The following is a 56368-nucleotide window of genomic DNA, read 5'->3' as shown; positions in this document are numbered from 1 at the left end:
ATGCGCGGGGTGCCGCGCGACCGGCCGGCGATCTCCGCGGCGCCGTCCGGATCCAGCGCGACGTCGAGCAGCCGGGCCGAGCGCTCGAGCACCTGCTCGAGCTCGGCAGTGTCGTAGAAGTCCATGTGGCCGGTGAACCCGAAACGGTCGCGCAGCGGGCCGGTCAGCAGGCCGGCTCGGGTCGTCGCCCCGACGAGGGTGAACGGCGCGAGGTCGAGCGGGATCGCGGTCGCCCCCGGGCCCTTGCCGACGACGACGTCGACGCGGAAGTCCTCCATCGCCATGTACAGCAGTTCCTCGGCCGGCCGGGCGATGCGGTGGATCTCGTCGATGAACAACACCTCGCCGTCGGTGAGGCTGGTCAGCAAGGCCGCGAGGTCACCGGCGCGCTCGATCGCCGGGCCGCTGGTGACCCGGATCGGCGTGCCCAGCTCGTGCGCGATGATCATCGCGAGGCTGGTCTTGCCGAGGCCGGGCGGCCCGGACAGCAACACGTGGTCCGGCGGACGGCCGCGGCGCAGCGCGCTCTCCAGCACCAGGTGCAGTTGCTCGCGCACCTTTGGCTGGCCGACGAACTCGGCGAGCCGCTCGGGACGCAAGCTCGCGTCCACGGTTGCCTCATCGGGCGAGATGGCGTCCGCGCGGACCGCCTCGCTCTGCTCCTCCGTCATCTGGTGCGGCCGAGGAGTTGGATGCTGCGGCGCAGCAGCGCGGGCACGTCCGGGAGCGCGTCGGGCGACGCGTCGGCGGCCACGACATCGATCGCGTCCGCGGCCTCCTTGCCGGTGAAGCCGAGACCGGCCAGGGCATGGGTGAGCTGGTCGCGCCACGGCGGCAGGGCGGTGACGCCGTCGCCCGCGACGAACGGCACCTCGGCGGAGCCGTCGATCGAGCCGATGCGGTCACGCAGCTCGATGACGATGCGTTCGGCGCCCTTTCGGCCGATGCCCGGGACCTTGGTCAGCGAGGCCAAGTCACTGGTGGCGATCGCCCGGCGCAGTTCGCGGGGCGGATGGACGGCGAGCATTGTCTGCGCCAGCTTGGGTCCGACCCCGTTGGCGGTCTGCAGCAGTTCGAACAGCCCGCGCTCGTCGTCGTCGGCGAAGCCGTAGAGGGTCAGCGAGTCCTCGCGCACGACGAGGCTCGTCGCGAGCCGGGCGTCCTCGCCCATCCGCAGCCTGGCGAGCGTGCCCGGCGAGCACGCGAGCGCCAGCCCGACCCCGCCGACCTCGATCACCGCGCCGTCCGGGGCGAGTGCGGTGACCGTGCCGCGCACACTGGCGATCACGCGCGCGCCCCGAGGGCGGTCCGCAGGCGCTGCTGGGCGCTGCCGCGCCACACCTGGCAGATGGCGAGCGCCAGAGCATCGGCGGCGTCGGCCGGGCGCGGCGGCTCGGCCAGGCGCAGCAGCCGGGTGACCATCGCGCCGACCTGCGTCTTGCCGGCGACGCCGGATCCGGTGACCGCGGCCTTGACCTCGCTGGGGGTGTGCAGCGCCACCGGCACGCCGGCACGGGTCGCGGCGACGATCGCCAGCCCGGCGACCTGGGCGGTGCCCATGACCGTGCGCACGTTGTGCTGGCTGAACACCCGCTCGACGGCCACGACGTCCGGCGCGAAGCGGGCCATCGCGCTGGACAGCGCATCGGCCTGCGCCAGCAGCCGGGCGCCGACCTCGCTGTCCGCCGGCGTGGCGACGACCTCGACGTGCACGAGCTCCAACGGGCGCCCCGGAGCGCCGTCGACGACGCCGATGCCGCAGCGCGTCAATCCCGGATCGACTCCCAGCACCCGCAACGTGCGACTCCCGACTGGCGACTATGTGATTCGCGTCCGCCGATGTCGAACGCTCGTTCGACACACGATAGGTGCGCCGCGCGTGCCTCAGTCGTTCCAACACGCCGGTCCGTACCGTGTCGGCCATGTCGGTCTACGACCTCGGTAAGCGGCGGCGGCGCTACGTGCGTCCCAGCCCGCTGTTCCTCGCGGTCGTGGCCGTCGCCGTCGTCGGGGCGCTGATCGCGTGGACGCAGGACGGCTCAGGCTCGCGGTTCGGCGACTTCGGCGTCCTGCTGTTCGTCCTGGGCGGCTGGCTGGTGTCGGTGTGCCTGCACGAGTTCGCGCACGCCTATGCCGCGTTCCGTGCCGGTGACCGCAGCGTCGAGTCGGCCGGCTACCTGACGCTCAACCCGTTCAAGTACACCGACCCGCTGCTGTCGATCGCGCTGCCGCTGCTGTTCATCGTGCTCGGCGGCATCGGCCTGCCCGGGGGCGCCGTCTACCTGCATCCGCACGCGTTCCGCAGCCGGGCCATGCGCAGCATCGCGTCCGCGGTCGGGCCGCTGGTGAACCTGGTGTTCGCGGTGGTGCTGCTGCTGGTGGCAAAGTCGCACCTGCCGGATCTCGGCAACTCCGGCATCCTCTCCGGTGATTCCGGCAGCCACCTGCGATTCTGGAGTGCGGTCGCGTTCCTGGGCTTTCTGCAGATGTCGGCGGCGGTGCTCAACCTGCTGCCCGTGCCCGGCCTGGACGGCTACGCGATCATCGAGCCCTACCTTGACCGCAGCACCCAGGAGATCGGCAACAAGGTCAAGCCGTGGGGCATGCTCGGCGTGCTCGTACTGATCTTCTACGTTCCGGCGCTGAACAACGCCTTTTTCGACCTCGTGGACTGGCTCTACCGGCTCACCGGCGCGGACACGATCTGGTGGCAGCTCGGCCATCAATTCTTCCGGTTCTGGGCGAAAGTCCCGGCCTGACCGATTCGCGGACAGCCTGCGCTCAGCATCGGTACCGCACGCTTCGCCCGTGATCACGCGACGGGCGATGTTGCTCGGCGGGGCGGGCGCGGCAGGCCTGGCACTGGCCGGCTGCTCGGCCGGGTACGCGCCGGCCGGCACGATCGTGTCCGGCAGCTTCATCAGCCGGTACCGGCAAGGGGTGCGCACCGGCTGGTCGATCGTCTATCCGCGCGGCCACGTCCGGGCCCGGTTGCCGGTGCTGATCGCGCTGCACGGGCGCGGCGGCGACCACACCGGGGCGTACGAGTCGCTGCACCTCGACCGCTACCTCGCGCAGGTCATCGGCAACGGTGCGCGGCCGTTCGCGATCGCCTCGGTGGACGGCGGGGACCACGACTACTGGCACCCGCGCCACGCGGGTGATCCGGCCGGCATGGTCGTCCACGAGTTCGTACCGCTGCTCGCCGCGCACGGCCTGCGAACTGCGCGCTTCGGCTTGCTGGGCTGGTCCATGGGCGGTTACGGCACGCTCTACCTCGCCGGTGTGCTGGGCGCTGCCCGGGTGGCAGTGGCCGTCGCGGAGAGCCCGGCGATCTGGCACCACTCGTACCAGAGTGTGCAGGGCGCGTTCGACGACGCGCAGGACTTCGACACGCACGCGATCTTCGGCCGGCAACAGCGGCTGCGCGGCGTCGCGCTGCGCATCGACTGCGGCGCGAGCGACGGTTTCGCCCCCGTGGTGCGTGATCTGCGGGCAAGCATCTCCCCCACGCCGGCCGGCGGTATCGAACCCGGCGGCCACGACTCCGGCTACTGGCGAACCCAGGCGGCGGCGCAGCTTGCATTCGTCGCCCGGCACCTGCCCTGACCCGCGCTGACGCGCCAGCAGCGCTGACCTACTCGGCGCCGACGGCTTCGAGTACCTCGTCGCTGACGTCGAAGTTGGCGTACACGTTCTGCACGTCGTCGAGATCCTCGAGCGCGTCGACGAGACGCAGCACCTTGCGGGCACCGTCCTCGTCGAGCTCGACCTGCACGCTCGGCAGGAACGACATCTCCGCCGACTCGTAATCGATGCCCGCGTCCTGCAGCGCGGTGCGCACCGGCACCAGATCGCCGGCCTCGGACACGACCTCGAATGCCTCGCCCAGGTCGTTGACCTCCTCGGCGCCGGCGTCGAGCACCGCCATGAGCACGTCGTCCTCGCTGCGGCCGTCCCCCGGCACGAGCACCACACCCTTGCGGGTGAACAGGTACGCGACCGAGCCCGGATCGGCCATCGACCCGCCGTTGCGGGTCATTGCCGTCCGCACCTCCATGGCGGCGCGGTTGCGGTTGTCGGTCAGGCACTCGATGAGCAGGGCCACGCCGTTCGCGCCGTAACCCTCGTACATGATCGTCTGCCAGTCGGCGCCGCCTGCCTCGGCGCCCGATCCGCGCTTGACGGCGCGGTCGATGTTGTCGATCGGCACGGAGGTCTTGCGCGCTTTCTGGATGGCGTCGTAGAGCGTCGGGTTACCGTCCGGGTCGCCGCCGCCGGCGCGCGCGGCGACCTCGATGTTCTTGATCAGCTTGGCGAACAGCTTGCCGCGCTTGGCGTCCTTGGCCGCCTTCTGGTGTTTCGTGGTGGCCCATTTGGAGTGGCCGCTCATCGCCCCCTCCTCATCTTGTCGCCAGCCTCATCTTGTCGCCAGCCTCATCTTGTCGCCAGCCTCACCATGTCGCAGAAGTACGCGTGAACGCGTCCGTCGCCGGTCAACTCCGGGTGGAACGACGTCGCCAGCCGGTCACCCTGCCGAACGGCAACGATCCTACCGGCGTGTTCACCGCCGCTCACCCGGCCGATCGCGGTGGCTCGCGGCCCGACCTCCTGCACCCATGGCGCCCGGATGAACACCGCCCGGACCGGCGTGCCCGCCACGCCGTCGATCTCCAGGTCCTCCTCGAAGGAGTCGACCTGCCGGCCGAAGGCATTGCGCCGCACCGTCATGTCGATGCCACCGAACGTCGCCTCGAGCGGCGACCCGCCGGCGTCGACGCGGTCGGCGAGCAAGATCATGCCCGCGCAGGAACCGAACACCGGCAGTCCCTCGTCGATGCGCTCGCGTAACGGCTCGATCAGGTCGAACAGCCGGGCCAACTTGACGATCGTGGTGGATTCGCCGCCCGGCAGCACCAGGCCGTCGACCTCGGCAATTTCCCCGGCGCGGCGCACCGGCTGCGCCTCGACGCCTGCCGCGGTGAGCGCGTGCAGGTGTTCGCGCACGTCGCCCTGCAGCGCGAGCACGCCGATCCTTGTCATGGGACCGCCGCACGCAATTCGGCGACGGCGTCCTCGAGGTGGTCCACGGCCCGCGACAACGCCGCGGCGCCGTTGGCGCGCAGCCCGGTGCGGATCAACGCCCGCGCGAGCACGGACGGTGGCACCTCGCGTTCGGCGGCGCGTTGCTCGAGTGCTTCGACTTCGTCGAGGCCGAGGCGAATAGAGAACACGATTGACGGACCCGTCGAGCGCCGCTTGGCGCGGCCGACCGCGCGTTCGACCTGGTCCTCGACGGCCCGCCGTTCGGCGTCCTCGCGGTCGAGCGCCGCACGTACCTCGGCAGGCATGCCGCCCATCGTTCGCACCTCCGGCCACTTCGACAACTGAGGATTCGGCCCGCCCGCCGGGCACCACCACGCGTCCACGACTGTCGTACGGCGTACGACGGTTCTCGCAGGAAGAGTGTCACCCATCCGCGGCCACCCCGGCGCCATCCTGTGGACAACCCTAGGACCGCGCTACACCGACGGCTGTCTTACGCCGTACGACGGTCTCGGAGGTGCAGTAGACCTACCAGCCGCGCTCGGCCAGGCGGTGTGGTTCGGGGACGTCTTCGACGTTGATGCCGACCATCGCCTCGCCGAGCCCGCGGGAGACCTTGGCGATCACGTCCGGGTCGTCGAAGAACGTGGTGGCCTTGACAATGGCTTCTGCACGCTGGGCCGGGTTGCCCGATTTGAAGATCCCCGAGCCCACGAACACGCCCTCGGCGCCGAGCTGCATCATCATCGCGGCGTCCGCGGGGGTGGCGATGCCGCCGGCGGTGAACAGCACGACCGGCAGCTTGCCGAGCGTCGCGACCTCGCGCACGAGCTCGTACGGCGCCTGGAGTTCCTTGGCAGCGACGAACAGCTCGTCCTCGGGCAGGTTCTGCAGCCGGCGGATCTGCGCGCGGATGCTGCGCATGTGCGTGGTGGCGTTGGAGACGTCACCGGTGCCGGCCTCACCCTTGGAGCGGATCATCGCTGCACCTTCGGTAATGCGGCGCAGTGCTTCACCGAGATTGGTGGCGCCGCACACGAACGGCACGGTGAACGCCCACTTGTCGATGTGGTTCGCGTAGTCGGCGGGCGTCAGCACCTCGGACTCGTCGACGTAGTCGACGCCGAGCGACTGCAGCACCTGCGCCTCGACGAAGTGCCCGATGCGCGCTTTTGCCATCACCGGGATCGACACGGCCGACACGATCCCGTCGATCATGTCCGGATCGCTCATCCGCGAGACGCCACCCTGCGCGCGGATGTCCGCGGGCACTCGCTCGAGCGCCATGACGGCGACGGCGCCGGCGTCCTCGGCGATCTTCGCCTGCTCCGCCGTGACAACGTCCATGATGACGCCGCCCTTGAGCATCTCGGCCATACCGCGCTTCACTCGCGCGGTGCCGACCGTCGGCTGCGCAGAATCAGGTTGTTCGGACATGCTTCGAGTGTACGAGCGGCTCAGCTGTGCACCGGAATGCCGTTGCGCACCAGCACTACCCAGGTGTTGCCGGGGTTCAGCGGCAGCGGCTTGCCGGTGCTCGTGCGCAGTGTGGTGCCCGAGGTCGCGTTCGACCGGCTCCAGGTGCCCTCGATGCGCCGGCCCTGCCGGAACACGGCCACCTTGCCGCTGCCGACCGTGTAGGTGAGCTGCGCGGGATTGCCGTTGACGTCCTTGTCCGCCGGGAACGACACCACCTTGCACGACTGCACGATGACGTTCGTGGCGGTGATCGCGTTGCCGTCGGCAGCGTGCTGTCGGACGCCGTCGATGTAACGCACGTAGCGCCCGAGCTTGGCGTCCCACCGGAAGCTGACCGCTGTACCGGTCGAGTAGGTGCCGGTGACGACGGTGTTCATCACTGGTGCGGCACTGGTCGTCAACCCGGCCAGACTGGGGTTGAACGTCCAGCCGTTGCTCTTCGGCGCCGGCGTCTTCACCCGCTTGGCCACCGACTTCAGGTCGATCTCGACGTTGATGTAGTCCGATGCCGACCGGTCCACCCGGTAGAAGAAAGGGTACCCGTCGTCCTGGTCGAACCTGTGCACGCCGGCCTTGCTCAGGATGGTGCGCGACACCTTCTGACCGCCGGAGAACACCTCGGTGATCGGGCCGTACTGACGCATGATGTCCGGGTCCGCCGGGCGGGTGCTGCGCACATAGCCGACGGTGGGTTTGTTGGTGCCGTACAGCGCCGCGAGCCGGGTGAGGCCGGCCTCGACCGCCTCGATGTAGACGACGTCGGCCTTGTCGATGCCCACCTGCGGGCGCCCCGGTGCGGTGTCGTCGATCTTCACCGCGAGCAACGGCGACTTCGGCACGCCGGGCAGGCCGGTCAGCGGATTGCGCGGCACCGGCTTGGGCGCGGCCGACGTGGTCGACGGCGTGGTGGGAGCGGCGGACGTCGTCGTCGGCACGGGTTTGGTCGCCGCGACCTTCTTGTGGCTGCCGCTGCACCCGGCGGCGACGCCCAACAGGACGGTCAGCGATGCGCTGACGCACGCCAGGCGGCGCAGGTGGCGGGAGGTGGTCATGGTCGGTCCTCGCGGTCGGCGGTGATGGTGTCGTCGATATCGAAGAAGTCGGGCATGGCGCGGCGGCCGGCCATCCGCAGCATGCGGGGCATGCGGCGCGCCCGCAGCGCACGGGTGTCGCGTACAGCATCGTTGTAGAAGCGGCGTGCGATGAGGACGCGCGCCGCAGCTTCGTGCAATTCGCCACTCGCGTCGGCGCGCAGCGGAGGTGTCACCGCGGCGAGGCCGCGGATCTCCCGGCCGACCGCGTTCTCGTTCGCCTGACGGGTGGGCTCGTCGCGGTCGGGCGTGAGCGCGGCCCGCGCGACGGCGTCGAGCCGGCCTCGCGAGTCCGCCGACGCGCCGCTGTCCGGCGATTCTGCGACGTGCAGCAGCGCGGCGGCCCGGCGCACCAATTGGGCCTCGAGCGCCGCCTGGGCGGCGTCCACCCGCGCGTGCAGACGGTCGAGACGGGTGGCGGTGAACGTCACCCAGGTGGTCAGCAGCACCGCGACGAGCACGGCGAAAACCAGCCAACCGACGGAGAGCACGGTGCACGATGCTAAGCGAGGCGTCCCGGCGCCCCGAGCGCCGCGCGGGCCGCGCTCAGGTTGGTGCCGACACCGCAATCGCGAGTTCATACACCCGCAAGACCTCGTCCACGATGACCGACCAGTCATACGGCGCGACCACACGGTCCGCGGCCCGGGTCAGCTCCGTGCGCAGCGCGGCGTCGTCGAGGACCTGCGCCAACGTCTCGGCGAGCTGGGCGGCGTCACCGGTGCGGAACAGCCGCCCCGCCCGACCGTCGGCGAGCACCCGCCGGAACGCGTCCAGATCGCTCGCGACCACGGCGGTGCCGGCGGCCATCGCCTCGAGCAGGATGACGCCGAAACTTTCCCCGCCCGTATTCGGCGCGCAGTAGACGTCGACGCTGTGCAGCAGCCGCGCCTTGTCGTGCTCGCTGACCTGGCCGAGTACCTCGACGTGCCCGGCGAGCGATTGCGGCAGCTGCTCGATGAAATCGTCGTCGTCCCCGCGCCCGGCGACCAGCAGGCGCAGCCCGGGCCGCTGCGCCACGAGCACCGTCAGGGCTTCGACAAGCACGTCCATGCCCTTGCGTGACTCGTCGAAGCGTCCGATGAAGCCGATGGTGCCACCGGGGCGCGGGTACCCGTCGAACGGCGCCGCATCCGCGTAGTGCGCGATCGTCACACCATTCGGGATGACGACGGCGTCGCCGCCCAGATGCTCGACGATCATCTTCCGGGCTGCCGGGGAGACCGCGATCTTGCCGCTGATCTTCTCCAGGAACGGCTGCAGCACCGTGTCGAAGATGGCCAGCGAGCGCGAGTGCGTCATGGCCGAGTGGAAGGTCGCGACGAGCGGCCCGTCGTGGATCATGCAGGTGAGCAGCGACAGGCTCGGCGGCGCCGGTTCCTGCACGTGCACGACGTCGAAGTGCCCGTCGCGCAGCCACCTGCGCACTCGTGCCGCGGACACCATGCCGAACTGCAGACGGGCCACCGAGCCGTTGTAGGGCACCCGCACCGCCTTGCCCGCGGTCACGACGTACGGCGGCAGGTCAGGGGTGTCGTCGTCGCCGGGCGCGAGCACGGAGACGACGTGGCCGAGATCGATCAACTGCTCGGCGAGGTCGCGCACGTGTGCCTGCACCCCGCCGGGGATGTCCCAGGAGTACGGGCACACGATGCCGATGCGCATCAGACGGTGGCCGCCTCGGCCGGCGCCCGGGGCGGCAGATCGGCCAGCCAGAGCCGCTGCAGCATGTGCCAGTCAGCCGGCCGGCGGGCGATGCCGGCCGCGAACAGGTCGGCCATCGCCTGCGTGCCGGCGCGGACCTGCTCGCGCAGCCGCGCACCGGGCAGTTCGATGGGCGGACTGAAGTCGTGCGCCCATTCGCCGGGGCCGGGGAAATACGAATGCACGGCGTGCAGGGCGGCACCGGTCATCGCAGCGAGCATGGCGGGGCCGCCGGGCATGCGGGTCGGCTCGCCGAAGAAGTCCACCTCGATGCCGTTGCGCGACAGATCACGGTCGGCGAGCAGGCATACGACGCGGTTCTGCCGCAGCCGCTCGGCGAGGACCTGCGTAGGCGGCCGGTCGCCGCCGGTCAGCGCGATGACCTCCATGCCGAGGCTTTCGCGGTAGGCGACGAACCGGTCGAACACCGACTCGGGCTTGAGCCGCTCGGCCACGGTGGTGAACGGCCCGTAATGGGCGACGAACCAGATGCCGGACGCATCCCAATTGCCGGAGTGCGGCAGGGCGAGGACGACACCCTTGCCACGCTCGAGTCCCGCGGCGACGTGCTCGATCCCGGTCGAGTTCCGGTCGAAGCTCGCGGCCACTGCGGCGTGATCCATGTTCTCCAGGCGGAAGGTCTCGAGCCAGTAGCGGGAGTAGGAGCGCAGCGCGTCGCCGGTGAGCGCATCCATCTCCACCTCGGAAGCCTGCGGCCCGACCACGCGGCGCAGGTTCGCGCGCAGCTGCTGCGTGCCGCGGCCGTTGCGTACCGTCGCCATGTCGGCGGCGGCCCGGAAGGCGCGGGCGGACATGCCGGCCGGCAGCGACTTCACCAACCCCCAGCCGGCTGCGTAGCCCGCACCGACGGCGCGATCGCGCATCCCGTCGAGCATCAGCCGCTCACCCGTTGGCGCTGCCTGGACTGGGTGTAGACCGTCGCGAGCCGCTGACCGACGGTGATCGCGGAGGCGGCGACCAGCAGCCACAGCGCCGCGGCCAGCACGAAGGGCACGCCGAGACCGGTCAGCCCGGTGCCCACGAGCACCGCGATCAGCCGCTCGGCACGTTCGGCGATGCCGACCGTGGCACTCAGCCCGACGCCCTCGGCACGGGCGCGGATGTAGCTGGTCAACGAGCCGAGCACCAGGCAGAGCAGGGCGGCGAGAACCATCCAGCGCTGCCCGTGTTCGGCGTAGTACCACGCGACGGTGGCGAATACCGCGGCGTCGACCACGCGGTCACACGTGGAATCGAGGACCGCGCCGAACGGTGAGCCGCGCCCGCCGGCCCGCGCCACGGCACCGTCGACCATGTCGAGCATCACGAAGGCCCAGATCACCAGCGTCCCGACGAAGAACCAGCCGTGCGGGAAGAACACCAGCGCGCCGGCGACCGCGCCCACGGTGCCGACCAGGGTGACCGCGTCCGGTGTCACACCGGCGTTCGCGAGCCTCGTCCCGAGCGGGACCAGCGCCTGGGACAGCGAGGCGCGGGCGAGGATGTTGAGCACGTGCGCGGGTCGTCCGTTCCGTCTGGGCGATAGCTGGTTCGGCCTGCAGGGGCCGGCGGTCGGTCAACTCTAGCGAGCGGAGCGGTCAGAGCCAGTTGCCCTCGCGAGCGACCTTGAGCAGCGACTCGGCAAGCCCCGGCCGCGGCTGATGCTGCGCCTTGATCGCCACGATGGCCGAACCGCGCACGACGGCGCCGCTGCCGGGCATCGTCTCGTGCATCGCGTCCGGAACCGTCTCGGCGATCTCGCGCCACCGGCGGGCGACGGCGTTCGCGGCCGGGACGTCGGGCAGATCGCGACCGACGATCACCCGGGTGCCGGACACGAGCTCCAGCCAGACCTCGTGCAGCACGGCAGCCGGCGAGTCGTCGGCCGGCCCGGTCACTTCTTCGGCAGGTTGAGCTTCGACAGGTCCGGCATCTGCATGCCCGGGGGCAACCCCGGCGGGAGGGCGTTGGCGCCCTGCCCGTAGGCGTTCGGCGGCAGGGTCGGCGTGCGCTGCCCGCCCTGCGCCTGCTGGTTGTTGCGCGCCCGCTGCCGCTGGGCGTTCTTGCCCTTCTTCGTCTTGCGGGCGTTCTTCGACGACTTCGTGGCGCTGCGCGTGCGCATCCCGGGCATCATGCCGCCCATCTGACCCATCACCTTGCGCGCCTCGAAGAACCGGTCGACGAGCTGGTTGACCTCGCTGACCGTGACGCCGGATCCCTTCGCGATGCGTAGCCGGCGGGAGCCGTTGATCATCTTTGGTTCCTCGCGCTCCCCCGGCGTCATGCCACGGATGATCGCTGCCGTGCGGTCGAGGTCGCGGTCGTCGATCTGGCTGATGGCCTCTTTCATCTGGCCCATGCCGGGCATCATGCCGAGCAGGTTGCCGATCGGGCCCATCTTGCGAATGGCCTGCAGCTGATCCAGGAAGTCCTCGAGGGTGAACTTGTTGCCGGCCGCCAGCTTCGCGGCCATCTCCTGCGCCTCGGCCTCGTCGAAGTGCTGCTGCGCCTGCTCGATCAGCGTCAGCATGTCGCCCATGCCGAGGATGCGCGAGGCCATCCGGTCGGGGTGGAAGACGTCGAAGTCCTCGAGCTTCTCGCCGTTGGACGCGAACATGATCGGCTGACCGGTGACCTGGCGTACCGACAGCGCCGCGCCGCCGCGGGCGTCGCCGTCGAGCTTGGTCAGCACCACGCCGGTGAAGCCGACGCCGTCGCGGAACGCCTCGGCGGTGTTGACCGCGTCCTGGCCGACCATCGCGTCGACAACGAACAGCACCTCCTGCGGATCGACCGCCGCACGGATGTCGGCCGCCTGCTGCATCATCTCGGCGTCCACGCCGAGCCGGCCGGCGGTGTCGACGACCACCATGTCGTGCTGCTGGCGGCGCGCGAACTCGAGGGAGTCGCGGGCGACGCGCACCGGGTCGCCGACGCCGTTACCCGGCTCCGGCGCGAATGTGGGCACGCCGGCGCGCTCGCCGACGATCTGCAGCTGGTTGACCGCGTTCGGCCGCTGCAGGTCACAGGCCACCAGCAGCGGCGTGTGGCCCTGGCCCTGCAGCCAACGCGCCAGCTTGCCGGCGAGCGTGGTCTTGCCAGCGCCCTGCAGGCCCGCGAGCATGATCACCGTCGGCGGCTGCTTGGCGAACTGCAGCCGGCGCGTCTCACCGCCGAGGATCTCGATCAGCTCTTCGTTGACGATCTTGATGACCTGCTGCGCGGGGTTCAGCGCCTTGCTCACCTCGGCGCCGCGCGCGCGTTCCTTCAGCCGCGCGACGAACTCGCGCACGACCGGCAGGGCCACGTCGGCCTCGAGCAGCGCAATGCGGATCTCGCGCGCCGTCGCGTCGATGTCGGCGTCCGAGAGCCGTCCCTTGCCCCGCAGGTTGGTGAAGACGGTGGACAGCCGGTCCGAGAGCGTGTCAAACACAGCCCCAGCCTACGGGCGACGAGCCTTCCGCTGGAACGGCAGGCAACAGCGCGTCAGATCGTTCGCGCTGGGAGGAGACGACAACAGTGAAGGTTCGGGGAGGCGGGCTAGTGCAGGCCGGAGCCACCGTCGACGTAGAGCACCTGGCCGGTGACATAGCCGGCCTCCTCACCGGCGAAGAAGCGCGCCGCGTTCGCGATGTCCTCGGGCAGTCCGCCGCGGCGCACCGGCAGGGCCTTCGCCGCGCCCTCGCGCATCTGCTCGATCGTGGTGCCGACGCGCTCGGCGGTGGCCTTGGTCATGGCCGTCTCGATGAAACCCGGGGCGATGGCGTTGGCGGTGACGCCGAACGGACCGAGCTCGATCGCCAGCGTCTTGGTCAGGCCCTGCAGACCGGCCTTCGCCGTCGAGTAGTTGGCCTGGCCGCGGTTGCCGCGCGCGGAGGTCGACGACATCGACACGATGCGGCCGTATTTCGCGTCGACCATGTGCTTCTGCGCGATGTTGCTGCACAGGAACGCGCCCTTGAGGTGCACGTTCATGACGGTGTCCCAGTCGTCGTCGCCCATCTTGAACAGCAGGTTGTCGCGCAGCACGCCCGCGTTGTTCACCAGGATCTGCAGTCCGCCGAACTCGCCGGCCAGCGTGTCGACGGCCGCCTGCACCTGCTCGCGCTGCGACACGTCCGCGCCGAGCGCGATCGCGCTGCCTCCGGCCGAGGTGATCTCGTCCACCACGGCCTGCGCCGCCTCCTGCTGCAGGTCGAGCACGCCGACCTTTGCGCCGTCGGCGGCGAGCCGCTGCGCGATGGCCGCGCCGATGCCCTGCGCGGCGCCGGTGACGAGTGCAACGCGGTCCTGGACTCCTGGCATGTGCTGTTCTCCTGTTGTCTGCGGGATTGGTCGTCGGGCGGTGGTTGTGGCCAGAAAATGGTCAGGTGCGGATGCCGTCGTACAGCGCTCGTGTCGAGGTCAGCCAACCATCCGGGTCGGCGGCCTGATACGCCAGGAACCGCTTGACCTCCGGGTGCGGCAGCACCAGGAACGTCCCGGCCGCGAGGTCGCGGGCGACGACGTCGGCGACGTGCTCGGCGGTGACGAGCTCGCCAGCCGCGCGCACGGCGCGGGCGGCGTAGTTGCCCTCGGCCAGGGCCGGCGACAGCATCGGGGTGTCCACGCCCATCGGGCACAGCACGCTGACGCCGATACCGCGGCCGCCGTACGTCACGGCGAGGTACTTGGCGAAGCCGACCGCCGCGTGCTTGGTGACGGTGTACGGCGCGTCGCCTGCGGACAGGAACAGCCCGGCCGCCGAGGCGGTGTTGAGCAGCCAGCCGCCGCCGCGCTCGAGCATCGACGGCAGCACCGCCGACGCCGCGTGCACATGCGCCATGGTGTTCACCTCGAACGCACGCTGCCACAGCCCGGCCGGGTCGTCGTCGAGTTCGACGCCGGTGGTGATGCCGGCATTCGAGCAGAACAGGTCGATCCGCCCGTCGCGCTCGAGCGTGCGCCCGACGAGCGCCTGCACTGCCGCGCGATCGCTGACATCGACGGCCTCGGCAACGCCGTCCACCTCGTCGGCGATCCGCTGCGCGGCGTCGAGGTCGACGTCGACCACCACCACCTGCGCGGCGCCGTCGGCGGGGAGGCGGCGGCACAACGCGGCGCCGATGCCGCCCGCGCCGCCGGTGACGACGACGACCGCGTCGCGGACGTCGAATCCGCTCACTTCGGCGGCCGCAGCTGCTCGCGGGCGATGGAGCGCAAGTGCACCTCGTCCGGCCCGTCGGCCAGGTGCAGGGTGCGCACCTGCGCCCACGCGGCGGCCAGCGGTGTGTCCGACGAAACGCCCGCCGCGCCGAAGACCTGCACCGCGCGGTCGAGCACGTAGGACGCGGCCCGCGGTGCTGCGACCTTGATCGCGGCGATCTCGGTGCGGGCGTTCTTGACGCCGGCGGTGTCGATCAGCCACGCGGCCTTGAGCACGAGCAGTCGCGCCTGGTCGATCGCCAGCCGCGACTCGGCGATCCACTCCTGCACCACCCCGTGCCGCGCGATCTCCCGGCCGAACGTCGAGCGTGAGGACGCCCGCTCGCACATCAGCTCCAGAGCGCGTTCGGCGATGCCGAGCGCGCGCATGCAGTGGTGGATCCGGCCGGGGCCGAGGCGGGCCTGCGCCATCATGAAACCGCCGCCCTGCGGGCCGAGCAGATTCTCCCGCGGCACCCGGACGTTGTCGTAGTGGATGACGCCGTGCCCGCCGTGCGGTCCGTCGTCGTAGCCGTACACGGTGGTCGAGCGCTCGACGGTCACGCCCGGCGTGTCCAGTGGCACGAGGATCATCGAGTGCCGGGCGTACTTCGCGGCCTCCGGGTCGCTGACGCCCATGACGATCGCGACCTTGCACTCGGGCCGCAACGCGCCGGTGGACCACCACTTGCGGCCGTCCACCACGTAGCTGTCGCCGTCCGGCGTGATCGTCAGCGCGATGTTGGTCGCGTCCGACGACGCCACGGCGGGCTCGGTCATCGAGAAGCAGGAGCGGATCTCGGCGCGCAGCAATGGCTCGAGCCACTGTTTGCGCTGCTCGTCGGTGGCGAACATCGTGAGCAGTTCCATGTTGCCGGTGTCCGGTGCGGAACAGTTCATCGCCTCGGGCGCGATGGCCATGGACCGCCCGGACAGCTCGGCGATGGGCGCGTAGTCGAGAACGCTCAACCCCGCGCCGAGTTCCACCGAGTCATGCTCAGGTTGCGAGCTCCCCGACGACGGCAGGAACAGGTTCCACAGCCCGCGCGATCGCGCCTCGTCCTTGATCCCGGCCAACACCTCTGGGGTGCGGAACGGGTCACCCGCGGCGCGGTTGGCCGCCGCCTGCTGCTCGAAGGTGTGCTCGGCGGGATACACGTGCTCGTCGAGGAAGGCTCGCACGTCGGCCTGCAGTTCCTGCGAGCGGTCGCTGTGCGCGAAGTCCATGTCCTCGACTCTCCTCGGTACTCGGTGATCAGTGTTCGTCGAGCGCGGTCAGTGCCGCGCCCAGCAGTGTCGGGACGGCGTCGCCGAAATGGTCGAAGCCCGCGCCGACCGTCTTGCCTGCGAGGTAGCGCGCGTGGATGCCCTCGGACACGACCGCGAGCTTGAAGTACCCGAAGCCCACGTACCACGACAGTCGTGACAGATCGCGCGGCGAGTGCTTCGCGTACCGCTGCACCATCTGCCGCGCAGTGAGAAAGCCGGCCTCCGGCAGCATCCGCGGCATGACGCTGTCGCCCTGCTGCGCGAGCTCCTGGTAGACGACGAGCAGCCCGACGTCGGTCAACGGGTCGCCGAGCGTGGCCATCTCCCAGTCGACGACCGCAGCTATCCGGTCGAGCTCATGGGCGAACATCACGTTGGTCAGCCGGTAGTCACCGTGCACGATCGCCGGCGCGGACTGCTGCGGCAGAGCAGTCGTCAACCGGTCGACCGTCTGCGCGAGCTCGGGTCGCGGCTGCGTCTCGGACGCCTGCCACTGCTTGTGCCAGCGCCGCACCTGCCGCTCGAGGAAACCGTCCGGCCGGCCGAACTCGGCGAGCCCGACCGACGCCGGGTCCACCTCGTGCAGGTCGACGAGCGTGTCCATGAGCAGCTCGCAGCTACGGGTCGCCGCGGCGGGCTCGAGTGTGTCGAGCACGGCGCGCTTGTCGAGCACTACTCCGTCGACGAACGACATCAGGTAGAACGGCGCGCCGAGCACGTCGGGGTCGTCGCACAGCGCGATCGCGTCGGCCACCGGCACCGATGTGGCGTTCAACGCGCTGATGACGCGGTACTCGCGGACCATGTCGTGCGCGGTCGGCAGCACGTGCGCGAGCGGCGGCCGGCGCAGCGCCCACACCGAGGAGCCGTCGGTGATGCGGTAGGTCAGATTCGACTTGCCACCGGCGATCACCTCGCCGCTCAGCTGCCCTCGACGCAGTCCCGGATGCTGTGCGTCCAGCCAGCGGGTGAGTGCCGTGAAGTCGACGCCGGGCAGTTCGCCGGGCTCGTCTTCGCTCACCCAGCGAACCCTAGACCAGGCCGGTTGCCGCCCTAGCCGGCCGCCACGTGGAACAACGTCCCGACGCCGTACGTGACGGCGGCCGCCGCGACGCCCAGGACGAGTTGCCGCACGCCCGAGTAGAGCCAGTTGCGCGCGGTGAACCGGGACGTGACCGCGCCGGCGACGAACAACGCCACCGCGGCGAGCACCGCGGACACCCACAGGGACCGCGCGCTGAACAGGTAGGGCAGCAACGGGATCAGCGCACCCACACCGAACGCGAGCAGGGACGACGTCGCCGCCGTTCGCGGGCTGGGCAACGCGCGCGGGTCGACGCCGAGCTCCTCCTGGGCGTGCACCTGCAACGCCTGGTCGGGGTCGGCGGACAGTTGCCGCGCGACGGCGTGCGCGAGGTCGGCGTCGACGCCACGTGCCACGTAGATCTGCGCGAGCTCGGCGATCTCGGCTTCCGCGTTGTGCACGAGCTCGTGCCGTTCGACGTCGAGCTCGCTGCGCGTCGATTCGTTCTGGCTCTGCACCGACACGTACTCGCCGGTGGCCATCGAGAACGCGCCGCCGACGAGCCCGGCCAGTCCGGCCAGCGCCACCGCGGAACTCGACGCGGACGCGCCCGCCACGCCCGCGATCAGCGCGAAGTTGGAGACGAGCCCGTCCATGGACCCGAAGACGGTCGGGCGCAACCAGCCGCCGCTGACGTCGCGGTGCTGGTGATGGATCTCCGCGTCCGCCGGCTTCGTCCCCGCGTGGTCAGTCATCGTCGCCCTCGCCACGATGCGCCGTCGTGATCGGAACGGCGTCCTCGGTCTGTGAATCGCCGTCCGGCTCCCATGGCCCGGCGTCGACGTACGGACTGGCCTCCCGGGCTGCGCGGAACCCGCCGTGGGCCACGAACCAGGCGAGACCGAGCAGGAACACGATGACCGAGGTCCAGTCGTTGAGCCGCAGTCCGAGGATGTGATTGGCGTGATCGCTGCGCAGCGCCTCGATCCAGCCCCGACCGGCGGTGTAACCCATGACGTAGAGCGCCATGACGTTGCCGCGGCCCAACCGCAGGCGGCGGTCGATCACCAGCAACCCGACGCCGATTGCGATGTCCCACAGCGACTCGTACAGGAACGTCGGCTGGAAGTACCCGAGCGTGGTGCCGTGCCCGTTGCCGCAGGAGACCGCGGCGGTACGTCCTGCGTCGAGGCAGTGGATCTGCAGCCGCCACGGCACGCTCGTGGGGCCGCCGTAGAGCTCGTTGTTGAACCAGTTGCCCCAGCGGCCGAGGCCCTGCGCGAAGATCACGCCGGGCACTGCGGCGTCGGCGAACACGGGCAGCCGGATGTGCCGGCGTCGACAGCCGATCCAGGCGCCCAGCGTGCCGAGCGCGATGGCGCCCCAGATGCCGAGCCCGCCGTCCCAGATCTTCAACGCGTTGATTGGGCTGGTCCCCGGCTTGCCCTCGAAATACAGCTCGGGGTCGGTGACGACGTGATAGAGCCGGCCGCCGATGATGCCGAGCACGATGGCCCAGGTGGCGACGTCCCACAGGTGCTCCGGATTGCCCCCGCGCTCGCGCCAACGCCGGCCGGTGAGCCAGACGGCGAGGACGATCCCGGCGATGATGCACAGCGCGTAGGCCCGGATGGGCAGCGGGCCGAGATCCCAGACGCCGCGCGTCGGGCTGGGGATCGCGGCGAGCACGTGCACACGGACACGGTACGGCCCGGCGTTAGCGTGACGGGCATGACCGACGACATGCAGGCGCTCGTGGTGACCCGTACCGGTGGCATCGACGTCCTCGAGGTGCAGCGTCGGCCGGTGCCCGAGCCGGCACCGGGCCAGCTGCTCGTGCAGGTTGCCGCGTCCGGCGTCAACTTCAAGGACGTCTACCTGCGCGAAGGCGTGTACCCGTCCGCACCGCCGTTCGTGCCCGGTGAGGAGTGCGCCGGCACGGTGCTCGCCGTCGGCGCCGACGTGGAGGGGTTCGCCGTCGGTGACGTCGTGGCGAGCGCGTCGGCGATCGGCGCGCACGCCGAGCAGGCGCTCGTACCCGCCCGCCACGCCATCGCGATCCCGTCCGGCCTCGACCCGCAGATCGCCGCTGCGGCGATGCTGCAGGGCATGACGGCGCACTACCTGGTGCACTCGACTTACGCCGTGCGCGAGGGCGACGACGTGCTCGTCCACGCCGCGGCCGGGGGCGTCGGGCAGTTGCTCGTGCAGCTGGTCAAGAGGCAGGGCGCGCACGTCGTCGCGACCGTCGGCAGCGACGCGAAGGTGCAGGTCGCGCGCGCCGCCGGCGCCGACGCCGTCATCCGCTACGACGAGGCCGGCGACCTCGCGGCTGCCGTGCGCGAGCACGTGCCGGACGGTGTGCACGTCGTGTACGACGGCGTCGGCAAGGCGACGTTCGAAGCGTCCCTGGCGTCGTTGCGCCGGCGCGGCATGTTGGCGTTGTTCGGCGCGGCGAGCGGTCAGGTGCCGCCGTTCGACCTGCAGCGGCTCAACCCGGCGGGCTCGCTGTTCGTCACCCGGCCGACGCTCGCCGACTACGTCGCAACCCGCGACGAGCTGCAGTGGCGCGCGGGCGACGTGCTCGACGGCGCGGCAAGCGGCGAGCTGCGCATCGCGATCGGCGGCCGTTACCCGCTCGACGACGCGCAGCAGTGCTACCGGGACCTCGAAGGCCGGCGCACCACCGGCAAGCTGCTGATCGTGCCCTGACGGGCGTCGGTCAGCGCCGCACGCCGTCGGCCAACTCGGCGGCGAGCTTGCCGACCGCGGCCACGCCGCGCTCGTCGGGTGCGTCGAGCAGGCACCGCACGAGCGCCGAGCCGACGATGACGCCGTCGGCGAACGCCGCGACCTCACGCGCCTGCTCCCCCGTCGACACGCCGAGCCCCACGCACGCGAGCGTCTGCGGCGCCAGATCGCGCACCCGTTGCACGAGCCCGGCGGCGGCAGCCCCGACGCTGGTGCGCGCGCCGGTGACACCCATGACCGCTGTGGCGTAGACGAACCCGCGCGACGCCGCGGCGGTCGACACGATCCGTGCGTCCGACGACGACGGCGCGACGAGGAACACGCGGTCCAGCTCGTGCTCGTCGCTCGCGGCGAGCCACTCGGCGGCCTCGTCGGGGATGAGGTCCGGGGTGATCGCCCCGGATCCGCCGGCCGCCGCGAGGTCGGTCGCGAAGCGCGCGACGCCGTAGCGATCGACCGGGTTCCAGTAGCTCATGACCAGCGCGGCGGCACCGGCCTCGGCAACGGCGGCCGTGGCCTGCAGCGCGTCGCGCATGCCGACGCCGGCCTGCACCGCGGGTTCTGCAGCGGCCTGGATCGTCGGTCCGTCCATCACCGGGTCGCTGTAGGGCACACCGACCTCGACGATGTCGACGCCGTTGGCCACCATTGCCCGCATGGCCTCGATGGACAGCTCGACCGACGGGTAGCCGACGGGCAGGTAGCCGATCAGCGAGGCACGGCCCTGCTCGTGCGCCGCGGCGATCGTGTCGGCAACGCCGCTCATACGGCCACGGCCTTAATGACTTGGCCGGCGCGTTGGCCCTGCCCGCGGAATCGTGCAGCGTTCTTTGCGAAGCGATTTCGTGGGGTGTTCATACTTCGGGCTCGCCGGTCGAGGCGTCGTTGTCCTCGAGCTCCGAGCGATCCTTGCCGGCGAGCTCGAACCACTTGGCGGCGGTCTCGACGTCCTTGTCGCCGCGTCCGGACAGGTTGACGAGAATGATCGCGTCCGGCCCGAGTTCGCGGCCGAGGTGCATTGCGCCGGCCAGCGCGTGCGCCGACTCGATCGCCGGGATGATGCCTTCCTCGCGGCACAGCAGCGAGAAGGCGTCCATGGCCTGGGCGTCGGTGATCGGCCGGTACTCGGCGCGGCCGATGTCGTGCAGGTAGGAGTGCTCCGGCCCGACACCCGGGTAGTCGAGTCCGGCCGAGATGGAGTGCGACTCGACGGTTTGGCCGTTGTCGTCCTGCAGCAGGTAGGAGCGTGCGCCGTGCAGGACGCCGGGCGCGCCGCCGGTGATCGCCGCGGCGTGCCGGCCGGTCTGCACGCCGTCGCCACCTGCCTCGAAGCCGACCAGCCGCACGTCCTCGTCCGGCACGAAGGCGGTGAAGATGCCGATGGCGTTCGACCCGCCGCCGACGCAGGCAGCGACCGCGTCCGGCAACCGTCCGCAGCGTTCGAGCACCTGGGCACGTGCCTCGTCGCCGATGATGCGTTGATACTCGCGCACCATCAGCGGGAACGGGTGCGGCCCGGCGACGGTGCCGAACACGTAGTTCGTCGTGTCGACGTTGGTCACCCAGTCGCGCATGGCCTCGTTGATCGCGTCCTTAAGGGTGCGGCTGCCGGTCGTCACCGGCACGACCTGCGCGCCGAGCAGCTCCATCCGCGCGACGTTGAGCGCCTGCCGACGGGTGTCCTCCTCGCCCATGTAGACGACACACTCGAGGCCGAGCAAGGCCGCGGCCGTGGCGGTGGCGACGCCGTGCTGTCCCGCGCCGGTCTCGGCGATCACCCGCTGCTTGCCGATGTGCCGGGTGAGCAGTGCCTGCCCCAGCACGTTGTTGATCTTGTGCGACCCGGTGTGATTGAGGTCCTCGCGCTTGAGCAGGACGCGCGCACCGCCGGCGTGCGCGCCGAACTTCGGCACGTCGGTCAGCGGGGAGGGCCGGCCGGTGTAGTCGCGCAGCAACCCGGCGAGCTCGGCGCGGAACGTCGGGTCGGCCTGGGTCTGGTGGAACGCGGCGGTGAGGTCGTCGATGGCGGCGACGAGCGCTTCGGGCACGTACCGGCCACCGTACGGGCCGAAGTGTCCGGTGGCGTCCGGAGCCGGTGCATCAACGGTGTGAACGGTGGGGCGTGCGTGAGTCATGCGGGAACTCCCGGGTCGGGTCGAAGCACCGGCGATGGGTCGGGGTCAGCCCCGCCATCGCTCACCCGGCTCGGCACGCATGCGTTCACCTTACAAGCGCCGTTGCGAGGTGCCCGCCGGTTAGAGTCGGCGCGCAGACGCCGCCTGACTTACAGGAGCAGCACGATGCGCGAGCCCGGGGACCGCTTCGGTGATCCGAACGCGCCGCAACAGTGGCAGCCCCCCGCTCAGCCGCAGTACGGACCGGGCCAGTACGGCCAGCCGCAGTACGGACCGGGCCAGTACGGCCAGCCGCCTTACGCGCCAGGGCAACCGCCGCAATACGGGCAGCAACCACCGCCGTACGGCCAGCCGCCCTATGCGCCGGACCAGCCGTGGTCGCCGGAGCCGCCGCCCAGCCGCAGGAAGAACTGGCTGATCGCAGTCGTGGCCGCAGTGGTGGCCGCCGCCGTCGCCATCGCGTTGATCCTCGTGTTCGCCAACTCCGACGACCACAGCGCCGACCGCAAGACCGCCAACCGGTCGCTCTCGCTGCCGGCGAGCTTCGGCGCGTACCGCAAGAACACCTCGGTGGACACCAATACGTTGCGCAGTCAGATCGCCGGTCAGCTCGGTTCGCTCGGTGCGGGCTCGGATGCCGCGAACCACGCGCAGGTCGGCGCGTACTCGAGCGGCAGCGGTACTCCGCAGGTGATCTTCCTCGGCTTCCGGGTCAAGGACGTGCCCAAGCTGGACAACCAGGTCAAGGATGACGGCGTCGACGCCACCGTCAAACAGTTCACCGACGGCGTGTCGAACGGTGTGTCCGGACAGGGTGGCCAGGCTTCCGGCGGCATGCAGGCCTACGACCCGGGCAAGCTCGCCGGCGCGATGCGCTGCCAGATCGCGAACCTGGCCGAGAAGTCCGTCGGCCTGTGTGGGTGGGGCGACAGTTCGTACTTCGCGCTCACCCTCGTGCTCGACCAGACCTCGTCGAGCGCGACGGCCGACATCACCCGGCAGCTGCGCGAGGCCGCCGAACACCGACCCGCCTCGCCAGCGTGGCCGCTGCTGCGGGCGACACGCCGACGAAGCACCCGCAGCATCGCCACACGACGGCGGCGAACCCGAGTGTCAGCGGGCGGCGCGCGGCGTGGCGGGATGTGCGCCGGCCGTCACCAGTTCGGCCACGGCATGCCGCGGGTCGGCACCGCGTACCAGCGTCTCGCCGACGAGCACCGCGTCGGCGCCGGCCGAGGCGTACTCGATCAGGTCGCGCGGCCCGCGTACACCCGACTCGGCGATCTTGACGATCTCCGATGGGAGTCCGGGTGCGATGCGCTCGAAGGTCGAACGGTCGACGTCGAGCGTGCGCAGATCACGGGCGTTCACGCCGATCACCCGGGCACCGGCGTCGAGGGCGCGCGACGCCTCGTCCTCGTCGTGCACCTCGACGAGCGCGGTCATGCCGAGGGACTCGATGCGCTCGCGCAGGCCGATCAGCGCGTTCTGCTCCAGCGCCGCCACGATCAGGAGCACTACGTCGGCACCGTGTGCCCGCGCCTCGTGCACCTGGTAGGAGTTCACGACGAAGTCCTTGCGCAGGACCGGAATGTGCACCGCGGCGCGGACGCAATCCAGATCGTCGAGTGAGCCACCGAAGCGGCGTTGCTCGGTGAGCACGCTGATCATCCGCGCACCACCGGAGGCGTATTGACCGGCGAGCTCGGCCGGATCGCCGATCGGAGCGAGCGCACCCTTCGACGGGCTGGCCCGCTTGACCTCGGCGATCACCCCGACGCCCGGCGCGCGCAGCGCGGCCAAGGCGTCGATCGCGGGTCGGGCCTGCGCGGCCCGGTGCTTGACGACGTCGAGGGGCAACTGCGCCTCACGTGTCGCGGCGTCCGCACGGGCGCCCGCGACGATGTCGTCGAGCACGCTAGCCATCGTTCGCCTCCCGTCGTCCCAGCACGCCGGTGTGCAGGCCGAGCGTAACCAGCGCACGCGGGGTCGCGGCGCGCGGGGCGGCTGGGGTGATCATCGCGGCTTCCGCGGGTCGGTCGGGTCCTCGCCACGGTCGAGGGCGGTCCACAGCGTCGCCGCGGCGCGTTGGCGGGTCCGCTCGCGCGCGTCGTCGCTCTCGTCCGCCTGGGTCGACACCGCCTCGTAGCGCGTCGACATCGCGGACCAGCGATGCCCCTGCCACGCGACGAGCACGCCGGCCACGAGGACGAGCACGCCGGCGATCACGGACAGCGCGGGCCACGCCTGCGTGACGGCGACGTGCGGGCGCGCCGCGGTGACGACCACGCTGCTGTGGTGCTCGGTGACCAGCGCGCGGGCCCGCGACGTGCCGACCGCACTCGCTGCTGCGATCGAGCGCCACACGATCGCCGCGCCGGACACCGCGAGCACGACGCCGACGACACGCCGCGGGGTGCCGCGGGTGGCGATCACCGCCACGACACCGGCCAAGGCCACCAGCGCGAAGGCCGTCGGCGCCGAGTCGATGGTGCGCCCGGACAGGTGCAGCGTGTCGTCGTGCAGCGGCGCGGGCCGCGGGGTGGTGACGGTCTGCCACGCACGCAGCGCGATCAGCAGGGCGCCGACGGCGCCGATCGCGTCGAGGATCAGCGCACCCGCGTACGCCCGACGGGACGCGCTCACGTCACCGTGCGCAGCGTCTCGGCGGTGGCGATCGCCTGCAGCACGGCGCGCGCCTTGTTGCGCGTCTCCTGTTCCTCGTTGGCCGGAATGCTGTCGGCCACCACACCAGCCGCAGCCTGCACGTAGGCCTTGCCGTCGCGCATCACTGCGGTGCGGATCGCGATCGCCATGTCGAGGTCGCCGGCCGCATCCAGGTACCCGACGGCGCCGCCGTAGACGTTGCGCCGCACCGGTTCGAGCTCGTCGATCAACTCCATTGCGCGCACCTTCGGCGCGCCGGTCAGCGTGCCTGCCGGAAAGGTCGCGGTGAGCACGTCGAAGGCGTCCATGCCCTCGGCGACGGTCGAGCGCACCGAGGACACGATGTGCCACACGTGGCTGTACCGCTCCACCGCGCCGAACTCGACGACCTCGACGCTGCCGGGCGCGGACACCCGGCCGAGATCGTTGCGGGCGAGATCGACGAGCATCACGTGCTCGGCGCGTTCCTTCTCGTCGCTGACGAGTTCGGCAGCGAGTGCAGCGTCCTGCTCCGGGGTGTCACCGCGGCGTCGCGTGCCGGCGATGGGGTGCAGCACCGCCGTGCCGTCCTTGACGGTGACGAGCGCCTCGGGACTGCTGCCGACGATGTCGACGTCGGCGGTGCGCAGGAAGTACATGTACGGCGACGGATTCAGGGTGCGCAGCACGCGGTAGACGTCCAGCGGTTCGGCGTCGGTCTCGGCGACGAAGCGCTGCCCCACCTGGATCTGGAACACCTCGCCCGCCCGCACCGCCTCCAGCGCCTGTTCGACCGCAGGCTCGTACTCCCCCGCCGGCGTGCGCGACTGCGCGTCCTTCGGCGGCGCGGCACCGACGGTGGCCACGGTCGGTTCGCTCGGGGTGGCGAGCGCCGCCTGCATCACGTCCAGACGGCGCACGGCGTCGGCGTACGCGGCGTCGAGCTCGATGCCGCTCATGCCCGGCGCGAGCAGCGCATTGGCGATCAGCACCACGGTGCACTCGTGATGGTCGACGGCGGCAAGATCCGTGACGAGCAGCATGGTCAGCTTGGGCAGCCCGAGCTCGTCCACGGCTTTGTCGGGCAGCTGCTCGATGCGCCGGACGACGTCATACCCGAGGTAACCCACCAGGCCGCCGGTCAGCGGCGGCAGGCCGGGCAGCCGCGGCGCCTTGATCGCTCGCCACGCGGCGCCGAGCACCTCGAGCGGGTCCCCGGTGGTCGGCACGCCGGCCGGGACGTCGCCGGACCACGTCGCCGCACCGTCGGCCACCGACAACGCGGCGACGGCGTCGACGCCGACGAACGACCAGCGGGAGAACGAGGCGCCCGGCTCGGCCGACTCGAGCAGGAACGTGTTAATGCGCCCGGCGGCCAGCTTGCGATAGACCCCCACCGGCGTCTCGGCGTCGGCGAACAGCGTGCGGGTGATCGGCACGAGCCGGTGGGTCGCGGCCAGGTGGGCGAGGTCGCCCCGGCCGATCGGCGCACCGATCGGGAACGGCGTCGTCACAGCTCGCCGCCGGCGTCGAAACAGCTTCGCGCGCCGGTGTGACAGGCGGGGCCGGTCTGCTCGACGCGCACGAGCAGCGCGTCGCCGTCGCAGTCCAGGGCGACGGACTTGACGGCCTGCACGTGGCCGGACGTCTCGCCCTTGACCCAGTACTGCCGGCGCGAGCGCGACCAGTACGTGGCCCGGCCGGTGGTGAGCGTGCGGTGCAGCGCTTCGTCGTCCATCCAGCCGACCATCAGCACCTCGCCGGTGTCGTGCAGTTGGACGACGGCAGCGACGAGCCCGTTCGCGTCGCGCTTGAGGCGTGCCGCCACGGCGGGATCGAGCTGGGACTCCTCGCGCGGCGCCATGGCCCCGATTGTGCCGAACCGGTCAGCCGCGCGCTGCCGGCAGCCACAGCGTGACCGTGCTGCCGCTCTCGACGGTGCTCTCGAAGCGCACCGTGCCGCCGTGCGCCTCGAGGATGCTGGCGACGATCGACATGCCGAGTCCCGAGCCGCCGCGGGCCCGGGTGCGTGCCTTGTCCGCGCGCCAGAACCGCTCGAAGACACGCGCCGCTTCTTCGGGCGGCAGGCCGGGGCCGCCGTCGACCACTTGCACGACGACGCCGCTGTCGCGACCGAAACCGCGCGCCAGGATCGGCCGGCCGGGCGCCGTGTGCACCGCGGCGTTGTTGATCAGGTTGCGGACCGCGCGCAGCAGCTGGTCGCGGTCGCCGAGCACCACCGGCATGGGCCCGAGTTCGAGGTCGATCCGCCGGTCGGGGAACGCCGCGCGTGAGCCGCTGACGGCGTCGTCGAGCAGGCCGGTCATGTCGACCGGCACGTGTGCGGTGCGCTCGGCGGCGCCGGCCGCGTCGCCGCGCGCGAGCAGTAACAGGTCCTCGACGAGGCGCGACATGCGGGTGCCCTCGGACTCGATGCGGTCGAGGTTGTCGGCCGGGACGTCGCCGTCGACAGCACGTTGCATCCGCGCCAGCTCGGCGTACCCGCGGATCGAGGTCAGCGGGGTGCGCAACTCGTGCGACGCGTCGGCCAGGAACTGCCGCATCCGCTGTTCGCTCTCGACGCGGGCCGCGAACTGCGTCTCGACGGCGGCGAGCATCGTGTTGAACGACTCGGCGAGCTGCCCGACCTCGGTGCCCTCCTCGGCCGTCGGCACCCGCCGCTCGAGGCCCGACCCGCTCGGGGACAGCTCGGCCGAGACGTCCTGCGCGGTACTGGTCACGCGACGCAGGCCACGCAGGCTGAACCGCACGCCCGATGCCGTGGCCAGCACCGCCACGACGACGGCTCCGGCACCGATGATGGTCTCGAGGAAGATCAGACGACCGAGCGTCTGGTGCTCGTCATAGGTGCTGAGCCCGATGATGATCTTCGCGTTTGTCTCGTTGCCGCCACCGACGTTGCCGTCGATTGCGGCTACCCGCAGCTGCTTGCCGTCGCTCGTGCGGATGGTCACCGGATCCGTAGAGCTGAGCCCGATCAGCCGTGTCGCATCCGCGTGGGATAGCGAGATGGTGTGCACACCCAGCGCGTACTCGGACGGCTTGGCGAGCACCTGGCCGGAGTGGATGTCCAGCGCGACGGCATAGACCTCGACGGCCGTAGGCCCGCCCATCGAGTTGCCGTTGAAGATGCGCTGCGGACCCTGACTGATCGTGGATTGCAGCTGCTGGTCGAGCCGGTCGGCCAGGAACGAACGCAACGCGAAATAGGTGCTGGCACCGATGACCGCGACGAGCACGACGACCAGAGCGACGACGCCGGTGACGAGACGCGCCGTGAGGCTGCGCCGGCCCAGCCGCTCCCGGATCGCTGCCCGCCCGGCCCGTGGTTTGACCCGAGGGTCGTCACCCGGCGGCGCCGCCTCGCCGGGCAGCACCTCGGTCCGCGCCTCGTCGATACTCACGTCAGGACGGTCAGCTGCGCATCACGTGCGCGGCGCCTTGATGACGTAGCCCGCGCCGCGGATGGTGTGGATGAGTTTCGGATCGACGTTGTCGACCTTCTTGCGCAAATAGCCGATGTAGAGCTCGACGATGTTCGACTGGCCCTGGAAGTCGTACTTCCACACGCGGTCGAGGATCTGCGTCTTCGACAGCACGACACGCTCGTTGCGCATCAGATAGCGCAGCAGCTCGAACTCGGTGGCGGTCAGGTGCACCTCGACGCCGGCGCGGGTGACCTCGTGGCTGTTCTCGTCGAGCTCCAGGTCGGCGACGGTCAGCACGCCGTCGCGACCGGTCTCGGGCGTCGAACGGCGCAGTACGGCGTGCACCCGGGCGAGCAGTTCCTCGATGCTGAACGGCTTGACGACATAGTCGTCGGCACCGGCGCGCAGGCCGACGATGCGATCGCTTGCGGTGTCGCGTGCGGTCAGGAAGATGACCGGCACCTGCGAGCCGGCCGCGCGCAGGTTGTTGAGCACGCCGAGACCGTCCATGCCGGGCATCATCACGTCGAGCACGATGAGGTCGGGGTCGATCTCCGCGACCTTCGCGAGCGCGCTGCTGCCGTTGTCGGCCGTCACCGTCTCGAACCCGTCGAAGCGCAGGGCCGACGACACGAGGTGCGTGACGTTGTCCTCGTCGTCGACCACGAGCACACGGCGCTTGCTGTTGGTCATCACGGTCGCGGCGCTCATCGGCTCATCTCCACTGTCTGCCAGGTGTCGTCTTGGCTTTCGCTGTGCCCATCCTGAGCACCGCGAGTAAGCCGAGCATGGGTTGCACCTGTGAGCAGGATATGTCCGCCGCGAGCGGAACGACCGGGATGCGGGTCAGCCGGGCGGGTCCTGCGAGGCCCGACCACTGAGCCAGGACCGGCTCGGGACGGGCTCAGGCACCGGCGCCGTGCTGCCGGCCGGCACCGCACCGTCGGGCGCGGTCCCGGGCTGCGCGTGGGCCCCGGCGGTGCGCCTGCGGCCGCGCAGCCACGGCACCGTGCCGGCGTCGTAGTGCCGCCACGACGCAGGCACGAAGATCAGCACGAGGGCGGCCAGGCAGCTGAGCACGACCAGCCACGACACGAACGTGCCGCCCTTGTCACCGTCGACGAGGAAGTAGACGGCGGCGGCGAACAGCACGACCTGCACGAGCGCGAACGGCCATCGACGCCGCCCGGCGATCGCCCAGATCAGCGAGACCGAGCAGGCCACGAACAGCACTGCCGCGATGATTCCGGCCAGCAACTCGCCGTGCGTCGACCCCGTGATGTCCGGCGGGATCACCGGATGGACGCTGCCGTGCACGATGAACAGCACGGCGTACACCGCGAGGAACGGCACCGGCACGGTGCCCAGGGCAACGGCCGCCACAACGGTGTACGGCGCGGGTCGATCGTCCTCGTCCCGGTAGAACTCGGCCACAGCAGTCCCTCCCCGCTGTCGATACGCTCGCCACCATGGCGCACCACGCGGTCGACGAGCGGCATGCGCTCGCGCAGACTTTACGCCGCACCGACCCGTTTGCCGCGACGTTGAGCGGCGAGTGGAACGCGGCGCAGCTGTTGGCCCACCTCGTGCTGCGGGAGCGCTCGATCGTCGATGCCGGGCGTTTCGTCCCGGTTCCGGCCCTGGCCAGGCGCGCAGACCGCGCGGTGGCCGACCTTGCGGCCGACACGCCGTACGAGCAGCTCATCGACGTCTTCGACCGCGGGCCGACCTGGCGTGAGGTGCACGGGCCCGTCCCGACGGCGTGGCTGTGGTCGCTGCCGGCCGTGCGCGAGCAGGCCAACGTCATCGAGTATCTCGTCCACCACGAGGACGTGCGGCGGGCCGAACCCGACTGGCAGCCACGCCTGCTGCCCGTCGATCTGCAGCGCACGCTGTGGCAGCGCCTGCACGTGCTTTCCCGGGTGACGCTGCGGCGCCTGCCACTCGGCGTCCACCTGCAGTGGCCGGCGCACGGGCAGCTCGCGTCCCGGCTCGCCCGGCGCGGCGCTCCCGTCGTCACGATCACCGGTGATCCGGTCGAACTCACGCTGTTCGCGCTGGGCCGCGGCGCGGTCGCCGACGTGCAGTTCGACGGCGCGCCCGCCGACGTCGCGATTGTGCGCGAGGGTCAGATCTCCTTCTGACGACTGACCTCCGGAAGGTCAGCGCACCGCGATCCCGGCGGCGCGTAGGTCGGCCTTGACCTCGGACACCCCGAACGCGCCGAAGTGGAACACGCTCGCGGCGAGGACTGCGTCGGCACCGGCGCGGACCGCCGGCGCGAAGTGCTCGACACGGCCCGCCCCACCGCTCGCGATAACCGGTACCGCCACCGCAGTGCGGGCCAGCTCGATGAGCTCCAGGTCGAAGCCGTCACGCGTGCCGTCGGCATCCATCGAGTTCAGCAGGATCTCGCCCGCGCCGAGGTCGGCGGCCCGGGTGATCCAGTCGAGCGCGTCGATGCCGGTGCCCTGCCGCCCGCCGTGCGTGGTGACCTCGAACCCGCTCGGCGTCGCGTCCTGCTCCAGCGGTACGCGGCGCACGTCCGCGGACAGCACGAGCACCTGGTTGCCGAAACGCTGCGCGATCTCGCGGATCAGCTGCGGCCGTGCGACGGCTGCCGTGTTGACGCCCACCTTGTCGGCGCCCGCGCGCAGCAGCGCGTCGACGTCGGCCACGCTGCGCACCCCGCCGCCGACGGTGAGCGGGATGAACACCTGCTCCGCGGTGCGCCGCACGACGTCGTAGGTGGTCTCCCGCCCGCTGGCCGAGGCGGAGATGTCGAGGAACGTCAGCTCGTCGGCACCCTGTTCGTCGTAACGGTGCGCGAGTTCCACCGGGTCCCCGGCATCGCGCAGACCGGTGAAGTTGACGCCCTTCACGACCCGTCCCGCATCGACGTCCAGACACGGGATGACACGGACGGCAAGGCTCACGTCGTCAGTCTGCCAATGCGCCAGGTGAGAGCTGCGCCACAATGGGGCACGGATCGGCACAGAAGCGACAGCTGGAGGCCCCGTGACGGCAGCGAACGTACCGATGGACAAGCCCGCGCAGGAACAGCAGCGGATGACCAGCGCGGACTATCGCGCGGTCCTGGCCGCGACCCTGGGCTGGGCGATGGACAGCTTCGACTACTTCGTCGTCGTGCTCGTCTACGTCGAGGTCGGGCAGGACTTCCACGCCAGCGCCACCAAGATGGCGTTCCTGACCACGGTCACGCTGATCATGCGACCGTTCGGCGCCGCGCTGTTCGGCGTGTGGGCGGACAAGGTCGGCCGCAAGAAGGCGTTGATGACCGACGTCGGCTTCTACTCCCTGGTCGGGCTCCTGTGCGCGTTCGCCCCCAACTACACGACGCTGCTCGTGCTGCGGTTGCTCTACGGCATCGGGATGGGCGGCGAGTGGGGGCTCGGCGCGTCGCTGTCGATGGAGAAGGTGCCGCCGAAGCGGCGCGGCCTGGTGTCCGGCATCGTGCAGCAGGGTTACGCCATCGGTTACATGCTCGCCGCCGTCGCCTTCTTGCTGATCGACAACCTGACGACGTGGGGGTGGCGCGGGCTGTTCGCGTTCTCGGTGATCCCGGCACTCGTGTCGCTGTTCATCCGGGCGCGCGTCACCGAGTCCGAGGTGTGGCAGGAGACGCGCAAGAACGTCGAGCGGAACCGGACGTCGATCTGGTCGATCCTGCGCGAGCCGAAGGTGCTGCGCCGGTTCGGCTACCTGGTGCTGCTGATGACGGCGTTCAACTGGCTCAGCCACGGCACGCAGGACATCTACCCGACCTTCATGAAGAAGGGTCTCGGTTTCTCGGAGAACACCGCGCTGTACGTCGCGATTCTCTACAACGTCGGCGCGTTGATCGGCGGCACGCTGATGGGTGCTGCGTCCGAGCGCTTCGGCCGCCGCGCCATCGTCGTCTTCTGCGCCGTGCTCGGGCTGCCCGTGTTGCCGTTGTTCGCGGCGTCGCACACGTTGGGACTCGTCTGTCTCGGCTCGTTCCTGATGCAGTTCCTCGTCCAGGGTGCGTGGGGCGTGATCCCCGCCCACCTCACCGAGCTGTCGCCGGCGGAGATCCGCGGCTTCTATCCCGGCGTCACCTACCAGCTCGGCAACTGTCTCGCCGCGTTCAATCTGCCGATCCAGGAGAACCTCGCGGCCTCGCACAGCTACACGTTCGCGCTCGTCGTGACGATGATCCCGGTGCTGGTGGCCGTCGCCGTCCTCGCGGCGCTGGGGAAGGAGGCGCGCGGGGGTCAGCTCTCGCGCGGCGAGGTACCCGCCGACCGCCAAGCGGCACTCACCTGACCGCCACCCGACGGTACGCGGGCAGCTCCCGTCGAGGACCTTCTTGCATGCCGGGATGACCACTTCCAGTGGCTGAAACTGGTCATCTCGAACCGGGAGATGACGATCGGCCCGTCCCGAAGGCGGTTGCGCAGCAGTTTCGGCGCGGCGCGCTCGGCGAGTCCCGCGCGCGCCCGTGCAACCCCGGGCGCTGCTCGAACCGTTCTCCTGGTTCCAGATGACCATTTTTCGCCGCTGAAAGTGGTCATTCCGGCATGCAAGAAGGAATTCCCGGCGACGGAGCGGACGGTCAGCGGACGGCGGCGAGCGCCTCGGGGAGCGTGAACTCGCCGGCGTAGAGCGCCTTGCCAACGATCGCGCCCTCGACGGTGCCCAGGGATGCGATCGCCCGCAGGTCGTCGAGCGACGACACGCCCCCGCTGGCGACCACTGCCGCGTCGGTGGCCGCGCAGACGTCGCGCAGCAGGTCGAGGTTCGGTCCGGTGAGCGTGCCGTCCTTGTGCACGTCGGTGACGACGTAGCGGGCGCAGCCGTCGGCGTCGAGGCGGGCGAGGGTCTCCCACAGATCGCCGCCGTCGCGGGTCCAGCCGCGCGCGGCCAGCGTGATGCCCCGCACGTCCAGGCCGACCGCGATCTTGTCGCCGTACTGCGCGATGGCACGACGCACCCAGTCCGGAGACTCCAGCGCCGCAGTGCCCAGGTTGACCCGCGCCGCGCCGGTGGCGAGTGCGGCCGCGAGCGACGCGTCGTCGCGGATGCCGCCGGACAGCTCCACCCGCACATCGAGCTGCCCGGTCATGTCGGCGAGCAGCTCACGGTTGTCGCCCCGACCGAACGCGGCGTCCAGGTCCACCAGGTGGATCCACTCGGCACCGCCGCGCTGCCAGGCCAGCGCGGCGTCCAGCGGCGGTCCGTACGCCGTCTCGGTGCCGGCCGCGCCCTGCACGAGGCGCACCGCGGCGCCGCCGGCGACGTCCACGGCCGGCAGCAGGGTCAACGTCACCGTCGGCTCCGATCCATGAACAGCGAGACGAGCACGGGCAGGCAGATCAACAATGCGAGCACGGCACCGATCACGTCGACGACCGACCCGGTGACGACGTAGACGACGATCAGCACGAGGAACGCGACGACCGTGAGGGCACCCCACTGCTCGCGGCGGCGGTGGAACCCGGGGCCGTGCTGCCACAGTCGCAGCCGCCGCCAGCGCAGGCGGCGGGCCTCCCGGCGTTCACGGACACGGGCGAGGCGGCGCTGCTCGTCGCGGGCGGCGGCCGCGCGCTGCTGCGCCGCCCGCTCGCGCGCTGCGCGTGCCTGCTGACGTTGCTTGCTCACAGCGCGCCCAGCCAGTTCTCGAGCAGGGTGGCGCCGGCGTCGCCGGACTTCTCCGGGTGGAACTGCGTGGCGCTGACCAGCCCGTCCTCCACCGCCGACACGAACGGTTCGCCGTGCACCGTCGTTGACACCAGACCGGACGTGTGGTGCACGGCGTAGGAGTGCACGAAGTAGAAGCGGGTGTCCGCGGCCATCCCGGCGAACAGCTTGGAGCCCGCGCACATCTGCACGGTGTTCCAGCCCATGTGCGGACGGATCGGCGCGCGCAGCGCCTCGACGCGCCCGGGCAGCACGCTGAGGCCGTCGGTCTCGACGCCGTGCTCGACGCCCTCGCCGAAGAGCACCTGCATGCCGACGCAGATGCCGAGCAGCGGGCGCAGCGCGGCGAGCCGCTGCGCGACGATCGCCGCGCCGTCGATCGCGGCAAGACCGGTCATGCACGCGGCGAACGCCCCGACGCCGGGGACGACCAAACCGTCCGCCTCGACCGCGGCGTGGGCATCGGATGTCACCGACACCTCGGCGCCGACGCGTTCGAAGGCGCGCTGCGCCGAACGCAGATTGCCCGACCCGTAGTCGAGCACGACGACTCGCTTCATGCGCATCTCATTCGAGGTCCCCGCGGAATCGTGGAGTGTTCTGTGCGGAGCGATTTCGTGGGGTGACTAGAGCACGCCTTTGGTCGACGGCACGCCCTGCACGCGCGGGTCGATCTCCACGGCAGCGCGCAACGCCCGGGCGACTGCCTTGTACTGCGCCTCGGTGATGTGATGCCAGTCGCGCCCGGCCTGCACGGTGACGTGCAGTGCGACGGCCGCGTGGTGCACGAACGACTCGAAGACGTGCCGCGTCAAGGTCGTGGCGTAGGCGGCATTGCCGGCGCCGATGTAGTGCGGCGCCCCGGCCGGCTCGTTGTGCACGAGGTACGGCCGGCCCGAGACGTCGACCGCGGCGACCACCAAGCACTCATCCATCGGGATCATCGCGTCGCCGAAGCGCCGGATGCCGGACTTGTCGCCCGCCGCCTGCGCGAACGCCTGGCCGAGCGCGATGGCGGCGTCCTCGACGGTGTGGTGCGCGTCGATGTGCAGGTCGCCGTCCACGTGCACGGTGAGGTCGAACAATCCGTGCTTGCCGAACGCCGCGAGCATGTGGTCGAAGAAGCCGACGCCGGTGGCGATGTCGGTGCGACCGCTGCCGTCGAGGTCGAGCGCGACCTCGATCTTCGTCTCGCTCGTCTGCCGCTCGATGCGCGCGGTGCGCGACGTGTTCGTCATGCCGGGACCTCCTCCAAGACTGCGTCCAGGGCGGTGCGGAACGTGGCCATCTCGGCGCTGGTGCCGATCGAGACGCGCAACCAGCCGTCCGGTCCGGTCTCGCGGATCAGCACGCCATGGTCGAGCAGACCCTGCCACACCGCATGCCGGTCCCGAAACGTGCCGAACAGCACGAAGTTGGCGTCGGAGTCCGCGACGTCGTGCCCCCGCGTGCGCAGCCAGGCGACGGTGCGATCGCGCTCGGCACGCAGCTCGCCGACCGCCGAGAGCAACTCGCCGGCGTGGGCGAGCGCCACTCGTGCGACGGCCTGAGTGATGGCCGACAGGTGGTAGGGCAGCCGCACGATGCGCACCGCGTCCACCACCGCCGGCGACGCCGCCAGGTAGCCCAGCCGGCCGCCGGCGAACGCGAACGCCTTGGACATAGTGCGGGTGACGACCAGGCGCGGGTGGTCGGCGAGCAGCGTCAACGCGCTCGGCACCGCGTCGCGGCGGAACTCGCCGTAGGCCTCGTCGACGACCACCACGCCGGGCGCGGCGTCGGCCAGCGCCGCGATCTCGGACAGCGGCAGCGCAGTGCCGGTGGGGTTGTTCGGCGACGCGAGGAAGACGACGGAGGGTTGTTGCGCCGCCACCAGCTCCAGCGACCGCGGCACGTCGATGGTGAAGTCGTCGGCGCGGCGGCCGAGCAGCCAGCGGGTGTGCGTGTCACGGGCGTACTCGGGATACATCGAGTAGGTGGGCGCGAACGACACCGCGGTGCGCCCGGGGCCGCCGAACGCCTGCAGCAGCTGGAGCATGATCTCGTTCGAGCCGTTGGCCGCCCACACCTGGTCGACGCCTAGCGCTACGCCGGATTCGCGTCGAAGGTAGGCGGCCAGGTCGCTGCGCAGCGCCATCGCCTCGCGGTCCGGGTAGCGGTTGACACCGCGCGCAGCCTCGGCGGCGGCAGCGCCGATCCGCGACGCCAGCTCGTCGCTCGGCGGGTACGGGTTCTCGTTCGTGTTCAGCGCGACGGCGACGTCGAGCTGCGGCGCGCCGTACGGCAGCTCGCCGCGCAGCTCGTCGCGCAGCGGCAACGCGTCGAGCGCGCCGGACAGGTCGGTCATCGACCCGTGCGCACGGCCACGGCGGCACCGTGGGCCGGCAGGTCCTCCGCGTCGGCCAGCGCGATCACGTGCGGCGCGACCTCGGCCAGCGCGGCGTGGTCGTACTCGACGAGGTGCACGCCCTTGAGGAACGACTGCACGGACAGGCCGGACGAGTGCCGGGCGGCGCACCCGGTCGGCAGCACGTGGTTGGACCCCGCGCAGTAGTCGCCGAGCGACACCGGCGCGTTCGCGCCGACGAAGATGCAGCCGGCGTTGCGCACGCGCTCGGCCCACGACCGGGCGTCGCGGGTGATGACCTCGAGGTGCTCCGCGGCGTAGGCGTCCACCACGGCGAGGCCCTGCTCGAGGTCGCGGACGAGCACGAGCGCCGACTGCTCGCCGGTCAGTGCGGTACGCACCCGCTCGACGTGCTTGGTGAGCGCGACCTGGCGTTGCACCTCGTCGTCGACGGCGTCGGCCAGCTCTGCCGAATCGGTGATCAACACGGACGCGGCGAGCGTGTCGTGCTCGGCCTGGCTGATCAGGTCCGCGGCGACGTGCACCGGGTCTGCGGAATCGTCGGCGAGCACCGCGATCTCGGTCGGGCCGGCCTCGGCGTCGATGCCCACGACGCTGCGCACCAGACGCTTCGCCGCGGTGACGTAGACGTTGCCGGGTCCGGTGACGAGGTCGACGGGCTCGATACCGTGCCCGACGTCGCCTGCGTGCACATCGCCTGCCCGCACATCGCCTGCCTGCACATCGCCATAGGCGGCGAGCGCGATCGCTTGTGCACCACCCGCGGCGTAGACCTCGTCGACCCCGAGGAGCGCGCACGCTGCCAGGATCGTCGGGTGCGGTCGGCCGTCGAACTCCTTCTGCGGCGGGGTGAACACGGCGATCGACTCGACGCCGGCCTCCTGCGCCGGCACGACGTTCATCACCACACTCGACGGGTACACGGCCAGGCCGCCGGGCACGTAGAGCCCGACGCGGCGCATCGGCACCCACTTCTCGCTGACCCGGCCGCCCGGGACGACCTGGACGTCGACCGTCTCGCGACGCTGCTGCGCGTGCACGATGCGAGCCCGGCGGATCGACTCGGTCAGCGCAGCGCGCACGTCGGGGTCGAGCGCCTCGAGCGCGCGGGCGAGATCGTCGTGCGGCACCCGCGGCTCAATGACGTCGACACCGTCGAAGCGCAGCGTCGCCTCGCGTACCGCGGCATAACCACGCTCGGCCACCGCGTCCACCACCGGCGCCACGGCGTCGGTCGCGGCGCGCACGTCGATCCGCGCGCGTGGCAGGACACGACGCAGATCGGTGACCTCGGCTCCGGCGAGGTCCAGGCGGCGCAGCACCCCGCCAGTCTACGGAGCACGGCGGCTACGGTTGGCCGGTGAGCGTCGTGGTCCCGATGTTCCCGCTGAGCCATGTGCTGCTGCCCGGCATGCCGCTGCCGCTGCACGTGTTCGAGCAGCGGTACCGCGACATGCTCGCCGACATCGGCGCCGCGCAGACGGGCACCGGGGCGTTCGGCGTCGTGTCGCTGCGCAGCGGCACCGAAGCCCGCCAACGGCACACCGGGGACGGGCCGCCCGACGTCGAGCCCATCGGCACGCTCGCCGAGATCCTGGAGATCGAGACGGCCGACGACGGCAGCGCCGACCTGTTGTGCGTCGGCAGCCGGCGTTTCACCGTGCACCGCCTGATCACCGACGGCGCGGAGTACCTGCGCGCCGAGGTGGACTACCTCGACGAGGACGACGGCGATCTGCGCGACGGCGTCGACGTGCGCGCCCGTGAGCTGCTCGGTGTCTACGACGAGATCCTGCAGCGGTTGGCCGGCCGCGCGACCGGCAGTGAGCTGCCCACCGACGCGAGCCAGCTGTCGTACCAGATCGCCGCCCGCCTGCCGCTGGGTCCGATCGAGCGACAGCAGCTGCTCGCCGACCCGACGACCGCCGCGCGTCTTGCGCGCGTGGGCCGGTTACTGCGGCGGGAGATCGCCCTGCTGCGCGGGACCCGCAGCATCGCCGTGTCCCCCGCCGTACTGCGGATGTCCGCCGGGGTGAACTGAGGGCGCCGGCCCGGGCACAGCCACACCGCGGGCCGCCACGAGACGGTCCCGGACAGGATCCGGCCGGCCCAGATCGTCCTGCGTCGCGAACGCGACGAGCAGCCCGTAGACCAGCGCAGACACCGCTGCCTCGACCACGACCAGGCCGCTCATGTGCAACGAGAGCGGCACGTGGTCGGTCAACCGGTAGCTGCCCCCGGTCACAGTGACCAGACGCCCGGTGGCACTGCCGCCACCGGCAAGCCACCCGACGAGCTGGGTCAGCGCGGCGCCGGCCAGGCCGCCCGCGACCAGCCCGGCGGTGACCGCGACGCCGCGGCGCGCGGGCAGCACGAGGTATGCGCCCACCGCGGCGAGCAGACCGACCACGGCGGTCAGCACCAGATAGCGGCCGTCGCCGGCGATGAACCCCTCGGTCTCGTCCACGATGAACTTGCCCCCGCCGAGAACCTGGGCGGCGGGCCGCGTCGGCGTCCACTGCGCCCAGACAAACCCCAGGACGGCGCCGATGACCGCAAGCACCAGCACGATCACCAGGCCCGCGAGCAGGTCACGACCGGTGCTGCGCTGCGCACGCGGCATCACCGGTTCCGCGGGAACGTACGCGGTGTCGGCGCTCACCGTGCCGCGCCGGCGCCGTGGCCGAACGCAGAGCCGAGCAGCATGTGCAGCTCGTCGACGCGCGCCGCGGGCACCGCGCGGTCGACGTCGAAGTCACGCAGCAGCCCGAGCGTCTCCTTGCGGCGCCGACCGACCAACCGGAACCCCAGCAACGGCAGCGTGAGGCGGTGCGACGGCAGACCCAGCCGACGCAGCTCGCCGAAGACGTCGCGCTGTGTGTCGCCGACAAGATGGGCCAGCCGCTGCGCCGTCGGTCCGTACGTGTTCACCGCAGTGAGCCGGCGCAGGACCGCCATGAGCACCCAGCGGACGAACAGCACGATCAGCGCGACCAGCCCCACCAGGACGGCCAGCACCGTGACGTGCGTGAACACCTGCAGCAGCACCGCGACGATCACCAGTGCGAGCGCCACGAGGTAGAGCGTTGTGCTGACCGATTCGGCGATCACCCGGCCGACGAGGTACCGCGCCAGCGCCCAACGGCTGGCCGGCGTGCCCTGCCGGTACGCGCCCACCGGCGGGCCGTCGGCGCTCGCCCAGACGGGCTCGTCCGGGACTGCAGGCTGCATACCGGTCAGGCTACCGACGCGCCCGGTGGCCCACCTGTGCGACGGGCCGCCGGGCGCAGCGGATCAGTCGCCGAGCCGTTCCTCCGTCTCAGGGTGGAATGCGTGCTCCTCGCTCGTGCGGACGTCCACCTGGATGACCTCGCCGATGCGCGGCGGCACCCGGCCGTCGAAGCGGACGATGTAGTTCTTCTCGTCCGGGCCCTGGCCCTCGATCGAGCCGTACACGAACGCGTCGGCGCCGAGCTCCTCGACCAGCTTGACCTCGATCTTCAAGCCGGACGCGGTGCCGCTGCCACCGGCCTGCGTCGTCTGGAACGACTCCGGCCGCACGCCGAGGATGATCTCGGACAGACCCTCGGCGCGGGCGGCCTGCGCGACGCTGTCCTGCAAAGGCAGCACGATGTTGCCCAGCTGCGCCCCACCGTCGACGAGCTTGGCCCGCCGCAGGTTCATGGCGGGCGAGCCGATGAACCCGGCGACGAACGCGTTGCGCGGCCGCTCGTACAGCGCGCGCGGCGTGTCGACCTGCTGCAGGAAGCCGCCTTCCTTGAGGATCGCGACGCGGTCCCCCATGGTCATCGCCTCGACCTGGTCGTGCGTGACGTAGAGCGTGGTGGTCTTCAGCCGCGCCTGCAGCTGCGCGATGTTCGAGCGGGTCTCGACGCGCAGCTTCGCGTCCAGGTTGGACAGCGGCTCGTCCATCAGGAACACCGACGGCTCGCGAACGATCGCGCGGCCCATCGCGACGCGCTGGCGCTGGCCGCCGGACAGCGCCTTCGGCTTGCGGTCGAGGTAGTCGGTGAGGTTGAGCAGCCGCGCCGCCTCGGCGACCTTCTTCTCGCGCTCCTCCTTGCCGATGCCGGCGAGCTTCAGCGCGAAGCCCATGTTCTCGCGCACCGACATGTGCGGGTACAGCGCGTAGGACTGGAACACCATGGCGATGTCGCGGTCCTTGGGCGGTTTCTGCGAGACGGGCTCGCCGCCGATGCGGATCTCGCCGGACGTCACGTCCTCGAGGCCGGCGAGCATGCGCAGCGCCGTCGACTTGCCCGAACCGGACGGCCCGACCAGAACCATGAACTCACCGTCGGCGATCTGGAGGTCGAGCGCGTTGACCGACGGTTCGGGATTGCCCGCGTACTGGCATGTGGCCTGGGCATAACTGACTTCAGCCATTGGGGAGACCCCCTCGCGACCGGTGTGAGTGACCGCGCCGGTTACGGACGGACCAGCAGCGCTGGCAAGGCGTTGCTCGACCGTCTCACGGATTTCCGGCCGACGAACGTGGGCCCGCTCCACCAGTCACAAGAGCGGCGTCGTCGACCGGCGTTGCGGCAGACAGTGACATAGAACACTGCACGTCGGGCGCCGTCAACGATCTCCGGCGGGCTCGCGGCGAGCGGTCAGCTCGCGGACCTCGCCGTAGCGCTCGCGCACCCACGGCGTCGGGGACGCCTCGAAACGGGTGGTCGCGCGCCGCCCCCACGCCGGTGGCCGCTCACCGCCGGCGAGCACCCACGCGGCCTGCCGCGCGGCGCCGCCGGCGACGTACTCATCGCTGTCCGGCACGTCGACCGGGATGCCGAGCACAGCCGGCGCGATCTCGCGCACCGCCTGCGAACGCGCGCCGCCGCCCACGAGCAATGCGCGACCGACCTCGACACCAGCAGCACGCAACGCGTCGAAACCGTCGGCCAGGCCGCAGAGCATGCCCTCGACGGCGGCGCGCGCGAGGTGCGCGGCGTCGGTGTTGTCGTGGCGCAGTCCGTGCACGGCGGCGCTGGCGTCCGGCCGGTCCGGTGTCCGCTCACCATCGAAGTACGGCACCATGACCAGCCCGTCCGCACCTGCCGGGCAGCCGAGCGCCAGGCGCGACAGCTCGTCGAGCGAGACACCGAGCAGCCGCGCCGTGCTGTCCAGGACCTTGGCCGCGTTCAGCGTGCAGACGAGCGGCAGGAAGCGCCCGGTCGCGTCGGCGAAGCCCGCGATGGCGCCCGTCGGGTCGGCGGTCGGGATGTCGCTGACGGCGCTGACCACGCCCGACGTGCCGAGCGACACGATCGCATCGCCGCGCTCGGCGCCGAGTCCGAGCGCGGCAGCGGCGTTGTCCCCCGACCCCGGGCCGAGCACGACATCGCCCGGGCCGCGGCCCGCGTCGTCGGCCGGGCCGAGCACCGTCGGCAGCTGCGGCTCGTGGCCGAACGCCTGGCGCAGCAGGTCGGTGCGGTAGGCGTTCTCGCGCGGCGACCAGTAGCCGGTGCCGCTCGCGTCGCCGCGATCGGTGACGAGCTCGCCGAGGTCCCCGCGACCGGCCAGCTGCCAGGTGAGCCAGTCGTGCGGCAGGCACACCGCCGCGGTGCGCGCCGCGTTGTCCGGCTCGTTGCGCGCCAGCCAACGCAGTTTCGCGATGGTGAACGACGCCAACGGCACCGAACCGACCGCCGACGCCCAGGCGGCGGCACCGCCGTCGAGCTCGGCGACCAGGTCATGGGCGGCGCCGGCTGATCGGGTGTCGTTCCACAGCAGCGCGTCGCGCACGACGGCACCCGACTCGTCCAGACACACCATGCCGTGTTGCTGGCCGCCGACGGCGAGGGCCGCGACGTCGTCGAGACCGCCGGCCGCCTCGAGCGCACTGCGCAGCGCGTCCCACCATGCCTGCGGGTCCACCGACGTGCCCGGCGGGTGTTGAGCCGACCCGGCACGGCGCATCTCACCGGTTTCGGCGTCGCGGACTACGACCTTGCACGACTGTGTCGAGGAGTCGACACCGGCGACCAGGGTCACGGAGCCTCCGTCTCGTCCAGCAGCGCGCGGGCCAGAGCCGAGTGCGTCACGAGGCTGTTGACCAGTCCGGCGCGCACCGCGGCCGCGACCACCGGCGCCTTGCCCGGCCCATATGCGACGCCGAGCACCGTGCGGATGGCCGACAGCGTGTCCGACGTCAGTCCGATGACCCGCTTGCTCAACGGGCTCGCCACCGGGCGCCCCTGCGCGTCGATGAAGGCACCGGAGATCTCGCCGATCGTGCCCAACGACGATGCCTCCCGGCGAGCGCGGTCCTCGACGTGGTCGAAGACGGTCGACAGCCCCGCGCGCCAGGCGCCGATGCCGACCACCGCAACGGTGACGGTCCGGGCGAGTTCCATCGCCCGCGAGACATCGGGTTGACGGCGGACCACCCGGGCGGAGGCCAGGTCGGGGGTGACGAGCGGTGCGTAGAAGACGTGCGGCGTACCACCGCCGGCCCGCGCCACGCGGCGCACGCCGTCGATGATGTCGCTGCCGTCCGGGTCCTCGAGCGCGCCGGTCAACTGCACGACCGGGCAGGGCGCGAGCCGGCCGACCTCGCGGTACATGCTCTTGAGCGAGCGCGCCCAGGCCAGACCCAGCACGTCGCCGTCGGTGACGGTGTCGCGCAGCACGTCGCCGGCCATCCGGCCGAGCATGCGGCGCAGCATGATCGGGTCGTCCTCGGGCACGTCGATGACGATTGCGTGCTGCAGCATGAACCGTCGCTGCAGGTCCTCGCACAGCTGCACGTCCACCCGGTCCGGCGCGTTGATCTCGATCTTGACGAGCCCGTCGCGACGCGCGGCATCGAGCAGACGCGCGACCCGGAAGCGGCTCATGCCCAGCTCGTCCGCAATCTCGATCTTCGACTTGTTCTCGAGGTAGAACCGGCGGGCGACCCGCGCCGTCAACACGACCTCGGTAGGTCGATATGCGATGGCGCACCCCCTGCGTGCCGAGACCCGGCCACGACGGAACCGGGGCGCTCACCTGAGCGGACGAGGCATCACCCTTGCACACTGCAGCGGCCGGACGCGCTGTTTCTAGCGGGAATATAACGCCAGCCTGCTCAGATGAGCACGGCAGATCTCATCTGGGCGAATTTCCTTGACACCCCTTCCGGCCGCGGAACAGTCTCGGCGCGTCGTCACGGCGAGATGTACGCCACATTTCGTCCAGACGACACCCACGCCTACGAGGTGCAACCGAGGAAGGGACGAACAGGTGCGGAGCAGAAAGCGTGTTCAGGCCCTCGCCATCGCGGCGAGTGCGCTGACTCTGGCCTCCGGGCTCGCGGCATGCGGTGCCGGGGGCGGCGGATCGAGCGGCCACTCCATCAACGTTCTGATGGTCAACAACCCGCCGATGCTCGAGCTGCAGAAGCTCACAGCGGCGAACTTCACCAAACAGACCGGCATCAAGGTGCACTTCGTGGTCAAGGTCGAGCAGGACATGCGCGACACCGCCTCCACCGAGTTCGCGAACCAGTCCGGCCAGTACGACGTCGCCACGCTGTCGAACTTCGAGATCCCCTACTACGCGAAGGCCGGCTGGATCTCGGACATGGAGGGCATCGCCAAGAGCTCGTCGTTCGACCAGTCCGACATCCTGCCGTCGATGACGAAGGCGCTGTCCTACAACGGCAAGGTCTACGGCGAGCCGTTCTACGGCGAGTCGTCGTTCCTCATGTACCGCAAGGACGTCTTTGCGAAGTTGGGCATCACCGTCCCGCAGGACCCGACGTGGCAGCAGGTCGCACAGTGGGCCGCGAAGGCCGACGGCGCGCAGTCGGGCATGAAGGGCATCTGCCTGCGCGGGCTCGCCGGCTGGGGTGACAACCTCGCGCCGCTGACCACCGTGGTGAACACCTTCGGCGGTACGTGGTTCAACTCCAACTGGCAGGCGCAGGTGAACACGGGCGGTTTCAAGAAGGCCGCGGAGTTCTACGTGAACCTGGTGCGCCAGCACGGCGAGGCCGGCGCGGCGACGTTCAGCTTCCCGCAGTGCCTGAACGCGTTGCAGCAGGGCAAGGTCGCGATGTGGTACGACTCCACCGCAGCAGCAGGTTCGCTCGAGGCCAGCGATTCACCGGTCAAGGGCAAGATCGGCTACGTGTCGGCGCCGCACGACCAGACGGCGCAGTCCGGCTGGCTCTACACGTGGGCATGGGCGATCGAGAAGGCGTCGAAGCACCAGAGCGACGCCGCGAAGTTCGTCAGCTGGGCCTCGAGCAAGAAGTACGAGCAGCTCGTCGCCGACGACACGAAGAACCCCAGTACCGGTGGGCCGACCAACATCCCCGCCGGCAAGCGGACGTCGACGTACTCGAACCCGACCTACCTGAAGGTGGCCTCGGCGTTCGCGACCCCGACGCTCAACTCGATCAAGAACGCGCCGGCTGACAATCCGGGCGTGCAGAAGCGGCCCTACACCGGCATCCAGTTCGTCGGCATCCCGTCGTTCACCGACTTCGGGACGAACTGCGCCAAGTTGTTCAGCAGCGCCATCGCCGGCTCGAGCAGCGTCGACTCGGCGCTGAACAGTTGCCAGAGCCTGGCGCAGGCGGCGGGTCAGAAACAGAAGAAGTAGGCGACGCCCTGAGCTCGCGGGGCCGGCAGCACGCCGGTCCCGCGGGCTCCGCACCCACGCAAGAACCCGGAGGACCATCCGTGAGCAGTGTGGCGGCCGAACAGCAGCAGTTCGTCACGACCGAGAAGACCGAGCAGCGCGCCCCGCGGGCGAAGATCAAAAAGTGGGACAAGGAGTCCTGGGTGCGGCGCGCACCGCTGCTGCCCGCACTCATCTTCCTGATCATCGTCACCCAGTTGCCGTTCGTGGCGACGCTGATCATCTCGTTCATGAACTGGTCGGCACAGCCCGACGCTCCCGGCAAGTCGTTCGCCGGCATCGACAACTTCAAAGAGGTCTTCACCAACGACGACTACCGCAGCGCGGTGCTGACCTCGATCGAGATGACCGTGGCCGTGGTGATCATCGCCGCAGCCCTCGGGTTGGGTGTCGCCCTCCTGCTGAACCGCAAGTTCTTCGGACGCGGCGTCGTGCGAACGATGATGATCGCGCCGTTCCTCATCGTGCCGATCGCAGCAGCGGTCTTTTGGGGCAACGGCATGCTGCAGACAGGCTTCGGCTTGATCGACGGCCTGTTGGGCGAGCTCGGCGTGCACAACGCACAGAACATCTCGTTCCTGACCGACCACCCGAAGATTGCGATCGAGATCGAGCTCATCTGGCAATGGACGCCGTTCATGATGCTGATCCTGCTGGCCGGTCTGCAGTCGCGCGATCCCGAGGTGCTCGAGGCCGCGGCTATGGACGGCGCGAACGGCTGGCAGATGTTCCGCGCAATCACGCTGCCGCACCTGCGCCGCTACCTCGAGCTGTCCGTGGTGCTCGGCACGATCTTCATCGTGCAGAACTTCGACTCGGTGCTCGGCATGACCGCCGGACAGAACTCCACGAACATCCCGTACGAGATCTACCAGGTCTTCTACCAGGACAAGGACTACGGCGCCGCGTCCGCTCTCGGCGTGGTGGTGGTGATCGGCTCGATCATCGTCGCGACGTTCGGGTTGCGCGTGGTGTCGTCCCTGCTGACCGACGAGGGGGCACGATGACCGCCACCACCGCCGTGGACACTGCCAAGGCGCCGGCGGACTCCCGCCGCGAGACGGACGCCGTCAGCCCGAAGGGGCGGTCCGGGCGTCGCGCCACGACCTTCGGAGCCGGCCTGGCGGCCTGGGTGATCGGCGTGATCTTCGTCGTGCCGATCCTCTACATGCTGCTGACGTCGCTGCATGCACCGGACAAGGCGCAGACCTACCCGCCGTCGTGGACCGCTCCCCTCACTGGCGCGAACTACTCGAACCTGTTCCAGGATCCGGGCAACATCACGCCAGCAATGATCAACTCGCTGCAGGCGAGCGTCATCTCGACGATCCTGGTGCTGCTGCTGGCGATCCCCGCCGCCTACGCGCTGGCGATCCGCCCGGTACGCAAGTGGACCGACGTCATGTTCTTCTTCCTGTCGACGAAGATGTTGCCGCCGGTCGCCGGCATCCTGCCGATCTACCTGTTCACCACCAAGGTGATCGACCTGCCGGACAACATCGTCGTGCTGATCATCCTGTACACGTCGATGAACCTGCCGATCGCGGTGTGGATGATGCGCTCGTTCCTCATCGAGGTCCCCATCGCGATCATCGAGGCGGCACAGCTCGACGGCGCTTCCACGACCATGATCCTGCGCAAGATCATTGCGCCGATCGCCATGCCCGGTATCGCCGCGACCTCGCTGATCTGCTTCATCTTCTCGTGGAACGAGCAGCTGTTCGCCAAGGTGCTCACCAGCGTCAACGCACAGACGGCACCTGTGTTCGTCACCACGCTGATCCAGACCGAGCACTCGTTCCTCGGTCAGCTGTGCGCCGGAGCGGTCGTCGTGTCGTTGCCTGTGCTGCTCGCCGGGTTCGCCGCGCAGGACAAGCTGGTGCAGGGCCTCTCGCTCGGAGCGGTCAAGTGAAGGCCGCCGTCGTGCAGCGCGTCGGGGAGGTCGAAGTCACGACCGTCGACGACCCGACGCCGGGACCGCGCGACGTCGTCGTCGCCGTCGACGCGTGCGGGTTGTGCGGCACGGACCTGCACATCGTGCAGGGCGAGTTCGCGCCCACGCTGCCGGTCATTCCCGGCCACGAGTTCGCCGGTGTGGTCACCGCCGTGGGCACCGACGCGGGTGAAATACCGAATGCGCCACGCGAGGGCGATCGCGTGGCGGTCGACCCTTCGCTGTACTGCCACGAGTGCCACTACTGCCGGCTCGGGCACAACAACCTCTGCGAGCGGTGGGGCGCCATCGGCGTGTCCACCAGCGGTGGCGCTGCCGAGTACGTCGCGGTGCCCGCGGCCAACTGCGTCAAGCTGCCCGACCACATCGCGACCCGCGACGCCGCGCTCGTCGAACCGCTGTCGTGCGCCGTACGCGGCTACGACGTGCTGCGCAGCCAGCTCGGGTCACACGTGTTGCTCTACGGCGCCGGCACGATGGGCCTGATGATGCTCGCGCTGGCCCAGCGCACCGGGGCGGTGTCGGTCGACGTCGTTGACACCAACCCGGACCGGCTCTCGCTCGCCGCGTCGCTGGGTGCGAGCACGACCGTGAGTTCCGCCGACGAGGTCGAGCGGCCGTACGGCTGGGAGCTCGTCGTGGACGCCACCGGCAATGCCCGGGCCATCCAGGACGGTCTCGATCGCGTCGGCGCCGGCGGCACGTTCCTGCAGTTCGGCGTGTCCGACTACGCGGCGCGCGCGACAATAGAGCCGTACAAGATCTACAACAAGGAGATCACGATCACCGGTTCGATGGCCGTGCTGCACTCCTACGAACGCGCCGCCGACCTGTTCGCCGCCGGCGTCATCGACCCGGAGTTCTTCATCACCGACCGGATGAGCCTCGACGACTACCCGGCGGCGCTGGACGCGTTCCGCGGCGGCAAGGGTCTGAAGACGCAGGTCCTGCCGTCGTCCTGAGCGGCGCGCTCAGGCAGAGATCGCGGTCGGCCCGAGCAGTGCCTTGAGATCGCCCATCAGCGCGGCGGACGGCGTCACCCGGTGTTCCAGGATGACCCCGGGACTGTTGCGGCTGAGCAGCGTCAGGTGCACCTCGGTGGTGCCGGGGTGGGTCACCAGCACGTCCTTGAGCCGGCTCACCAACGGCGGCGTGCAGCGGGTGGCGTCGAGGCGCAGCTGCACGGGGCCGCGCGGCGCGCCGCCGCCGGTGGTGTCGAGGACTGCCATGTCGCTGGCGATCAGCTTGACGGTGTCCTCGCGCGCGTCGGTGCGTCCCTTGATAGTGACGACGGCGTCCTCGGCGATGGACAGCGCCACCTGGGCGTAGGTTGCCGGGAAGAACATGACCTCGATGGAGCCCTCGAGGTCTTCGAGGATCACCTGCGCCCACGGCGCCCCTGCCTTGGTGACCCGCCGGTTCACCGAGGAGATGATGCCGGCCAGGGTGAGCGTCTGCGGCTCCCCGGCGCCTTCTGCCTGCGCGGCAGGGATGGTGACGTCGCCGGCGTTGCCCAGGATGTGCTCGAGGCCGTACAGCGGATGGTCGGAGACGTACAGGCCGAGCATCTCGCGCTCGAACTGCAGCAGCACCTTTTTGTCCCACTCGCCCTCGGGGACGCGTACCGCGAAGACGTCGTCGGCCGCGGGCCCGTCATCGGCCGCGCCGAACGCCGCGAAGAGGTCGAACTGGCCGTTCGCCTCGTTGCGCTTGACGTCGATCACCGAGTCGACCGCGCTCTCGAAGCAGTTCATCAGACCCTTGCGGGTGTGGGCGAGCGAGTCGAAGGCGCCACCCTTGATGAGTCCCTCGATCGTGCGCTTGTTGCACACCGTCGCGTCGACCTTCTTGAGGAAGTCGCCGAAGTCGGTGAACAGCCCCTTGAGCCCGCGGGTGGCGACCACCGACGCCACGACGTTCGCGCCGACGTTGCGAATGGCGGTCAACCCGAATCGCACGTCCGTCCCCCGCGGAGTGAAGTCCGCATCGGACTCGTTGACGCACGGCGGCAACACCTTGATGCCCATCCGCCGGCACTCGGCGAGGTAGATCGCCGACTTGTCCTTGTCGTCACGCACCGACGTCAGCAGGGCGGCCATGTACTCGGCCGGGTAGTTCGCCTTGAGGTAGGCGGTCCAGTACGAGACCAGCCCGTACGCGGCCGAGTGCGCCTTGTTGAACGCGTAGTCCGAGAACGGCAGCAGGATCTCCCACAGCGTCTTGATCGCGGCGGCGGAATAGCCGCGCTCCTTCATGCCCGCCTCGAACCCGGCGTACTGCTTGTCCAGCTCGGACTTCTTCTTCTTGCCCATGGCGCGGCGCAGGATGTCCGCCTGGCCGAGACTGAACCCGGCGACCTGCTGCGCGATGGCCATGACCTGCTCCTGGTAGACGATCAGGCCGTACGTGTCGCCGAGGATGTCGTGCAGCGGAGCTTCGAGCTCGGGATGGATGGGCACCACCGGTTTGCGGTTGTTCTTGCGGTCCGCGTACTCGTTGTGCGAGTTCGCGCCCATCGGACCCGGTCGGTACAACGCGCCGACCGCGGAAATGTCCTCGAAGTTGTCGGGGCGCATCGAGCGGAGCAGGGCGCGCATCGGGCCGCCGTCGAGCTGGAACACGCCCAGCGTGTCCCCGCGGCTGAGCAACTCGTAGGTGGCGCGGTTGTCGAGCTCGAGATCCTCGAGCACGACGGTCTCGCCGCGGTTCGCCTCGATGTTGCGCAGCGCGTCGTCGAGGATGGTCAGGTTGCGCAGCCCGAGGAAGTCCATCTTGATCAGGCCGAGCTTCTCGCAGGTCGGGTAGTCGAACTGCGTGATGATCGCGCCGTCCTGCTCGCGCTTCATGATCGGGATGAGATCGAGCAGCGGGTCGGAGCTCATGATCACGCCGGCGGCGTGCACGCCCCACTGCCGCTTGAGCCCCTCTAGTCCCTTGGCCTCGTCGACGACCTTCTTGACCTCGACGTCGGACTCGTAGAGCGAGCGGAACTCGCCGCCCTCGTTGAAGCGCGCGTGCTCCTTGTCGAAGATGCTCGCCAGCGGCACGTCCTTGCCCATGACCGGCGGCGGCATCACCTTGGTGATCCGCTCCCCCATGGCGAACGGGTAGCCGAGCACCCGGCCGGCGTCCTTGACCGCCTGCTTGGCCTTGATCGTGCCGTAGGTGACGATCTGCGCGACGCGGTCGTCGCCGTACTTCTCGCTGACGTAGCGGATGACCTCACCGCGACGGCGCTCGTCGAAGTCGACGTCGAAGTCGGGCATCGAGACGCGGTCCGGGTTCAGGAACCGCTCGAAGATCAGCCCGTGTTCGAGCGGGTTGAGGTCGGTGATGCGCATGGCGTACGCGACGACCGATCCCGCGCCCGAGCCGCGGCCCGGGCCGACGCGGATGCCGTTGTCCTTGGCCCAGTTGATGAAGTCCGCGACGACGAGGAAGTAGCCGGGGAAGTTCATCGACTTGATGACGCCGACCTCGTACTCGGCCTGCCGGGCGATGTCGTCGGGGATGCCGTTCGGGAACCGGCGGGCGAGGCCGCCGGCGACCGCCTTCTCGAACCAGCTGTGCTCTGTCTCGCCGTCGGGCACCGGGAAGCGCGGCATGTACGTGCCGTTGCCCTCGGTGAAGCTGACCTCGCAGCGTTCGGCGATCAACAGCGTGTTGTCGCAGGCCTCGCGCAGGTCGTACTTGTCGGCCCACAGCGAGCGCATCTCGGCCGGGCTCTTGAGGTAGAAGTCGCGCGCGTCGAACTTGAACCGGTTGGCGTCGGCCATGGTTTTGCCGGACTGGACGCACAGCAGGATCTCGTGGGTGTCGGCGTCCTCGGCATGCGTGTAGTGCAGGTCGTTGGTGGCGACCATCGGCAGGGCGAGGTCCTTGGCCAGGCGCAGCAGGTCGTCGCGTACCCGGGTCTCGATGCCCAGCCCGTGGTCCATCAGCTCGAGGAAGTAGTTGTCCTTGCCGAAGATGTCGCGGAACTCGGCCGCGCTGGCGCGGGCCTTCGGGTAGTCGCCGATGCGCAGCCACGTCTGGATCTCGCCCGACGGGCAGCCGGTGGTGGCGATCAGCCCGTCGGCGTACTCCGCGAGCAGCTCGCGGTCGGCGCGCGGCTTGTAGAAGAAACCCTCGATGCTGCTGCGCGAGGACAACCGGAACAGGTTGTGCATTCCGGCGGTGTTCTGCGCCAGCAGTGTCATGTGCGTGAACGCGCCACCGCCGGAGACGTCGTCCTCGCCGCCGCTGGCCCAGCGCACCCGGGTGCGCTCGCTGCGGTGCGTGCCGGGCGTGACGTAGGCCTCCATGCCGATGATCGGCTTGACGCCGGCTGCGGTGGCCTTGGCGTAGAAGTCCTGCGCGCCGAAGACGTTGCCGTGATCGGTCATCGCCAGCGCCGGCATGCCCATCCGGGCGGCCTCGGCGAACAGTTCGGTGAGCCGGGCGGCACCGTCGAGCATCGAGTACTCGGTGTGCACGTGCAGATGCACGAACTGATCGGTGCTGCCAGCTGTCACGGTGTGCGCCACTCCCTACCAACGGACGTCGATTCAAGCACCACGCACCGACGTCGGTGGCGAACCTCCACCGCGAGTCTCTCGACCTCAGGTCGAGACCCGCCGCGGTGCCGCCGGATCAGTGCCGGATCCGGACCGGTGTGCCCACGTCGGCCCAGTGGTACAGGTGCGCGATCGTGGCCAGCGGCAGGTGGACGCAGCCGTGCGAACCCTTCGTCCGGTACTTCTGGCTGCCGAACGGCATCTTCTGCCAGCCGGCGTCGTGGAAGCCGAACAGCGGGCCCTGGAAGGGGATCCAGTACTTGACCCGGTACTGCTGCCCGCCGAGCAGCGTGAGCGTGCGGTTACGGTCCTTCTGCTGGACCTCGAAGGTGCCGGTCGGCGTGGAGTCGTAGGGCAAATCGACGGCGCCGGAGGTCACCGGGCTGTCGAACGTCGAGCGGGCGCCCTGGCATAGCCACAGGTGCTGCTGGGACACGTCGACGAGCACCAGCTTGGCTCGCCGGTTGCTCGCACAGGCCGCGGGCACAAGAGCCTTGGTCGGCGAGGCGGGCGCGCGGGTCGTGGGCGCGGACGTGGCGGGTGCCGAGGTGACGGGTGCCGTCGCGTGCTGTGCTGCCGGACGAGCCGCCTGCGTCTGCTGGGTCTGCGCGGCGCACGAGGTGAGCAGCGCCGCGGCGCCGAGACCGGCTGCGACGACGGCGAGGCGGAACGGCACGCGACGATTCTAGGTGACGGCGCGCTTGGTACCGGCCCGTCGCGGCAGTGGAGATCGACTGACCGCGCGCAGGCGGTGCCAACCGCTTCGGCAGGATGGCGCCCATGGACGTCTCCGCGCTCATCGACGAGCTGCGCCCCCACCTGAACGGCGCGCTCGTCGCCACGGATTTCGACGGCACGCTCTCACCGCTGCAGCGCGACCCGGAGGACTCCCGGTCGTTGCCCGGGGCCGTCGAGGCGCTGACCGCGCTGGCGCACTGTGGCGCGGCCGTCGCTGTGATCACCGGACGTGACGCGCGCACCGTCGTCCGGCTCGGCGAGCTGGCCGACATCCCCGGGCTGGTGGTCGCCGGCGTGTACGGCGCGGAGACCTGGACCGGCGGGGAGCTGTCGACGCCCGACACGCCCGAGGCGATTCTCGCGCTGCGCGAGCGGCTGCCACAGGCCCTGGGCGACGCCGACCCGCAAGTCTGGGTCGAGGACAAGCGCCTGTCCCTGGTGGTGCACGCGCGCCGGGCCGCCGACCCCGATCAGGCACTCGCCGACGTCACCGGCGAGGTGTCCTCGCTCGCCGACGAGCTCGGGCTCGAGGTGCATCCGGGCAGTGGCGTGCTCGAGCTGCGCCTGCCCGATTTCGACAAGGCAAGTGCGCTGTCGAGCCTGGCCGAGGGCCACAACACGGTGCTGTTCCTCGGCGACGACCTCGGCGACCTGCCGGCCTTTGCGCGCGTCCGCGAACTCCGCGAATCCGGTCTGCACGGCTACAGCGTCGGTGTGCGCTCGTCCGGCGCCGAGGGCATCGCCGACGCCGTCGACGTGCTGGTCGACGACCCGCAGGCCGTCGTCGATTTGCTGACCGACCTGGGCCGCTGACAGTCGGCGCCCCGTCGAACCGGAATCGTGACCGTATTGATCTTGAATCGAGGCGCCCTCAGTCAGCGCAGGGCGTCGAGCTGGGCGCGGAACCACTGGGTGGGCGGCAGCCGGACGGCCGCGTCGCGCATCCGGCGCGCCCGCGGCGCCCGCTCGTCCTGCGGCAGTGTCAGGGCCTGGTGCAAGGCCTCGGCCGTCGCCGTCACGTCGAAGGGGTTGACGACAAATGCGTCGTCGCCGAGCACCTCGGCCGCGCCGATCTCGCGCGAGACCACGACGGCGGGCGAGCGCTCGGAGAGCACCAGCGTCTCCAGGACAACCAGGTTCATCCCGTCCCGCACGGAGTTGACGAACACCACGTCGGCGCGTCGCATGATCGCCAGTCCGGTCGGGTAGTCGTCGCCGATGTCGAAGACGAGCGGCGTCCACTCGTCGGTGGCGAACTCGTCGTCGATCTCCTCCGCCAGCCGCTCGATCCGCGCGGTGTACTCGCGGTAGGCCGGCAGGTCCTCGCGGGACGGGTTGTTGTAGACGGCGTGCACGACGCGCCCACGCCAGTCGGGGCGGGTGCGCAGCAACTCCCGGTAGGCCAGCAGTCCGCGGTAGACGTTCTTGGACAGCTCGGTGCGGTCGACCCGGCCGATGAGCGGGCGGTCGCCGACGATCTCGTTGAGCACCCGCAGTTCGCTGTCGACGATGCGGCGGTCGCCGAGGCGCGCCATCTCCTCGGGGTCGGTGCCGAGGGGGAACACCGCCACGCCACTGGCAACGCTGTCGTCCTTGCCGGTGACCTCGCGCGCCGTCTCGGCGAACAGGTCCGCCCAGCGCTGCGTGTGGAAGCCGATCACGTCGGCGCCCAGCATGCCGTCGACGAGCGCGTACGAGACGTCGTCGGGCAGCATCGTGAAGTAATCGGCCGACACCCACGGCGTGTGCGTGAAGATCGAGATCTTGAGATCGGGACGCCGGTCACGCAACATCCGCGGCACGAGGAACAGGTGGTAGTCCTGCACCATCACCGTGGCACCTTGCGCCGCAGCGTCGGCGAGTGCGTTGGCGAACGCCTCGTTGAAGCGCACGTAGCTCGCCCACTCGCGCCGCCAGCGGGCGTCGAACACCGGCTGCGTCGGCAGGTCGTACAACCGGTGCAGCACGAACCACAGCGTCGAGTTGGCGATCGAGTTGTAGGCGTTGCGGAAGGTCTGCGCGTCGATCGCCAGCATGTTCACGTCGAACTCGCCGCCGAGCGCCTCGGCCACCTGCGGCAACTCCGAGATCCTGCCCTCGGGCGCCTGCCGGGCCAGCGCCCGCTCACGGTCATTGAGCGCGGCGCACACCCAGACCGCGTCCGGTGACTCGGACAGCGCCGCCTGCATCCCGGAGACCAGGCCGCCACCGCCGCGAGTGACCTTGTCGTCGCCGTCCTCCACCGGGACCACGGTCAGCGGACCCCGGTTCGAGGCAACGAGCAGATGGGCGGAACCGGCGGAGCTCATACGCACCTGCCTACCCGCTGCCGGGGCGCTTCGACCACGTCAGGATTCGGAACGTAGGACGTCCAGCGCGTGCGCCAGGTCAGCCGGCAGCGGGGCCGAGACCCGCAGCTCCACCCCGGTGGCGGGGTGCCCGAACGCCAGCTCGCGTGCGTGCAGCCACTGCCGCTGCAGCCCGAGGTGCGCGGCCAGCGTCGGATCCGCGCCGTAGGTCAGGTCACCGACGCACGGGTGCCGCACGGCGGCCATGTGCACCCGGATCTGGTGGGTCCGGCCGGTCTCGAGGCGGATGTCGAGCAGTGTCGCCGCGCGAAACGCCTCCTCGGTGGCGTAGTGCGTGACGCTCGGCCGCCCGTCAGCGACGACGGCGAACTTGTAGTCCGCGCCGGGGTGCCGACCGATCGGCGCGTCGATCGTGCCGCTCGTCGGATCGGGATGCCCTTGGACGAGAGCGCTGTAGCGCTTGTCGACGGTGCGCGCCTTGAACGCCCGCTTCAGCTCGGAGTAGGCGTGCTCGCTCTTCGCGACGACCATCGCGCCGGTCGTGCCGGCGTCCAGCCGGTGGACGATGCCCTGACGCTCCGCCGCGCCGGACGTCGACAGCCGGTAGCCCATCGCGGCCAGGCCCTGCGTCACCGTCGGTCCGGCCCAGCCGGGACTCGGATGCGCAGCGACGCCCACCGGCTTGGCCACGACGACGAGGTCGTCGTCGTCGTGCAGCACGACCAGACCGTCGACCGCCCGCGGCTCGGCAGGCGCGGCCGGCTCGGGCATCTCGACCTCGAGCCATGCGTCGGCCGGCACACGCGCACTCCGGGCCGGCTGCTCGCCGTCGAGGCTCACTCGCCCCGCGTCGACCAATTCCGCGGCGGTGGTCCGGGAGAACCCGAACAGCCGCGAGAGAGCGACGTCCAGGCGCAGACCGGCGAGCCCGTCGGGCACCGGAACCCGCCGAAGGTCGGTCATGCCGGGCCGCGTCTGGGGCGCTCGCCGTCGAGTTCGACGCCGAAGATTGCGAGCACCGCGGCGAGCACCGCGCCGCACACGATCGCCGAGTCGGCGAGGTTGAAGATCGGCCAGTGCTTCCCGTACGCACCGAACAGGCTGATCCAGTCGACGACGCGCCCGCGCAGGAAGCCCGGTGAGCGGAACACCCGGTCGGTCAGGTTGCCCAGCGCCCCGCCGAGGATCAGGCCCAGCGAGATCGCCCAGCCGATCGAGCGCAGCCGCTGGGCGAAACGGACGATGAGCACCACGACGACCAGCGCGACGATCGTCAGCACGATCGTGAAACCGGCGCCGAGAGAGAACGCCGCTCCCGAGTTGCGGGCCTGGTCGAGGTAGAAGACGCCGCCGAGCACGCGCACCGGAGCGTGACCGACGCTGTGCTCCGACGGTTCCGGCAGATCCCGCACGACGAGGAACTTGGACACCACGTCGAGCGCGAGCGCCACCACGGCGACCGCCCCGAACAGCACGAGGCGGCTGCGGCGCGGCGGTACCGGCGTAGCCGGGGCATCGTCACGGTCCGCGTCGGTCTCGGTGTTGGGCTGCGCCGCGTTGCCGTCCGGCGTCACTGCTCGATCACGAGGCCATTGTCCAACAGGACCGGTCAGCGACGCTCCTCGCGCTGCTTGCAGGCGACGTCCAGCGTCGCCGCCGGGAACGCCTTGAGCCGCGCCTTGGGGATCGGCCGGCCACAGCTCTCGCAATAGCCGTAGGTGCCGGTATCGATGCGATCGATCGCGTGCTCGGTCTGCGTCATGAGATCGAAGCGGTTCGCGGCGATGGATTGCTCCTGCTCACGCTCGAACGTCTTGCTGCCGGCGTCGGCCTGGTCGTCGCCTGCTCCGTCGGTGCTGGAGCGCTGCAGGTCGTCCAGATCCTGCATGGACACCGAGTACGCGCTCTGCATCTCGGTGAGCTCGTCGACGAGTTGCTGGCGGACTTCGGCGAGCTCTTCCTTCGTCCAGTCAGAGCCGGCCGGGACGGCAACGATCTGCTCGGCGGTTACCTTCTTCGCCGGGGCCTTCTTGGCCGGCGGCGCCTCGGTGGCCGCCGGGAACGGCGTCTCCGGTGGGGTGGACGGAGTCGAGGTCGCGGCCGTGGAGGGCACGCCAGCCGGCGGCGACGACTTCGCCGGCGCGGGCGCAGCGGTTTCCACGACCGGCTTTGCGACGCCCTCCGTGGCCGCGGTCTTCGTCGCCGCGGTCTTCGTGGCCGCGGTCTTCGTCGCCGCGGTCTTCGTGGCCGCGGTCTTCGTGGCCGCGGTCTTCGTCGCCGCGGTCTTCGTCGCCGCGGTCTTCGTCGCCGCGGTCTTCGTCGCCGCGGTCT

At 70.6% G+C, this 56368-nt stretch carries 60 protein-coding genes (1 of these 60 cut by a window edge); 12 read left to right on the top strand and 48 right to left on the bottom strand.

Annotated elements, in window-relative coordinates:
• The 3 genes in view from ruvB to ruvC are tightly spaced (each overlapping or abutting the next) and all read right to left on the bottom strand, a layout consistent with a single transcriptional unit that may run on beyond the window.
• Window positions 1-671: the 5' portion of a Holliday junction branch migration DNA helicase RuvB gene (gene ruvB / locus ACFFCN_RS06570; RefSeq protein WP_375490343.1), read on the bottom strand. It extends 373 nt beyond the left edge of the window; the window shows 671 of its 1044 coding nt (coding positions 1-671); it begins with the start codon at window positions 669-671; the stop codon falls past the left edge of the window.
• A complete protein-coding gene (ruvA, locus tag ACFFCN_RS06565) occupies window positions 668-1288 on the bottom strand; it encodes a Holliday junction branch migration protein RuvA (protein ID WP_375490342.1) in 621 nt (206 codons plus the stop codon). Before ruvA ends, ruvB begins: the two co-directional genes overlap by 4 nt.
• Window positions 1285-1797 (bottom strand): crossover junction endodeoxyribonuclease RuvC, encoded by a 513-nt coding sequence (gene ruvC / locus ACFFCN_RS06560; protein ID WP_375490341.1) that lies wholly within the window; start codon window positions 1795-1797, stop codon window positions 1285-1287. Before ruvC ends, ruvA begins: the two co-directional genes overlap by 4 nt.
• Window positions 1798-1922: 125 nt before the next feature.
• Between ruvC and ACFFCN_RS06555 the strand changes: the two genes are divergently transcribed.
• Together ACFFCN_RS06555 and ACFFCN_RS06550 are read left to right on the top strand one after the other, a co-directional pair.
• The gene (locus ACFFCN_RS06555) at window positions 1923-2759 is read left to right on the top strand and encodes a site-2 protease family protein (RefSeq protein ID WP_375490340.1); all 837 of its coding nucleotides are present in this window, start codon (window positions 1923-1925) and stop codon (window positions 2757-2759) included.
• Window positions 2760-2808: 49 nt separating this feature from the next.
• Window positions 2809-3609, top strand: coding sequence for a hypothetical protein (locus ACFFCN_RS06550; protein ID WP_375490339.1), 801 nt, complete (start codon window positions 2809-2811; stop codon window positions 3607-3609).
• A 28-nt stretch (window positions 3610-3637) separates the two neighbouring features.
• Here ACFFCN_RS06550 and ACFFCN_RS06545 read toward each other — a convergent pair whose 3' ends face one another.
• The 17 genes from ACFFCN_RS06545 to lgt all read right to left on the bottom strand — a co-directional run bounded on the left by ACFFCN_RS06545 (window position 3638) and on the right by lgt (window position 18492).
• On the bottom strand, window positions 3638-4393 hold the full coding sequence (locus ACFFCN_RS06545) for a YebC/PmpR family DNA-binding transcriptional regulator (RefSeq protein ID WP_375490338.1): 756 nt from the start codon (window positions 4391-4393) through the stop codon (window positions 3638-3640).
• A gap of 44 nt (window positions 4394-4437) precedes the next feature.
• Complete coding sequence (pdxT, locus tag ACFFCN_RS06540) at window positions 4438-5043, bottom strand: pyridoxal 5'-phosphate synthase glutaminase subunit PdxT (protein WP_375490337.1); 606 nt, start codon at window positions 5041-5043, stop codon at window positions 4438-4440.
• Entirely contained in the window at window positions 5040-5360 is a 321-nt protein-coding gene (locus ACFFCN_RS06535; protein WP_375490336.1) for a hypothetical protein, read from the bottom strand. The genes pdxT and ACFFCN_RS06535 overlap by 4 nt, the downstream gene beginning before the upstream one ends.
• Window positions 5361-5574: 214 nt before the next feature.
• Window positions 5575-6483, bottom strand: coding sequence for a pyridoxal 5'-phosphate synthase lyase subunit PdxS (gene pdxS, locus ACFFCN_RS06530; protein ID WP_375490335.1), 909 nt, complete (start codon window positions 6481-6483; stop codon window positions 5575-5577).
• Window positions 6484-6503: 20 nt separating this feature from the next.
• Window positions 6504-7577, bottom strand: a complete 1074-nt coding sequence (locus tag ACFFCN_RS06525) for a DUF3048 C-terminal domain-containing protein (protein WP_375490334.1) — start codon at window positions 7575-7577, stop codon at window positions 6504-6506.
• Window positions 7574-8107: a hypothetical protein gene (locus tag ACFFCN_RS06520; RefSeq protein WP_375490333.1), complete on the bottom strand. Its 534-nt coding sequence runs from the start codon at window positions 8105-8107 to the stop codon at window positions 7574-7576. The genes ACFFCN_RS06525 and ACFFCN_RS06520 overlap by 4 nt, the downstream gene beginning before the upstream one ends.
• Before the next feature lie 55 nt (window positions 8108-8162).
• A complete protein-coding gene (locus ACFFCN_RS06515; protein WP_375490332.1) occupies window positions 8163-9281 on the bottom strand; it encodes a glycosyltransferase family 4 protein in 1119 nt (372 codons plus the stop codon).
• On the bottom strand, window positions 9281-10204 hold the full coding sequence (locus ACFFCN_RS06510; protein ID WP_375490331.1) for a phosphatidylinositol mannoside acyltransferase: 924 nt from the start codon (window positions 10202-10204) through the stop codon (window positions 9281-9283). Before ACFFCN_RS06510 ends, ACFFCN_RS06515 begins: the two co-directional genes overlap by 1 nt.
• Before the next feature lie 11 nt (window positions 10205-10215).
• Complete coding sequence (pgsA, locus tag ACFFCN_RS06505; RefSeq protein WP_375490330.1) at window positions 10216-10833, bottom strand: phosphatidylinositol phosphate synthase; 618 nt, start codon at window positions 10831-10833, stop codon at window positions 10216-10218.
• Window positions 10834-10918: 85 nt separating this feature from the next.
• A complete protein-coding gene (locus tag ACFFCN_RS06500) occupies window positions 10919-11218 on the bottom strand; it encodes a hypothetical protein (RefSeq protein ID WP_375490329.1) in 300 nt (99 codons plus the stop codon).
• Window positions 11215-12753, bottom strand: a complete 1539-nt coding sequence (gene ffh, locus ACFFCN_RS06495) for a signal recognition particle protein (RefSeq protein WP_375490328.1) — start codon at window positions 12751-12753, stop codon at window positions 11215-11217. The genes ACFFCN_RS06500 and ffh overlap by 4 nt, the downstream gene beginning before the upstream one ends.
• Window positions 12754-12860: 107 nt before the next feature.
• Window positions 12861-13625 (bottom strand): 3-oxoacyl-ACP reductase FabG, encoded by a 765-nt coding sequence (gene fabG / locus ACFFCN_RS06490; protein ID WP_375490327.1) that lies wholly within the window; start codon window positions 13623-13625, stop codon window positions 12861-12863.
• Window positions 13626-13686: 61 nt separating this feature from the next.
• Entirely contained in the window at window positions 13687-14484 is a 798-nt protein-coding gene (locus ACFFCN_RS06485) for an SDR family oxidoreductase (protein WP_375490326.1), read from the bottom strand.
• A complete protein-coding gene (locus ACFFCN_RS06480) occupies window positions 14481-15731 on the bottom strand; it encodes an acyl-CoA dehydrogenase family protein (RefSeq protein ID WP_375490325.1) in 1251 nt (416 codons plus the stop codon). The genes ACFFCN_RS06485 and ACFFCN_RS06480 overlap by 4 nt, the downstream gene beginning before the upstream one ends.
• A gap of 28 nt (window positions 15732-15759) precedes the next feature.
• Window positions 15760-16794: a phosphotransferase family protein gene (locus ACFFCN_RS06475; protein ID WP_375490324.1), complete on the bottom strand. Its 1035-nt coding sequence runs from the start codon at window positions 16792-16794 to the stop codon at window positions 15760-15762.
• A 32-nt stretch (window positions 16795-16826) separates the two neighbouring features.
• Window positions 16827-17552, bottom strand: a complete 726-nt coding sequence (locus tag ACFFCN_RS06470; RefSeq protein ID WP_375490323.1) for a VIT1/CCC1 transporter family protein — start codon at window positions 17550-17552, stop codon at window positions 16827-16829.
• Window positions 17545-18492, bottom strand: a complete 948-nt coding sequence (lgt, locus tag ACFFCN_RS06465; RefSeq protein ID WP_375490322.1) for a prolipoprotein diacylglyceryl transferase — start codon at window positions 18490-18492, stop codon at window positions 17545-17547. The genes ACFFCN_RS06470 and lgt overlap by 8 nt, the downstream gene beginning before the upstream one ends.
• Before the next feature lie 36 nt (window positions 18493-18528).
• Between lgt and ACFFCN_RS06460 the strand changes: the two genes are divergently transcribed.
• On the top strand, window positions 18529-19509 hold the full coding sequence (locus ACFFCN_RS06460) for a quinone oxidoreductase (protein WP_375490321.1): 981 nt from the start codon (window positions 18529-18531) through the stop codon (window positions 19507-19509).
• A 10-nt stretch (window positions 19510-19519) separates the two neighbouring features.
• On the opposite strand, the gene trpA is transcribed toward ACFFCN_RS06460, so the two are convergent.
• From trpA to ACFFCN_RS06410, 10 genes are all read right to left on the bottom strand, one after another.
• Entirely contained in the window at window positions 19520-20314 is a 795-nt protein-coding gene (gene trpA, locus ACFFCN_RS06455; RefSeq protein WP_375490320.1) for a tryptophan synthase subunit alpha, read from the bottom strand.
• A gap of 88 nt (window positions 20315-20402) precedes the next feature.
• Complete coding sequence (gene trpB, locus ACFFCN_RS06450) at window positions 20403-21683, bottom strand: tryptophan synthase subunit beta (protein ID WP_375490319.1); 1281 nt, start codon at window positions 21681-21683, stop codon at window positions 20403-20405.
• A gap of 356 nt (window positions 21684-22039) precedes the next feature.
• Window positions 22040-22261 (bottom strand): hypothetical protein, encoded by a 222-nt coding sequence (locus ACFFCN_RS06445; RefSeq protein WP_375490318.1) that lies wholly within the window; start codon window positions 22259-22261, stop codon window positions 22040-22042.
• 535 nt (window positions 22262-22796) lie between these two features.
• On the bottom strand, window positions 22797-23600 hold the full coding sequence (trpC, locus tag ACFFCN_RS06440) for an indole-3-glycerol phosphate synthase TrpC (protein ID WP_375490350.1): 804 nt from the start codon (window positions 23598-23600) through the stop codon (window positions 22797-22799).
• Between the two features lie 99 nt (window positions 23601-23699).
• Window positions 23700-24329: a TIGR02234 family membrane protein gene (locus ACFFCN_RS06435; protein WP_375490317.1), complete on the bottom strand. Its 630-nt coding sequence runs from the start codon at window positions 24327-24329 to the stop codon at window positions 23700-23702.
• Window positions 24326-25843 carry an anthranilate synthase component I gene (locus tag ACFFCN_RS06430; RefSeq protein ID WP_375490316.1) on the bottom strand — a complete coding sequence of 506 codons (1518 nt, stop codon included), beginning with the start codon at window positions 25841-25843 and terminating at the stop codon, window positions 24326-24328. The genes ACFFCN_RS06435 and ACFFCN_RS06430 overlap by 4 nt, the downstream gene beginning before the upstream one ends.
• On the bottom strand, window positions 25840-26193 hold the full coding sequence (gene hisI / locus ACFFCN_RS06425; protein ID WP_375490315.1) for a phosphoribosyl-AMP cyclohydrolase: 354 nt from the start codon (window positions 26191-26193) through the stop codon (window positions 25840-25842). Before hisI ends, ACFFCN_RS06430 begins: the two co-directional genes overlap by 4 nt.
• Window positions 26194-26215: 22 nt before the next feature.
• The gene (locus ACFFCN_RS06420) at window positions 26216-27754 is read right to left on the bottom strand and encodes a sensor histidine kinase (RefSeq protein ID WP_375490314.1); all 1539 of its coding nucleotides are present in this window, start codon (window positions 27752-27754) and stop codon (window positions 26216-26218) included.
• Between the two features lie 21 nt (window positions 27755-27775).
• A complete protein-coding gene (locus ACFFCN_RS06415; protein WP_375490313.1) occupies window positions 27776-28489 on the bottom strand; it encodes a response regulator transcription factor in 714 nt (237 codons plus the stop codon).
• A gap of 135 nt (window positions 28490-28624) precedes the next feature.
• On the bottom strand, window positions 28625-29212 hold the full coding sequence (locus tag ACFFCN_RS06410) for a hypothetical protein (protein ID WP_375490312.1): 588 nt from the start codon (window positions 29210-29212) through the stop codon (window positions 28625-28627).
• A gap of 35 nt (window positions 29213-29247) precedes the next feature.
• On the opposite strand from ACFFCN_RS06410, the gene ACFFCN_RS06405 reads away from it, so the two are divergent.
• On the top strand, window positions 29248-29922 hold the full coding sequence (locus ACFFCN_RS06405) for a TIGR03085 family metal-binding protein (RefSeq protein ID WP_375490311.1): 675 nt from the start codon (window positions 29248-29250) through the stop codon (window positions 29920-29922).
• A gap of 18 nt (window positions 29923-29940) precedes the next feature.
• On the opposite strand, the gene hisF is transcribed toward ACFFCN_RS06405, so the two are convergent.
• Window positions 29941-30714, bottom strand: coding sequence for an imidazole glycerol phosphate synthase subunit HisF (gene hisF / locus ACFFCN_RS06400; RefSeq protein WP_375490310.1), 774 nt, complete (start codon window positions 30712-30714; stop codon window positions 29941-29943).
• Between the two features lie 103 nt (window positions 30715-30817).
• Between hisF and ACFFCN_RS06395 the strand changes: the two genes are divergently transcribed.
• On the top strand, window positions 30818-32086 hold the full coding sequence (locus ACFFCN_RS06395) for an MFS transporter (protein ID WP_375490349.1): 1269 nt from the start codon (window positions 30818-30820) through the stop codon (window positions 32084-32086).
• A gap of 289 nt (window positions 32087-32375) precedes the next feature.
• Here the strand turns inward: ACFFCN_RS06395 and priA are convergent, their stop codons facing one another.
• From priA to hisD, 6 genes are all read right to left on the bottom strand, one after another.
• Complete coding sequence (priA, locus tag ACFFCN_RS06390; protein ID WP_375490309.1) at window positions 32376-33089, bottom strand: bifunctional 1-(5-phosphoribosyl)-5-((5-phosphoribosylamino)methylideneamino)imidazole-4-carboxamide isomerase/phosphoribosylanthranilate isomerase PriA; 714 nt, start codon at window positions 33087-33089, stop codon at window positions 32376-32378.
• Window positions 33086-33421 (bottom strand): hypothetical protein, encoded by a 336-nt coding sequence (locus tag ACFFCN_RS06385; protein WP_375490308.1) that lies wholly within the window; start codon window positions 33419-33421, stop codon window positions 33086-33088. The genes priA and ACFFCN_RS06385 overlap by 4 nt, the downstream gene beginning before the upstream one ends.
• Window positions 33418-34020 carry an imidazole glycerol phosphate synthase subunit HisH gene (hisH, locus tag ACFFCN_RS06380; RefSeq protein WP_375490307.1) on the bottom strand — a complete coding sequence of 201 codons (603 nt, stop codon included), beginning with the start codon at window positions 34018-34020 and terminating at the stop codon, window positions 33418-33420. Before hisH ends, ACFFCN_RS06385 begins: the two co-directional genes overlap by 4 nt.
• Before the next feature lie 66 nt (window positions 34021-34086).
• Window positions 34087-34698: an imidazoleglycerol-phosphate dehydratase HisB gene (hisB, locus tag ACFFCN_RS06375; protein ID WP_375490306.1), complete on the bottom strand. Its 612-nt coding sequence runs from the start codon at window positions 34696-34698 to the stop codon at window positions 34087-34089.
• Window positions 34695-35807, bottom strand: coding sequence for a histidinol-phosphate transaminase (locus ACFFCN_RS06370; RefSeq protein WP_375490305.1), 1113 nt, complete (start codon window positions 35805-35807; stop codon window positions 34695-34697). The genes hisB and ACFFCN_RS06370 overlap by 4 nt, the downstream gene beginning before the upstream one ends.
• Entirely contained in the window at window positions 35804-37150 is a 1347-nt protein-coding gene (gene hisD / locus ACFFCN_RS06365) for a histidinol dehydrogenase (RefSeq protein ID WP_375490304.1), read from the bottom strand. Before hisD ends, ACFFCN_RS06370 begins: the two co-directional genes overlap by 4 nt.
• Window positions 37151-37188: 38 nt before the next feature.
• On the opposite strand from hisD, the gene ACFFCN_RS06360 reads away from it, so the two are divergent.
• Entirely contained in the window at window positions 37189-37869 is a 681-nt protein-coding gene (locus ACFFCN_RS06360; RefSeq protein WP_375490303.1) for an LON peptidase substrate-binding domain-containing protein, read from the top strand.
• Here the strand turns inward: ACFFCN_RS06360 and ACFFCN_RS06355 are convergent.
• The 5 genes from ACFFCN_RS06355 to ACFFCN_RS06335 all read right to left on the bottom strand — a co-directional run bounded on the left by ACFFCN_RS06355 (window position 37780) and on the right by ACFFCN_RS06335 (window position 42763).
• Complete coding sequence (locus tag ACFFCN_RS06355) at window positions 37780-38490, bottom strand: hypothetical protein (RefSeq protein WP_375490302.1); 711 nt, start codon at window positions 38488-38490, stop codon at window positions 37780-37782. The genes ACFFCN_RS06360 and ACFFCN_RS06355 overlap by 90 nt on opposite strands.
• The gene (locus ACFFCN_RS06350; RefSeq protein ID WP_375490301.1) at window positions 38487-39059 is read right to left on the bottom strand and encodes a hypothetical protein; all 573 of its coding nucleotides are present in this window, start codon (window positions 39057-39059) and stop codon (window positions 38487-38489) included. The genes ACFFCN_RS06355 and ACFFCN_RS06350 overlap by 4 nt, the downstream gene beginning before the upstream one ends.
• 63 nt (window positions 39060-39122) lie before the next feature.
• Window positions 39123-40235 (bottom strand): ABC transporter ATP-binding protein, encoded by a 1113-nt coding sequence (locus ACFFCN_RS06345; RefSeq protein WP_375490300.1) that lies wholly within the window; start codon window positions 40233-40235, stop codon window positions 39123-39125.
• 195 nt (window positions 40236-40430) lie between these two features.
• Window positions 40431-41846: a xylulokinase gene (xylB, locus tag ACFFCN_RS06340; protein ID WP_375490299.1), complete on the bottom strand. Its 1416-nt coding sequence runs from the start codon at window positions 41844-41846 to the stop codon at window positions 40431-40433.
• A complete protein-coding gene (locus ACFFCN_RS06335; RefSeq protein ID WP_375490298.1) occupies window positions 41843-42763 on the bottom strand; it encodes a sugar-binding transcriptional regulator in 921 nt (306 codons plus the stop codon). Before ACFFCN_RS06335 ends, xylB begins: the two co-directional genes overlap by 4 nt.
• A gap of 313 nt (window positions 42764-43076) precedes the next feature.
• Between ACFFCN_RS06335 and ACFFCN_RS06330 the strand changes: the two genes are divergently transcribed.
• The 4 genes from ACFFCN_RS06330 to ACFFCN_RS06315 all read left to right on the top strand — a co-directional run bounded on the left by ACFFCN_RS06330 (window position 43077) and on the right by ACFFCN_RS06315 (window position 47396).
• The gene (locus ACFFCN_RS06330) at window positions 43077-44441 is read left to right on the top strand and encodes an ABC transporter substrate-binding protein (protein ID WP_375490297.1); all 1365 of its coding nucleotides are present in this window, start codon (window positions 43077-43079) and stop codon (window positions 44439-44441) included.
• Window positions 44442-44521: 80 nt separating this feature from the next.
• A complete protein-coding gene (locus ACFFCN_RS06325) occupies window positions 44522-45487 on the top strand; it encodes a carbohydrate ABC transporter permease (RefSeq protein WP_375490296.1) in 966 nt (321 codons plus the stop codon).
• Window positions 45484-46392 carry a carbohydrate ABC transporter permease gene (locus ACFFCN_RS06320; RefSeq protein ID WP_375490295.1) on the top strand — a complete coding sequence of 303 codons (909 nt, stop codon included), beginning with the start codon at window positions 45484-45486 and terminating at the stop codon, window positions 46390-46392. The genes ACFFCN_RS06325 and ACFFCN_RS06320 overlap by 4 nt, the downstream gene beginning before the upstream one ends.
• Window positions 46389-47396, top strand: a complete 1008-nt coding sequence (locus tag ACFFCN_RS06315; RefSeq protein WP_375490294.1) for a zinc-dependent alcohol dehydrogenase family protein — start codon at window positions 46389-46391, stop codon at window positions 47394-47396. The genes ACFFCN_RS06320 and ACFFCN_RS06315 overlap by 4 nt, the downstream gene beginning before the upstream one ends.
• 9 nt (window positions 47397-47405) lie before the next feature.
• Here ACFFCN_RS06315 and dnaE read toward each other — a convergent pair whose 3' ends face one another.
• Together dnaE and ACFFCN_RS06305 are read right to left on the bottom strand one after the other, a co-directional pair.
• Entirely contained in the window at window positions 47406-50948 is a 3543-nt protein-coding gene (gene dnaE, locus ACFFCN_RS06310; RefSeq protein ID WP_375490293.1) for a DNA polymerase III subunit alpha, read from the bottom strand.
• A 118-nt stretch (window positions 50949-51066) separates the two neighbouring features.
• Window positions 51067-51666, bottom strand: a complete 600-nt coding sequence (locus ACFFCN_RS06305) for a L,D-transpeptidase (RefSeq protein ID WP_375490292.1) — start codon at window positions 51664-51666, stop codon at window positions 51067-51069.
• 104 nt (window positions 51667-51770) lie between these two features.
• On the opposite strand from ACFFCN_RS06305, the gene otsB reads away from it, so the two are divergent.
• Window positions 51771-52541, top strand: a complete 771-nt coding sequence (otsB, locus tag ACFFCN_RS06300; RefSeq protein WP_375490291.1) for a trehalose-phosphatase — start codon at window positions 51771-51773, stop codon at window positions 52539-52541.
• 62 nt (window positions 52542-52603) lie between these two features.
• On the opposite strand, the gene ACFFCN_RS06295 is transcribed toward otsB, so the two are convergent.
• The 4 genes from ACFFCN_RS06295 to ACFFCN_RS06280 are packed head-to-tail and all read right to left on the bottom strand — an operon-like array spanning window position 52604 to window position 56150.
• Complete coding sequence (locus ACFFCN_RS06295; protein WP_375490290.1) at window positions 52604-54037, bottom strand: trehalose-6-phosphate synthase; 1434 nt, start codon at window positions 54035-54037, stop codon at window positions 52604-52606.
• 39 nt (window positions 54038-54076) lie between these two features.
• A complete protein-coding gene (locus ACFFCN_RS06290; protein WP_375490289.1) occupies window positions 54077-55000 on the bottom strand; it encodes an RluA family pseudouridine synthase in 924 nt (307 codons plus the stop codon).
• Window positions 54997-55611 (bottom strand): signal peptidase II, encoded by a 615-nt coding sequence (gene lspA, locus ACFFCN_RS06285; RefSeq protein ID WP_375490288.1) that lies wholly within the window; start codon window positions 55609-55611, stop codon window positions 54997-54999. The genes ACFFCN_RS06290 and lspA overlap by 4 nt, the downstream gene beginning before the upstream one ends.
• Window positions 55612-55646: 35 nt before the next feature.
• Window positions 55647-56150, bottom strand: a complete 504-nt coding sequence (locus ACFFCN_RS06280) for a TraR/DksA family transcriptional regulator (RefSeq protein WP_375490287.1) — start codon at window positions 56148-56150, stop codon at window positions 55647-55649.
• On the opposite strand from ACFFCN_RS06280, the gene ACFFCN_RS06275 reads away from it, so the two are divergent.
• Window positions 56140-56368: hypothetical protein (locus ACFFCN_RS06275; RefSeq protein WP_375490286.1), on the top strand; the 229-nt coding region annotated here is incomplete at its 3' end. The two genes, ACFFCN_RS06280 and ACFFCN_RS06275, sit on opposite strands and share 11 nt — an antisense overlap.

The sequence above is a fragment of the uncultured Jatrophihabitans sp. genome, assembly GCF_964246335.1.
Taxonomy (GTDB): Bacteria; Actinomycetota; Actinomycetes; order Mycobacteriales; family Jatrophihabitantaceae; genus Jatrophihabitans.
This window is presented reverse-complemented; position numbering and strand designations above follow the sequence as displayed.

What these genes read in the sequence shown, in the direction of transcription:
- ACFFCN_RS06555 (WP_375490340.1), top strand. Translation starts at nt 1,923, where the DNA reads ATGTCGGTCTACGACCTCGGTAAGCGGCGGCGGCGCTACGTGCGTCCC.
- ACFFCN_RS06545 (WP_375490338.1), bottom strand. Translation starts at nt 4,393, where the DNA reads ATGAGCGGCCACTCCAAATGGGCCACCACGAAACACCAGAAGGCGGCC.
- pdxT (WP_375490337.1), bottom strand. Translation starts at nt 5,043, where the DNA reads ATGACAAGGATCGGCGTGCTCGCGCTGCAGGGCGACGTGCGCGAACAC.
- ACFFCN_RS06535 (WP_375490336.1), bottom strand. Translation starts at nt 5,360, where the DNA reads ATGGGCGGCATGCCTGCCGAGGTACGTGCGGCGCTCGACCGCGAGGAC.
- pdxS (WP_375490335.1), bottom strand. Translation starts at nt 6,483, where the DNA reads ATGTCCGAACAACCTGATTCTGCGCAGCCGACGGTCGGCACCGCGCGA.
- ACFFCN_RS06525 (WP_375490334.1), bottom strand. Translation starts at nt 7,577, where the DNA reads ATGACCACCTCCCGCCACCTGCGCCGCCTGGCGTGCGTCAGCGCATCG.
- ACFFCN_RS06515 (WP_375490332.1), bottom strand. Translation starts at nt 9,281, where the DNA reads ATGCGCATCGGCATCGTGTGCCCGTACTCCTGGGACATCCCCGGCGGG.
- ACFFCN_RS06510 (WP_375490331.1), bottom strand. Translation starts at nt 10,204, where the DNA reads ATGCGCGATCGCGCCGTCGGTGCGGGCTACGCAGCCGGCTGGGGGTTG.
- fabG (WP_375490327.1), bottom strand. Translation starts at nt 13,625, where the DNA reads ATGCCAGGAGTCCAGGACCGCGTTGCACTCGTCACCGGCGCCGCGCAG.
- ACFFCN_RS06480 (WP_375490325.1), bottom strand. Translation starts at nt 15,731, where the DNA reads ATGGACTTCGCGCACAGCGACCGCTCGCAGGAACTGCAGGCCGACGTG.
- ACFFCN_RS06470 (WP_375490323.1), bottom strand. Translation starts at nt 17,552, where the DNA reads ATGACTGACCACGCGGGGACGAAGCCGGCGGACGCGGAGATCCATCAC.
- ACFFCN_RS06460 (WP_375490321.1), top strand. Translation starts at nt 18,529, where the DNA reads ATGACCGACGACATGCAGGCGCTCGTGGTGACCCGTACCGGTGGCATC.
- trpA (WP_375490320.1), bottom strand. Translation starts at nt 20,314, where the DNA reads ATGAGCGGCGTTGCCGACACGATCGCCGCGGCGCACGAGCAGGGCCGT.
- trpB (WP_375490319.1), bottom strand. Translation starts at nt 21,683, where the DNA reads ATGACTCACGCACGCCCCACCGTTCACACCGTTGATGCACCGGCTCCG.
- hisI (WP_375490315.1), bottom strand. Translation starts at nt 26,193, where the DNA reads ATGGCGCCGCGCGAGGAGTCCCAGCTCGATCCCGCCGTGGCGGCACGC.
- ACFFCN_RS06415 (WP_375490313.1), bottom strand. Translation starts at nt 28,489, where the DNA reads ATGAGCGCCGCGACCGTGATGACCAACAGCAAGCGCCGTGTGCTCGTG.
- ACFFCN_RS06405 (WP_375490311.1), top strand. Translation starts at nt 29,248, where the DNA reads ATGGCGCACCACGCGGTCGACGAGCGGCATGCGCTCGCGCAGACTTTA.
- ACFFCN_RS06395 (WP_375490349.1), top strand. Translation starts at nt 30,818, where the DNA reads ATGGACAAGCCCGCGCAGGAACAGCAGCGGATGACCAGCGCGGACTAT.
- hisH (WP_375490307.1), bottom strand. Translation starts at nt 34,020, where the DNA reads ATGAAGCGAGTCGTCGTGCTCGACTACGGGTCGGGCAATCTGCGTTCG.
- hisB (WP_375490306.1), bottom strand. Translation starts at nt 34,698, where the DNA reads ATGACGAACACGTCGCGCACCGCGCGCATCGAGCGGCAGACGAGCGAG.
- ACFFCN_RS06370 (WP_375490305.1), bottom strand. Translation starts at nt 35,807, where the DNA reads ATGACCGACCTGTCCGGCGCGCTCGACGCGTTGCCGCTGCGCGACGAG.
- ACFFCN_RS06350 (WP_375490301.1), bottom strand. Translation starts at nt 39,059, where the DNA reads ATGCAGCCTGCAGTCCCGGACGAGCCCGTCTGGGCGAGCGCCGACGGC.
- ACFFCN_RS06345 (WP_375490300.1), bottom strand. Translation starts at nt 40,235, where the DNA reads ATGGCTGAAGTCAGTTATGCCCAGGCCACATGCCAGTACGCGGGCAAT.
- ACFFCN_RS06320 (WP_375490295.1), top strand. Translation starts at nt 45,484, where the DNA reads ATGACCGCCACCACCGCCGTGGACACTGCCAAGGCGCCGGCGGACTCC.
- otsB (WP_375490291.1), top strand. Translation starts at nt 51,771, where the DNA reads ATGGACGTCTCCGCGCTCATCGACGAGCTGCGCCCCCACCTGAACGGC.
- ACFFCN_RS06295 (WP_375490290.1), bottom strand. Translation starts at nt 54,037, where the DNA reads ATGAGCTCCGCCGGTTCCGCCCATCTGCTCGTTGCCTCGAACCGGGGT.
- ACFFCN_RS06290 (WP_375490289.1), bottom strand. Translation starts at nt 55,000, where the DNA reads ATGACCGACCTTCGGCGGGTTCCGGTGCCCGACGGGCTCGCCGGTCTG.